Here is a 56,796-nt window from a genome sequence, read left to right on the forward strand (position 1 = left end):
GGGTGGCGACCGAGATGTACCTGGAGCGGGCCGCGGTCGTCGAGCTCGCCGCGATCGAGGACCACGCCTTCCACAAGCTGCTGGACACCGCGCAGTACGGCGCCTCCTCGGCCCGCCGCATGATCATGTACGGCACGCGCGTGGTGAACGCGATGATCTCGCTGATCACCGCGGCCGGCGTGCTGACCGTGCTGCACCCGGCCCTGCTCCCGCTGCTGATCACGATGACGATCCCGAGCGCCTGGGGCGCCCTGACCAACGCCCGGCGCCGCTACGAGTCGTTCCACACCTGGGTGCAGCACGCCCGCGCCGGCCACCTGATCAGCGCGCTGCTCACCGAGCCGGAGGCGGCGCCGGAGATCCGGGTGCACGGGGTCGGACCGTTCCTGCTGCGGCACTACCGGGCCATGTCGGAGACCGCGGAGGAGGAGCAGGCCCGGCTGGCCCGGCTCGCGGCCCGCACCGGTCTGATCGCGGCGGCCTGGACCGGCCTCGCCACCGTCGCCACGTACGCGACGCTGGGCGGCCTGCTGCTGAGCGGCGCGATGGCCCTGTCGGTGGCCGGTACGGCGGTGATCGCGATCCGCAGCGGCTCGACGAGCCTGAACACCCTGGTGCTGGAGATCAACACGCTGCACGAGGAGGCGCTGTTCGTGGGGGACCTGGAACGGCTGTACGTCGAGGCGGCCGAACGGGCGATCCCGGTCGGCGGCGACCCGCTCCCGGACGATCCGCGGGAGATCCGCTTCGAGAACGTCACCTTCGCCTATCCGAGCGACCACCCGGGCGACGCCGTCCGCCGTCCCGCCCTGGACGACGTCACGCTCACCCTCCCCCTCGGCCGGATCGTCGCCCTGGTCGGCGAGAACGGTTCCGGGAAGACCACCCTGGTCAAGCTGCTGGCCGGGCTGTACCAGCCGGACCGCGGCCGCATCCTGTGGGACGGCGTCGACGCGGCGCGCGCCGACCGGCAGCGGCTCGCCGAACGCATCGCCATGGTCGCCCAGGACTTCAAACGCTGGCCGTTCACCGCCAAGGTCAACGTGGCAGTCGGCCGCTCGTCGGCACCGCTCACGGACGAACGGCTGGCCGCGTCGGTCACGGAGGCGGGCGCGGAGGAGGTGGTGGAGGATCTGCCGCGCGGCCTGGACACCCTGCTGGCCCGCAACTTCAGCGGCGGGCACGAGCTGTCCGGCGGACAGTGGCAGCGGCTGGGCATCGCGCGGGCCGCCTACCGGCGCGGTCACATCCTGATCGTGGACGAGCCGACGGCCGCCCTGGACGCGCGGGCCGAACTGGAGGTCTTCGAGAAGATCCGCGCGCTGGCGGGCAACGGGCAGACCGTCGTACTGATCACCCACCGGCTGGCGTCGGTCCGCCACGCCGACCTGGTGCACGTCCTCGACCAGGGCCGGGTGGTGGAGTCGGGCACCCCCGACGAACTGCTGGCGAACGGCGGGGTCTACGCGGAGCTGTACGCGCTCCAGGCGAACCAGTTCACGGCGAAGCCACCGGTCCGCAAGGCCGGATAGCCGTCAAGGCCGCTCAGCCGTCAGGCCGCAAGCCGAAGAGGCCGACTAACTCTCGACACCGCCGGTGCCGCGCACGATGACCAGGAACGTGTCCGTGGCCAGGTCCATCACGACCTCGGCGGGCAGCCCTTCCAGCCGCCGGGCCTGCGCGAACTCCTCCGCAGGCCATGATCCTCGCGGTCCGCCTGCGGGAAAGCGTTCGAGCACGGTTCGCCCGTTCACCATCCTGCACCTCCAGAAAAGCGTCGTACTTGTAGGAGTTAACGCTCTGGAGAACACGAACGGCTCGCCCGGTGACACTACTGAGACGTAGCCGACACCCCGTCGGGGCGGACGGTGAGGGTCCGTTGACTTTCGGCCACGTTCGTGACCGGTTGTGTCAGTCCTCGTACTCGTCGTGATACCGGAGGCGGTCACTGCCCTCCGGTACCCGGCCGAGGACCGTCAGGTCGAGCAGGGAGGTGGCCGGACCGAGTCCGTCGAGGCCGCCGTCGTACACCGAATAGGTGTGGAAGACCCGGTCGCGCTCCCGCAGGAAGCAGCTGATCCCGGGCCGTTCGACCGGTTCGTCGTCCACGACGATGGTCGCCTCGAAGTCACGGTTGAAGTCGCGGATGCCGTCGCTGGGCCAGGACGAGTACCAGGGCACCGTCCAGCCCATCCGCGCCTTGAACGGCAGGATCCTGGTGAACGGCGCGCGGGAGACCACCGCGAACGAGGTGCCGCGCGCCCGCAGATGGGCGAGGTGGCCGACCTGGTCGAGGAATGCGGCGCAGCCGGGACAGCCGGCCTCCCACTCCGGAGCGAACATGTAGTGGTGGAGGACGAGTTGGGGCCGCCCTTCGAAGAGGTCCAGCAGGGTCGCCTTGCCGTCGCCGCCCTCGAAGACGTAGCCGGCGTCCACCTCGACCATGGGCAGCCGGCGCCGCTCGGCGCTGAGCGCGTCCCGCGCACGCCTGAGCGCCTCCTCCTTGCGCAGTAACTCCGCGCGCGCGACACGCCACCGCCCACGCGAGACGATCTCCGGAAGCGACATGGGCCCTCCTGGACAACGGTCGGTTCCGGGTGGTGACCGCGGGAGAGAAGAGAACTCATCGGTGCGGCCGGAGATTTCTTCCGCCCCGCCGGACGCGTCGGCGGGTCCGCGCCGCCTCTTGGCGACCGCCGTCGAAGTGCACGACCACCGGCCTCCCCGTCGACCGTCGCCCTGACCGGCGAGATCCCCGCCCTCTGGAACCGCCCGCCCCTCCCCATGACGGGGAGGGCACCTTGGGCCGCCGCCCGCGCGGCGTCCGAGGCGCGTCTCGGCGCGGAAGGCGCGCATCCGTGGTCCTGCGCCGCTTCACGCGGCGACCGGCATCCGGGGCACCACGAGCTCGAGCCGCTGCCCGGCCCGCTCCAGCTCGGCGGTCAGGTCTTCGAGTTGCCGGGTGTGCCGGGGGGTGAGCCGGCCCGTCTCGTCGAGGTGCACGGCACACGCGGTGGTGGTGTCCACCAGCCGTTCGAGTACGGCGGCCACCGCGTCCGTGCCCTCGGTGTGCCGGGCGAGGGCGGGGAGTTCGGCGGCGGCGAGGGCGATGGCGGTACGGGCCTCGGCGAGAGTGCGGTAGGCCTCGCGGCGCAGAGCCCAGCGTTCGCCGCGGTCGACGGACCCGCCCAGGACGTGGTCCAGATAGGCGTGTGCGGCCCGCCCGGCCGCCGCGAGCCGGGCCCGTACCCCGCCGCCCCGCTTCCCCGTCATCGGCAGGTGCCCGACGACGAGCACCAGCGCGCAGGCCAGCAGGGTCTCGCCGATCCGGCTGACGCAGGCCTGCGGTTCACCGCCGACCATGACCAGGGCGAGCACGAGGACGGTGACGACGGCGGTCTGGGCGCCGAAGTGCCGCGTGGACACCGGTATGACCGCCCCGCAGACGGCGACCAGCGCGATGAGCCCCTCGGGCCGGGGCAGTACGGCGGCGAGGCCGGCGAAGACAACCGCGCCGAGCACGGTTCCCGCGGCCCGGCACAGCACCCGGGAGGCGAGCGGCCCGAGGTCGGGCTTGACGAGGAAGACGGCGGTGGCGGGCAGCCAGTACCAGTGCTGGTGCTCGCCGTACCAGCGGGCGTGGTGCAGGGCCTGCGCGATGGCGGCGCCGGCCCCGAAGCAGAGGGCGACCCGCAGCCCGTACTCCCGTCCGCCGCTGCCGAGCGCGGCCCGGAGGATCTCCGTCGGGCCGCGGCGCCGGGCGGGCGGCCGCTGCTCCCCTGCCTCGGCCCGGTCGAAGAACTCGGCGGCGCGCAGCAGGGCGTCGTCGAGGGCCCGCAGAGCGGGCGCGGAGCGGGAGGGCGCGGGCAGCGGGCCGGTACCGCCGTCGCCCCGCACGGCGACGGCGAGCCGCCGGGGTCCCTCGGCCGCCCGCCCGGATACCGGCTCCCCGGCCCAGGCGAGGGCGGTGGCCGCCTCGGCCAGGGGCAGGGCGGCGGCGTACCGCGCGTGCAGCCGGCGTTCGGCGGCGGAACTCGCGTACCGCCGCAGCCGGGGGCCGGTCAGCGCGTCCTGGGCGTGATCGAGCGCGGCGGTGAGAGCGGCGCGCCGGTGGCCCGCGGCCTCGCCGCCCACCGCGTCGAGCAGGTCGGCGACGGCGTCGTACACCGCGGCGACGGCGTCCCGTTCCCCGTCGAAGCGGAAGTCACCGGCGATCGCACCCGGGGTGGGCAGGGCGAGCCGCAGCACGACCAGCCACCCGGCGCCGGCGAGGAAGGCGAGGGCCCGCTGCCAGCCCGCCTCGGCGACCGGCATCCCGGCGCCGATGGCGGCGGCGACCAGCAGCTGGGTCCCGGCCCCGGAGGCGACGGGACCGACGGCACTCGTTCCGCCGGCGACCAGCCCGAGCCCGGTGAGCAGCAGGGTGAGGGGGACGGCGGTGAGGTGCTCCCCGCCGTACGTCCCGACGAGCAGCCCCACCGCCCCGGCCGCCGCGGGTACCCCGAGCCGCCGCACGGCGGACCGCCGGCTGCCCGGCCGGTCGTTGACCCCGGCGAGCATGGCGGCGACGGCGGCGACGACACCCAGGGAGGTGCGGTGGAGCAGGACGGCCGCGAGCAGCAACGGCCCGGCGGCCAGCGCCCCTCTCGTCACCGCGCTCCAGGGCACGGGCCCGCGCTGGGCGCGCAGGGCGTGGGCGAGCCAGGGCGGCAGGACGATACGACGCGACACAGGGCTCCTGTCCGGACGAGGGCGGGGTGTGCCTTCGGGCGACGGTGGCCGGGCTGTTGGCGTGTGTGTCCACGGTAGATCGCGTTCCGGTGCGGAAAGGTACGTTCGCATTTCGCGGGTGTGACAAGTGCCCCGGAGAGCCACGTTCTTTATGAACGCAATTCCGCGCGGGCCCGATTCGGGGCGGAAGAGGAACGGGCCCGAGGGCGTAGCCTGCCCCCGGGCCCCGGAATGCCACCCATCGTCACACGCCGGCACAGTTGAGAACCCGGGTCAGTCGTGAGGTCGTCGCGTCCTTCCTTTGGACCACCACGCATCGAGCTGCGCGGGCAGGACTTGAACCTGCGTTTCGACGTACTGGGGCCCGGGCCCGGTCGATCCGGCGATCGGCGGCGAATGCTGAGTCTGGAGCGAGAGTCTGAGATTCAACGCGGCCCGCCCGATACGCACTGTGGGTACGACCGCTCTTCACGACAAGCCTCAGCTTCAGCTTTGCGCTCCTCGCGCACCCCGGCCGCAGGGGCCGGGGAGACTGGAAGGGCTATCCGAAGAGATAGCCGAACACGGCGTCCCCGACCCGCTGGTCGACGATGTCGGCGCCGTTCGCCTCCTCCCGGGCGAACTTGACGGCCTGCTGCAACTTCTCGACCCGGTCGAGGAGTCCGTTGACGCGCCGGGCGGGCAGGGCACCCGAGAACTTCACGGTGGTCCAATACCCCACCGGCACGTCCTCGTAGTACACCTCGACCTGGGCCGGATGCTTCTCGGTGGCCTCGGCCTTCACATGGTTGCGGGGCACCTTCTTGGTGCGCAGGGTCCGCACGGGCTCGGTCTTCCACGCGTCGGTCGAGGGGTCCTGCACCCACGACTCGGAGGCGTCGAGGACCGGCAGCTTCCTCACGAAAGTGCCGAGATCGACGAGCTGCTTCTCCAGGAACAGCAGATAGGCGACGGGCACGCCGGCGACCAGCACCCGTCCGTCCACCTTCACATCGGCCCTGGCCTCGCAGTTCGCCCAGTCCTTGGTGGCGGTCACGTCGAAGAGCCGCGTCAGCGTGGCCGAGGTCTCCCGCAGCACGTCCTCCGCCTTGACCTGAACCCGCGTGGACTCGGGCGGCAATTGCTCGCCCTCCTCGTCCTTCGGCTGATACGTCCGCGAGATTCCGGCCAGCAACGCGGGTTTCTGCAACCCGTGATGAGCGGCCGTCAGGTCCTGATGAGCCTTGGACTTAATGCCCTTCTCGACCGCGATGATCTGATTTAGTTTCGCCACGCGAAGGACGGTAGCAGCGCCAACTTTCCCATTCACAGCCATTTTTCGCGCAGGCCGAATATGCGGCACGAAGCCGAATAGCAGCTCGGCCTCCCCTGGGTGCGGAGTTCCGGGTGTTCCGGGTGGTGGCGGGTGCCGCGCGGCGGTCCGCCCGCTGCGGGGGCGTCGCCGGTGTGACACCGGCGCACCGGAGGGACTGCGTGACACCCCGCGCCGGAAATTCAGGTGCGGGCGCCCGGCGTGAGCGCGGATGATCGGCAGGTTGCCCGCCGTCACTCCAGGAGCCCCCGTGATCCAGCGCGTCACCGCCCCGGCTCTCTTCCCGCCGCCCGGCTACTCCCACGTCTGTGTCGTCGAGGCCGGCACGAAGCTGGCGTTCCTCGCCGGTGCCGTCCCGCTGGACGGCGAGGGCCGGCTCGTCGGGGAGGGTGACCCGCCGCTCCAGGCCGAGCAGGTGATCTCGAACCTGCGGGAGCAACTGCGTACTGTCGGCAGCGATTTGGATCATGTGCTGTCGACCGACGTGTACGTCGTGAGCAATGAGCCGGCGGTGCTGTCCAGCGTGTGGGAGGTCGTCGAGGCCTCCGGTCTCAGCGCCGGGCCGCACGCGTCGACGCTGGTCGGGGTGGCCTGCCTGGGCTACTCCGGGCAACTGGTGGAGATCACGGCCACGGCCGTCGTCCCCGAGGGGGCGCCGTCATGAACGCCGAGGTCGTACTGCGCCGCGCCGGTGGGCCGGATGCCGCCGGGGTCGCCGACGTCTGGCTGCGTTCGTTCGGCGCCGCTCTGCCCACCGTCGTCCGGCCGCGGTCGGACGACGAGGTGCGCGCGTACATCCGGGACGTCGTGGTGCCGGAGCGGGAGACGTGGGTGGCGGAGGCCGGCGGCCAGGTCGTGGGCATGATGGTGCTGGCGGGGGATCTGCTGTCGCAGTTGTACCTGGCCCCCGAGTGGCGGGGCCGCGGCGTCGGTGACCGGTTCGTCGCCCTGGCCAAGGAGCGCTCCCCGCGGCGGCTCATGCTCTGGACCTTCCAGGTCAACAAGCCCGCCCACCGCTTCTACGAGCGGCACGGCTTCGTCGCCGTCGAGCACACGGACGGAAGCGGGAACGAGGAGCGGGAGCCCGATGTGCGGTACGTGTGGCGGCCCTGAGCCGCCCGCCGTCGCCCGGGCCCTGGACACAGGGGCGGTGGCCGGCACGGTCGGGCACTCCCGCCGCCGCGGCGGCCCGCGCCCCCGCGGGCACCCGCGCTACGGCCGCCCCGGTGCGGACCCCCACACCCGTCTCTTCGCCAGAGGTTTGCGGTAGCTCCCCGCCCGGCTCGTCGTGAGTCCCAGCGTCACCAGCGACTCGGCCAGCTTCACCCCTGCGCCCACCCCGTCGACCACCGGGACCCCGAGCTTCTCCCCCACCACCCGCTGCAGCCCCGTCATCCCGGCACAGCCGAGGACCAGCACCTCGGCGCCGGCGTCCCGGACCCGCTCGGCCGCCGCGAGGAACGCGGCCTCCGTGCGCCCGGGGTCAGCGGCGAGGTCGAGGACGCCGAGGCCGGTGCCGGCGACGGCGACGCAGTTCCGGGCGACCCCGGCGGTCTCCAGACTGTCCTCGATCTGCCCGCGCGACCGGTCCAGGGTAGTGACGACGCCGTAGCGGCGGCCCAGCAGACAGGCCAGGTGGGCCGCGGCCTCGGTGATGTCGACGACGGGCACGTCCACCAACTCCCGTACGCCCTCGCGACCGTGCTCACCGAAACCGGCCAGGACCACGGCGTCGTAGGCCGGACCGTCGTATGACCTCAGCGCGTCCAGGACCGCCGCCGCGGACAGGTAGCTGTCGAGCCAGCCCTCGGCCGACTCGGGCCCCCAGTGCGGGGTGAGCCCGGTCACGGCGGTGCCCGGGCCTGCTGCGGCCCGGGCACCTCGTACGATCTCCGCGGTCATCTCCTGCGTGGTGTTGCAGTTGGTGACGACGATCCGCACGTCCTTCAGACCTCCTCGGCCACGGCGACGGGGGTGGCCGCAGAGGCGGCGGCGCGGTCACCGCGGCACAGCGTCAGATAGAGGCCCGCGGCCAGCGCCGTGCCGATGAACCAGGAGTACGGCGCCACGTCGCCGAACGTCTTCACCAGCGCGAGCACGGCCGCGACCGCCGCCGAGGGCAGGAACGCCCACAGCGCCTTCGGGTTGACCCCCTTGCGGTAGTGGTAGGGGGAGCCGGGGGCCGCGTCGAAGAGCGCCCGCGCATCCACCTTGCCGCGCTTGATCGCGTAGTAGTCGACCATGATCACGCCGAACAGCGGGCCCAGGAAGGCGCCGAGTCCGCCGAGGAAGTAGTTGACGACGGTGGGGTTCGAGAAGAGGTTCCAGGGGGTGACGACCAGCGCGGCGACCGTGCTGATCATGCCGCCGACCCGGAAGCTGATCTTCTGCGGCCAGACGTTGGCCAGGTCGTACGCCGGTGAGACGAAGTTGGCGACGATGTTGACGCCCATGGTGGCGACCGCGAAGGTCAGCGCCGCCACGATCAGGACCCAGGTGTTGCCGACCTTGGCGACCAGTTCGGCCGGGTCGGTGATGGCCTCGCCGAACACCTCCAGGGAGCCTGCCGTGACGATCACGGAGACGACCACGAAGGCCGTGGAGTTGACCGGCAGACCCCAGAAGTTGCCGCGGCGCACGGTCCGGTAGTCGGGCGCGAAGCGGGAGAAGTCGCAGAAGTTGAGCATCAGCGTGCCGTAGGTGGCGAGGATCAGGCCGATCGCGCCGAACCACTGCCGCCACTGCTCACCGGTGGAGACGGGATGCGGGGTGGAGGTGAGCGAGATGGTCCAGTGGGCCTTGGCCAGGATCCAGACCGCCAGCGCGATCATGACCAGCCAGATCGCCGGGCCGCAGAAGTCCTGGAACTTGCGGACCGACTCCATGCCCCGGCTGATGATCGCCGCCTGGACCAGCCAGAGCGAGACGAAGGAGATCCAGCCGAGCGCGTCCAGGCCGAGGAAGGAGCTCTCCGTCAGGGACTTCAGGCCGGGCCAGGCCGCCAGCAGCATCACGTTGACGGCGACGGACGCCAGATAGGTCTGGATGCCGTACCACATGATGGCGATCACGGCCCGGATGAGCGCCGGGACGTTGGCGCCCCAGACGCCGAAGCTGATCCGGCTGACCACCGGGAACGGCACGCCGTGGCGCTGGCCGATCCTGCCCATCCAGTTCATGCCGACGTAGATCAGCACGAAGCCGACGAGGAGGGAGGTGAAGACCTGCCAGACGTTCATGCCGAGGACCAGCAGGCCGGCCGCGAAGGTGTAGTTGCCGAGGTTGTGGACGTCGGACATCCACATGGCGAAGAGGTCGAAGACCTTCCAGTTCCGCTGTTCGGCGGGGGCGAGGTCTTCGTTGGTGAGCCGGGGGTCGGGGACGAACCCGGGTGCGCCGGTGGCTTCGGCGCGGTCGGCGAGGGACACGGGGCCTCCAGGGAACCAACCGGTGTACCAGCTTTTGGTATACCAAAGTGCTGTCATGGTGTTCCCGTCAAGCGTTCCGACCGATGTCCGTCCCGTTACGGCTCCGTAAAAGCCCCCCGGGTCGGCGAAAATGACCTCATGGGCTCCCCCACCACGAAGATCGAACCGTTGGGCGCGGTGCGCGAGCGTGTTCTCGCGACCCTGCGGCAGGACATCATCGAGGGGCGTCTGGGCCCCGGCGACCGGCTGGTGGAACGGGAGCTCGCCGAGCGGTTCGGAGTCTCCCGGGTGCCGGTCCGGGAGGCGATCCGCGCCCTGGTCGCCGAGGGGTTCGTGCTCTTCGAGTCGGCCCGCCGTACGGTCGTGCGCCGACTGACCCCGACCGACGTCAAGGAACTCTTCGAGCTGCGCGAGGCGTTGGAGGTGTACGCGGCCGGCCTGGCGGCGGCGCGGGCGACACCGGAGGCGCTGGCCGAGCTGCGAGAGCTGCTCGACCGGGCGGCCACCGCGACCGAGGCGGGCGACGCCGAGACCATCACCGACATCAACACCCGTTTCCACGACCGGATCCTGGCCCTGGCCAGCAACAGCCTGCTCATCTCGGTCATGGAGCCGGTCGACGGCCGCCTGCGCTGGCTCACCCGGCGCAACGAGGAGTGGCCCCAGCTCCTCACCGAGCACCGCGAGCTGTACGCCGCGATCGCCTCCGGCGACCCGGACCGCGCCCGGGCCCGCGCGCTCGGCCACGTCCAGGCCAACTACCGGTCGACGGTGCGGCACCTCTTCGGCGGCGAAGCCGGCGCCTTCGGCGAGGACACCGGCGGCTAGCCGCGAATGCCCCGCCGGCAGGAACACCGGTTCGCACAGGAGTCTCCCAGCTCCGCCGAGCCCCGCCCCTCACCCCAGCCCGGCCGCCTCCGCAGCCGTCCGCAGCACGTCGCGGAGCATCTCGGGGGTGAGGCGGCCGGTGAAGGTGTTGCGCTGGCTGACATGGAAGCAGCCGAAGAGGTCCAGGCCGTCAAGGCCGACCCGGGCGCCATGGGCGAAGACCGGACGGGGGCGGGGCACGGCCCAGCCCGCCGCCGTGAACGCCGGCAGCGCGGCCTGCCAGCCGAAGGCACCGAGCACGACGGCGGCGCGCAGCGTCGGCCGCAGCAGCGTCAGCTCCTCGACCAGCCAGTGACGGCAGGTGTCACGCTCCTCGGGGGTCGGCTTGTTGGCGGGCGGAGCGCAGTGCACGGGCGCGGTGACGCGCACGCCGTGCAGCTCCAGCCCGTCTCCGGCGCTCACCGATGTCGGCTGCGAGGCGAGCCCGATGTCGTACAGCGCCTGGTACAGCACGTCACCGGAACGGTCGCCGGTGAACATCCGCCCGGTGCGGTTGCCGCCGTGCGCGGCCGGAGCCAGGCCGACGATCAGCAGCCGGGCGTCGACGGGCCCGAAGCCGGGGACGGGCCGGCCCCAGTACGTCCAGTCGGCGAACGCCGCGCGCTTGGTACGCGCCACGTGCTCCCGCCAGGTGACCAGACGGGGACAGGCACGGCAGCCGCTGACACGCTGGTCGAGGTCGGCAAGCTGGGTGAGCTGGGTCAGGGGGGTACGGTCCACGTTTCAACGGTAGGACCGGTCCAGCGGGCGGAGGCGGGGAAAGGGGAGCCGGGACGAGGGGGAGGCGTGTTCGGAGCGGTTCGGTCGGGGTGGCGGAAGTGCGGGAGCACCCATGTCGGTCTGCGCGAAGTGCTGAGCGGCGGGCGCGGGCTGCCTGCGACTGATCGTGTCCACGCGGCGGCAGCGGCATGTCGGTGACAGCCCCGCGCCCGTTCGGAGTGCGGTGGCGGGCGCCGGCGAAACGGTTCCGTCGGTGCCGGCTCGGGGGGCTAAGGTCGGGCTATGGGTTCTGAGGACGCGGACGACGGCAGGGAGCAGGCGAGCGGCGAGGGAGCCGAGGCCTCCGGCGCCCCGGCCCCCGACCCTGCCGCTGTGGCCGCGGCCGTCGCCGCCGCCGAAGCCGCGGGGCCGGCTCCCGGTGAGAACGTGCGGATCGACAGCTGGATCTGGGCCGTGCGCCTGGTCAAGACCCGCTCCATGGGAGCCACCGCCTGCCGGGGCGGGCACGTCCAGGTGAACGGCGAGCGGGTCAAGCCCGCCCACTCCGTGCGCGTCGGCGACGAGGTGCGGCTGCGCCACGAGGGGCGGGAGCGGGTCGTCGTCGTGAAGCGGCTGATCCGCAAGCGGGTCGGTGCCCCGGTGGCCGCCGTGTGTTACATCGACAACTCCCCGCCGCCCCCGCCCCGGGAGGCCCTCGCCCCCATGGGCATCCGCGACCGCGGCACCGGCCGCCCCACCAAGCGCGACCGCCGCGAACTGGAACGACTGCGCGGCATGAGCGGGCCCGGCGGCATGAGCGGAGGCGGCATGGGCTCGGCAGGGCGCCCGGGCGGTGGCCGCCCCGGCGGACGGTGACCCGCCTGGCCGTCGCACACCCCTACGCCGACGGCACCGCCTTCACCCATGTCCCGTCCTCGGTCAGGTACTCGGTCACCGCCAGTCCCGCTTCCGCGAGTGCCTCCTCGAACTGTTCCCGGGTGAGCGGTCGGGCCAGGAAGGTCTGGGTCCAGGTCGCGTCCGGGAACTCGTACTCCGCCCGCACCGAGTTCACCCCGCCCCCGACCGGCTCGGCCGACACGAGCCGGACGGTGTAGCCGCTGAGGTCGACCCGCTCCCTCGGCACCTTCGTGTGGTAGTCCGCGCCCTCCCGCTGGATGAGCACGCAGCCGCCGTCCGCCACGTGCGCCGCGCAGGTCCGCAGCATGCCCCGGCGCACTTCCACGTCCCCGCTGTGCACCAGGAAGGACGCGAGCATCACGACGTCGAACTTCTCGCCCAGGTCGAGCCCTTCGATGGTGCTGCGTATCGTGCGCGCCCCGCGCACGCGCTCCAGCATCTCCGCCGACTCGTCCACCGCCGTGACCGTGAACCCGCGCTCCACGAGCGGGTGCGTCATGCGTCCCACACCGCTGCCGAGCTCCAGGATGCGGGCGCCGGCCGGGACCGCCGCCTCGATGATGTCCGGCTCGGCGCCCGCGGTCAGCCGCGAGTAGAGCTCGACCGCGCAGCCGTCCGGGGTGATCGCCCCCGGCCCCGTCCCCTCATACCCTTCACGCATTTCAACTGTCATGCCCGAACAACGGCCCGTCGCCGCACCGCGGTTCCAGCATCTCGACGGTTCACTCGTTCGAGCAGTTCGAAAGCCGGACGGGAACTTTCCGACGGCAAACCGCAGTTGACGGCTGTCACCGGTCCCACGGGAACCATCCGTGCCCGACGTACCAGTGGCCGCCCGCCCGCAGGTGGTCACCGACCACCCGCTCCACCGGCGTCCGCCGGGGCAGGTCCGGTACCGGCAGGTCCGGGTCGCCGAAGACGAATCCGACCGGTGTGGTGTCGGCCGGCTCCGGATCCTCCCATCCGGGCCGGAACCGCTCCTGGAAGCGGACGATGTTGGAGCCCGCCGGCAGGTGTTGTCGCAGCTGCGGATCGAGCAGCCAGGAGTGGCAGGTCGCGACGGCGTGGGGCTCCTCGGGAAAGTGCCGGGCGAAGAACTCCCGGGCGTGGTCCAGCGAGCGGTCGCAGGCGAGGGGGGTGAGCGGCCCGCGGAAGTCGGGGATGTGCAGGTCCAGGGAGGGCTCGCCGCCGGTCACCTCGATGCCGGCCGCCCTGATCGCCTGTGCCGTGCGCTCGCCGAGCCCGGTCCGCTCGTACTGCAGGCGTCCCAGCTGGTAGAGGCGGCCGCAGAAGTGGCGGGTGAGCCAGTGGCTCTGGCGCGTTCCCAGCCCACCGCCGCCGAACCGTCTGCGATGCAGTGCCATGCCACGGCCGAGGTCGGCGAGTGTGTGGCGGGAGACGTCGTCGGGAATGCCGCGCGCCCGGTGCACCGCGCGGACGTGCGGCACCGCCGCCAGGAAGACGTACACGAGGAAGTAGTCGCCCAGCGCGGCCGGAGCCTGGGCGGCCCGGTCACCGAGCCCGGCCGGGTCGTCCACCTCCCGCACGGCACCGGTCACGTCCTCGGCGCCCTCTTCCAGCAGCCGCCGCAGCCCGGGATCGGCGGCCACGGTCCGCCGCAGTGCCACCACCTCGTTGATGTCCTCGTGCGGCACGGCGAGGTCGAGGAGCAGGTCGGGCAGGTCGTCGGCGTCCGGCAGCACGGCGGGGTCCCCCTTGGTGAAAGTCCGCTCGAAGAGTACGTTGCATGAAGGAGCGGTGATCCTGATGCGTACAGGCAGTGAACCGGTGACCGCCCGCAGTGCGTTGCGGGCACGGTTGTGGCTGAGCGTGTGGGGGCTGGCCTGGGCGGTCTTCGGCACGGTGCTGTTCGCGCTGCTCGGCCGGCCCGGGTGGGCGGCCGCCTGCGGGGTGGTGTGGCTGGTGGCCGCCGTCGACATGGTCGTGATCATCAGGCACATCCGGCAGGGCCCGCACTTTCAGCCGGGCCGGGACGTGCCGCCGTACCGGCCCGTGGACATCGGCCCGCCACCGTACCGGCGCCCGCCGCGGCACCGTCACTCGTGAGGGAGCGTCCACGCACGCGGCACCGCCTCACGCGCCATGGCTCTTGCGGCGCCGGCTCACGCGCCGCTGTCGAAGCGGGCCGCCTTCAGGTACTCCGGGTTCGGGTCCAGGGCGGCCGCCAGCCGGAAGTGGCGTATCGCGAGGCCGGCGCGGCCTTGGCGCTCGTAGGTGCGGCCGAGCGCGAAGTGGGCGAACGCGTTGTCGGGTTCGCGCTCCAGGACGATGGTGAACTCCAGCTCGGCGGGGCGCAGCTGCGCGGCGGCGAAGAAGGCACGCGCGCGCAGCAGCCGGGCCGCGGTGTTCTCGGGGTGGGCGGCGATGACTCCGTCGAGCAGTTTCACCGCGCCCCGCGGGTCCCGTGCGTTGAGCAGTTGCTCGGCGGCACGGAAGTCGATGACATGCGTCTCCGGAGTACGTCCGGTCGAACCGCTGGTCTCGGGCACGGCGAAGTCCTTCCCTCACTGACGCGGTTCAACGCCCGGACGGGTGCCCGCTATTTCGAAGACGCATTCCGCTCGTCGGAACCGGCCGCCCGGGCCCGGCGCACCAGATCGGTCCACACCTCCCCGACGCGCCGGCGGAGCGCGTCCAGGGGAACGTCGTTGTCGATGACGATGTCCGCGATCGCCAGGCGTTTCTCACGCGTCGCCTGCGCCGCCATGCGTGCGCGGGCGTCCTCCTCCGTCATCCCGCGCAGCCGGGTCAGCCGGTCCAGCTGGGTCTCGGGAGCGGCGTCCACGACGATCACGAGGTCGTAGAGCGGGGCGAGGCCGTTCTCCGTGAGGAGCGGGACGTCGTGGACCACCACGGCGTCGGCGGCGGCGGCGGCGGCCGCACTCTCCAGCTCGCGGGAGCGGGCTCCGACGAGGGGGTGCACGATCGAGTTCAGTACGGCGAGTCTCTCGGGGTCGGCGAAGACGATCGAGCCGAGCTTCGGCCGGTCCAGGCTGCCGTCGGCGGCCAGCACCTCCGGACCGAAGGCCTCGGCCACGGCGGCCAGACCGGGGGTCCCGGGCGCGACGACCTCACGCGCGATGCGGTCCGCGTCGATCAGCACCGCGCCGTGCCCGACGAGCAGCCGCGACACCTCGCTCTTGCCGGCGCCGATCCCGCCGGTGAGGCCAACTTTCAGCATGCCCCGAAGCCTAGGCCCTGCCACTGACACCGTCCCTCCGGGGCCCGGCCCCGCGCCCCGCCGGCTGCGCGACGCCCTCGGCCAGGGGCTCGGCGCCCCGGGCCAAGGGTCCGCACCCCCGCCGGGGCTTGCCGTCCGGGCCGGTGCGGGCCGGGTGCGGGAGGCAGGGCCTCAGTTGTCGCCCTCCCGCTCCGCGAGGAAGCGCTCGAACTCAAGGCCGATCTCGTCCGCCGACGGGATCTCCACCGGCTCGGCCAGCATGTTCCCCCGGGTCTCGGCGCCCGCGGCCGCGTCGTACTGGTGCTCGAGACCCTGTACGAGGGCGGTCAGCTCCTCGTCGCCCTCCTGGATCTGGCTGTCGATCTCGGTCTGGGTACGGTGCGCGTCCGTGCGCAGGGCGTGCGCGATGCTCGGCAGGACCAGGCCGGTGGCGCCCGTGACGGCCTCCAGGACGGTCAGGGCGGCGTCCGGGTAGGGCGAGCGGGCGATGTAGTGCGGCACGTGCGCGGCGACGCCCAGGACGTCGTGGCCGGCCTCCATGAGGCGGAACTCGAGCAGCGCCTCGGCGCTGCCGGGCACCTGGGCCTCCTCGAAGGGGCTGCGGTGTCCGGGGACCAGGTCGGTGCGGTTGCCATGCGGGGTGAGGCCCACGGGGCGGGTGTGCGGGACGCCCATGGGAATGCCGTGGAAGTTCACGGACAGGCGGACCCCGAGCCGCTCCACGATCTGCCGTACGGCCGCGGCGAAGCGCTCCCACTCGACGTCGGGCTCGGGGCCGGACAGCAGCAGGAACGGCGCGCCAGTGGCGTCCTGGACCAGCCGGACCTCGATGCCGGGCTCCTCGTACTCGGTCCAGCGGTCCCGCTTGAAGGTCAGCAGCGGGCGCCGGGCCCGGTAGTCCACGAGCCGGTCGTGGTCGAAGCGGGCGACAGTCTGGTGGGGCAGCGAGTCGAGGAGCCGGTCGACGATCTGGTCGCCGGTCTCACCCGCGTCGATGTATCCGTCGAAGTGGTAGAGCATGACAAGACCGGCCGACTCCTGGGCCAGCGCCATGTCGACGACTGCCAGGCCCTTCGGCTCCCATGCGTACAAACCCTGCGGATCAAGCACAGTGACCGCTCCTCCTCGTGTCCGTACGGGTCAACGCGGCACTGGCCACAGGCATTCCCGCCGACACGCGGAACAGGTGTCGTGCCAGGCGGCCTCCAGGCGGGGGTCCGACGCCAGTGGCTGGGAGAAGGAGGAGGCCCCTTCGGTGCGGTACTTGTCGCCGGGGATCCGCACGCCGGCGGCGACGGCGCGCTGTTCACGCTGGGCCGGGGTGGGCCTGGCGTAGGAGCCGGCGTCGTCGCCCTGGCGTCCTGAGGCTGTGCCATGACGGATCCCCTTCCGGTGACCCGTTTCCGCGCACGGGACTTCGCAGCGGACGGCACGGCCGGCTCCCCCCAGGGGCGCGGGGAACTGCGCGATGAGCCACAGCGAGCCCGCGCACGCACACAAACACGCGCCCCGAAAAACACCGAGGGGCCGTACCTCGAAAGGTACGGCCCCTCAGTTATCACTAAGCCCAGCTATCACTAAGCCCAGCGGCGAGCGATCAGCTCTGGCCACCCGCGAGCTTCTCGCGAAGCGCGGCCAGCGCCTCGTCCGAGGCCAGCGCACCGGAGGTGTCGGCGCCCTCGGAGGAGTACGAACCACCGCCCGCGGCCGGAGCCGCACCCGCGGCGTCGCCGCCTTCGGCAGCGGCAGCGGCGTCGGCCTCGCGGCTCTTGATGACCTGCTGCTGGTGCTGCTCGAAGCGCTGCTGCGCCTCGGCGTACTGGTGCTCCCACTCCTCGCGCTGCTTCTCGTACCCCTCGAGCCAGTCGTTGGTCTCGGGGTCGAAGCCCTCGGGGTAGATGTAGTTGCCCTGGTCGTCGTAGGACGCGGCCATGCCGTACAGGGTCGGGTCGAACTCGACCGACGCCGGGTCGGTACCGAAGGACTCGTTGGCCTGCTTCAGGGACAGCGAGATCCGGCGACGCTCCAGATCGATGTCGATGACCTTGACGAAGATCTCGTCGTTGACCTGGACGACCTGCTCCGGGATCTCCACGTGGCGCTCGGCCAGTTCGGAGATGTGGACCAGACCCTCGATGCCCTCGTCGACGCGGACGAACGCACCGAACGGAACCAGCTTCGTGACCTTGCCGGGCACGACCTGGCCGATCTGGTGGGTGCGGGCGAACTGCTGCCACGGGTCTTCCTGGGTCGCCTTCAGCGACAGGGAGACGCGCTCGCGGTCCATGTCGACGTCGAGGACCTCGACGGTGACCTCCTGGCCGACCTCGACGACCTCGGAGGGGTGGTCGATGTGCTTCCAGGACAGCTCGGAGACGTGGACCAGACCGTCGACGCCACCCAGGTCCACGAAGGCACCGAAGTTGACGATCGAGGAGACCACACCGGAACGGACCTGACCCTTCTGGAGGGTCGTGAGGAACGTCTGGCGGACCTCGGACTGGGTCTGCTCCAGCCAGGCACGGCGGGACAGGACCACGTTGTTGCGGTTCTTGTCCAGCTCGATGATCTTGGCCTCGAGCTCCTTGCCGACGTACGGCTGGAGATCGCGCACGCGGCGCATCTCGACCAGGGAGGCCGGGAGGAAGCCGCGGAGGCCGATGTCGAGGATGAGACCACCCTTGACGACCTCGATGACGGTACCGGTGACGATGCCGTCCTCTTCCTTGATCTTCTCGATGGTGCCCCAGGCACGCTCGTACTGGGCGCGCTTCTTCGAGAGGATCAGGCGGCCTTCCTTGTCCTCCTTCTGGAGGACAAGGGCCTCGATCTCGTCACCTACGGCGACGACCTCGTTCGGGTCGACGTCGTGCTTGATCGAGAGTTCGCGGCTCGGGATGACACCTTCGGTCTTGTAACCGATGTCGAGCAGGACCTCGTCCCGGTCGACCTTCACGATGACGCCGTCGACGATGTCGCCGTCGTTGAAGTACTTGATCGTCTCGTCGATCGCGGCGAGGAAGGCTTCCTCGTTACCGATGTCGTTGACCGCTACCTGCGGGGTGGTGGCGGTGGTCTCGGTGCTGCTCGTCATGTGGGAAAGGGCTCCGGTACGGACATTGAAGTCGTAGGTACTGCTTGCGCCAGGAGCCCGTTTCGCTCTGATGAAGCCGGACAGCCAAGGAAGCGACACCCAGAACAACTGGTGACGCCTCGAAAACCGAGGGGACATACAACAGATGCGAGCGCAGCCTGCTACGTCTGAGGTGCGCAGGCCCGCAGCGCAACTTGTAGCATACGGGGGCAGCCGGGCAGGGTCAATGCGCGAAGGCGCACACCCGGGGCGGATCGCCGCATACCCGGCACAAGAAACGTCCCACCAGGCCATGCACGCCCGGGAGACCCCCTCCGTGACACACACCCCTGACGGGTTGCACGGAAGAGTACGACGAGGGAGCCGATCATCCAAGAGCCCGATTCGTTCGACCATGAAGAGGCCGGTTCGACGACCGGCACCGAGGCCGAACCCGAAGCCACCCGGCGTGCCGCCGGGGCCGTGGAGAGCAGCCGGGCCAACCGCGGCTGGTGGGACCGCAACGCCGACGAGTACCAGATCGAGCACGGCACGTTCCTCGGCGACGACCGTTTCGTGTGGGGCCCCGAGGGCCTCGACGAGGTGGAGGCGGAGCTGCTCGGCCCGCTGGAGGAGCTGAAGGGCAAGGACGTCCTGGAGATCGGCGCCGGCGCGGCGCAGTGCTCGCGCTGGCTGGCCGTCCAGGGCGCCCGGCCGGTCGCGCTGGACCTCTCGCACCGCCAGCTCCAGCACGCGCTGCGCATCGGCGGATCGTTTCCTCTGGTGTGCGCCGACGCGGGCGCGCTGCCCTTCGCGGACGCCGCCTTCGACCTGGCGTGCTCGGCGTACGGCGCGCTGCCCTTCGTCGCCGATCCGCGCCAGGTGCTGCGCGAGGTGCGGCGGGTGCTGCGGCCCGGCGGCCGGTTCGTCTTCTCGGTGACGCATCCGATCCGCTGGGCGTTCCCCGACGAGCCCGGCCCCGAAGGGCTCTCGGTCTCCGCCTCCTACTTCGACCGGACGCCGTACGTCGAGCAGGACGAGGACGGCCACGCGGTGTACGTCGAGCACCACCGCACGCTCGGCGACCGGGTCCGGGACATCGCCTCCTCGGGTTTCCGCCTCGTCGACCTCGTGGAGCCGGAGTGGCCGGTCTGGAACACCTCCGAGTGGGGCGGCTGGTCCCCGCTGCGGGGCGGTCTCATCCCGGGCACGGCGATCTTCGTGTGCGAGCGCGACTGAGCGTCCGGCGGGTCAGGACGTCCTGGACGTTCTGAGGGAACGCACGCGCGCGTGCGAGGCGGTTCCGGTCGCGTACGACACTGGGTGCGTGATCCGTTACGACGCCCTGGACGCGCTGCCCGTGCGGCAGGCCCTGCCCGGTCTGCGCGACGCCCTGGAGCGGCACGGCACCGCCGTGCTGGTGGCACCGCCCGGCACCGGCAAGACGACGCTGGTGCCGTTGGCGCTGGCCGGGCTGCTGGGCGACGGGCCCGCGCGGCGTGTGGTGGTGGCCGAGCCGCGCCGGATCGCCGCCCGTGCGGCGGCCCGCCGGATGGCCTGGCTGCTCGGCGAGCAGGTCGGGCGGAGCGTCGGCTACACCGTGCGCGGCGAGCGGGTCGTGGGACGGCACGCGCGCGTGGAGGTCGTCACGACCGGCGTGCTGTTGCAGCGTCTGCAGCGCGACCAGGAACTGTCCGACGTCGACGTCGTGATCCTCGACGAGTGCCACGAGCGTCATCTGGACGCCGACACGGTGGCGGCCTTCCTCTGGGACGTACGGGAGACCCTGCGGCCGGAGCTGCGCCTGGTGGCGGCGTCGGCGACGACGGACGCGCAGGGGTGGGCGCGGCTGCTGGGCGGGGCGCCGGTGGTCGAGGCGGCCGGTGTCGCCCACCCCGTGGAGGTGGTGTGGGCGCCGCCGGTACGGCCGGTACGGCCACCGCACGGGATGCGCGTCGACCCGGCGCTGCTGGCGCACGTGGTGTCGGTGGTGCGGCGGGCCCTGGCCGAACGGGACGGGGACGTGCTGTGCTTCCTGCCGGGCGTGGGCGAGATCGCGCGCGTGGCGGGCCGGTTGGGTGACCTCGGGGACGTGGAGGTGCTCCAGGTGCACGGCCGGGCACCGGCGTCCGTCCAGGACGCGGTGCTGGCGCCCGGGGTACGGCGCCGGGTGGTGCTGGCCACGGCGGTGGCCGAGTCCTCGCTCACCGTCCCCGGGGTACGGGCGGTCGTCGACGCGGGACTCGCGCGGGAGCCGCGGGTGGACCACGCGCGCGGGCTGAGCGCGCTGGCCACGGTGCGGGCGTCCCGCGCGGCCGGGCGGCAGCGGGCGGGGCGGGCCGGGCGTGAGGCGCCGGGGGCCGTGTACCGCTGCTGGTCCGAGGCCGAGGACGCCCGCCTGACGGCCTTTCCGGCCCCGGAGATCAGGGTGGCCGATCTGACCGCGTTCGCCCTCCAGGCGGCCTGCTGGGGCGATCCGGAGGCCGCGGGACTGGCGCTGCTGGACCCTCCGCCGGCCGGGGCGATGGCGGCTGCGCGGGAGGTGCTGACGGCGATCGGTGCGGTCGACTCCGCCGGCCGGGCGACGGAACGAGGCGTGCGGCTGGCCCGGCTGGGGGTGCATCCACGGCTGGGCCGGGCGCTGCTGGACGCCCCGGGCGAGGCCGCCGAGGTGGTCGCGCTGCTGAGCGAGGAGGCTCCGCGGGAGTACGGGGACGATCTCGCGGCCGCGCTGCGCACCGCCCGGCGGGGCGGTGACGTCTACGCCGGGCGGTGGCTCGCGGAGGTACGGCGACTGCGGGCGGACACCGAGGGCGCGTCGGTGGACGGCGTCGACGACCGCGCCGTGGGACGCGTCGCCGCCCTCGCCTTCCCCGAGCGTGTCGCCAGGGCCGACGGAGGTTCGTACCTCATGGCTTCCGGCACCCGGGCCGAGCTCGGTGCCGGCAGCCCGCTGCGCGGCGCCCCGTGGATCGCGGTGGCCGTCGCGGACCGGCCCGTCGGCAGCGGGCACGCGCGCGTGCGGCTCGCCGCCGTGGTGGACGAGGACACGGCCAGGTCGGCGGCGGCCACGCTGTACGCCGAGGACCAGGAGGTCCGCTGGGCCGGCGGGGACGTGGTCGCGCGGCGCGTGGAACGGCTCGGGGCGATCGAGCTCACGGTGCGGCCGTGGCCGGACGCCGGCCCGGCCCTCGTACGCGACGCGCTGCTCGACGGGCTGCGGCGCGAAGGGCTCGGCCTGTTGCGGTGGACGCCCGACGCCGCCGCGCTGCGGCAGCGGCTCGCCTTTGTCCGCCTGCGTGTCGGGGAGCCCTGGCCGGACGTGTCCGACGACGCGCTGCACGCGCGCGTGGACGACTGGCTGGAGCCGGAGCTCGGCCGGGCCCGGCGGCGGGCCGATCTCGGGCGGATCGACGCCGGGGAGGGGCTGCGCCGGCTGCTGCCGTGGGCGAGCGGGGAGGCGGGGCGGCTGGACGAGTTGGCGCCGGAACGGATCGTCGTGCCCAGTGGGTCGCGGATCCGGGTCGACTACGGCAATCCGGAGCAGCCCGTGCTCGCCGTGAAACTGCAGGAGATGTTCGGGTTGCAGGAGTCGCCCGTCGTGGCCGGGGTGCCGGTGCTGGTACATCTGCTGTCGCCGGCCGGGCGGCCCGCCGCCGTCACCGCCGATCTCGCCTCGTTCTGGAAGGACGGCTACCGGGGCGTACGGGCCGAGCTGCGCGGGCGGTACCCGAAGCATCCCTGGCCGGAGGATCCCGCCACCGCCGAGCCCACCCGGCACACCAACGCGCGGCTCAGGCGCTGACCGGTTCCGGAACCCGGGTGTCGACCGGTGCCGGGTCGCCGGGACGGCGGCCGCGGGCCTCCAGGTAGAGGGAGAGGGCGAGCAGCGCGACGCCGAGGGACAGGAACCCCCAGGGGAGATAGGAGGTCAGCATCAGGACGATCGTGCGGTTGTGCTTGACCAGGGCGACCGTGTGCTCGATGTAGTCCTCGCGCATCTTCACGTCACCGGCGAAAGCCGTCACCTTGGCCCGGCCGCCCAGCAGGGTGCCGCCGCGCAGTTCCTCCTTGTGGGTCTCCTCGCCGTAGACGGGTGCCCCGGTGACGGGTTCGACCCAGAACCTGCGGACCGTGGTGTACCAGCGGGTGGTGCCGGTCTTGGCGACCGACTCGGGGGTGATGCCCTGCACCGGCATCTTCTTCGGCATGGGGACCTTGGTCCAAGGGACGGTCTGCTCGAAGTAGTACACCTTGACGCCCCGGAACGTCCGCGTCCCCTTGTAGTGGATGGGATTGGTGGTGCGGCTCTGCGCGTCGAAGTACTCGTAGTCCCGTTTCTCGGTCAGGAACGGGAACTTGAACTCGATGCCGTCCCGTTTCACCGGGTCGCCGTCGACCATCTCGCCGGTCGCGTGCACGGGTTCCTGGCTGTGCGCGTCGAAGATGTAGCGCTCGGGGATCTCGGAGACCATCTTGCCGTCGGGTCCCTGTACGTAGGACAGGCCGTCCCAGACGACGACGTCCCGGCCGGCCGTCCTCTCGATCTTGTTCGCGGCCGCCACGTCGCCCTTGAGGGTCTGCACGATGGTGATCTGCGGGACCTTCCTCGCCTTCATGGTGCCGTAGTCGAGGAGCGTGGCGTTCTTCGCCACCAGGACCACGTCCTGGTACTGGTTCGGCGGGATCTTGGCGAGCCGCGGGAAGGCGTACCAGCGCAGCAGCGGGGACAGCGTCGCGAAGAACACGGCACAGGCGAGCAGGACCAGACTGGCCTTGCGGCGCATCTCGGCCTCCCTGGGCGGCGGTTACGGGTGGGCGGGCACCGTCGTGAGCAGCGGCTTCGGAGACGTCTTTCCGTCCGGCGATCCGAGGGCACTGACCGTCACGACCAGGACGAGCGCGAGGGCGAGACCGGTCGCGGCGGCGATCAGGGCACGCATGCGGGGGCCTCCCTACGGCCGACAGCTTCCTGATGGAGCGTCAGGTCCGGGCACCGTAGCAACGGGAGGGTGAGATGAGAACAGGTCGTACGACGACGAGGGCGCCGTCCCGCGTCGGCGGGAGGGCGCCCTGGTCGTCGTACGAGGTGGTTCAGTTGGTGGCGGAAGCGCTCGGGGAAGCGGAGGCGGAGGCGGAGGCCGACGCGGAAGGGCTCGGGGACGGGCTCGACGAGGGAGCGGCCGCGGCAACCGTGAGCTCGACGGTGAGCGTCGCGCCGCCGGTGGTGGTGATGCGGAGCAGGAACGTGCCGGAGATGTCGTCCGCGTACAGCTTGGGCAGCGTGAGCAGGCCGTCGGCGTCCGTCTGGAGGCCCGTGAGGGTACGGACGGCGTTGCCGTTCGCGTCCTTGAAGTACGGGCCCTTGTCGTTCTCGCTCGTGTCGTCGGCCGACTTGACGAGCGTGGCGGTGGCGGCGACCTTGTCGGCGACGGCGCCCTGGTAGGTGGCCTTCGCCTTGATCTGGTCGGCGAACTCGCCGCCCGGGGTGCAGGTCGGCGCGGTGGTGTTGACGAGGGCGAGGGTGTCGGCGGCGCGCGCGGTGACGGTCGCGTCGTAGTCGATGCCCTTGGCCGTGCGGCCGACCACGGCGGCGTGGACCGTGAAGTCGCCGGTCTTCTCGCCGGCCTGGAGTGCCGGGGCGACGGCGACGCCCTTGCCGTCGGTGGCGACCATGGCGACGCTCTCACCGCCTGCGAAGGTCGCGTCCGTGTCCCCGACGATGGTGAAGCGGACCCGGACCTTGGCGACGATCCGGCCGGCCTTGGTCTCCGCGCGCGTGCTGATCCGCTTGCCGAACGCGTCGCCGGCCATGGCGGTGAGCGTGGCGGTGCCGGTGCCCGCGTCCGCCAGGTGGTCCACGGTGTCGGTGGCCGTCGGCGGCAGGCTCGGCGTCGTGCTCGGGACGTTCGGCGAGGGCTCGGCGGGCTTCGGCGTGGTCCTGCCGGGCTTCTCCGTGGAGCCGCCGGAGCCGGAACCGGAGCCGGTCGAGCCGGTCGAGTTGTCGCTGCTGTGCCGGGGCAGTGTGCCGCTGCCGTCGGGGACCGAGTGGGTGCCCTTGCGGTAGTACTCGTACCAGGACAGGACCAGGTTGAGGTAGGCCTGCGAGTTGTTGTAGCTCAGGATCGCGCTGTTCATGTCGGCCTGGACGGACAGGTCCCAGCCGTTGCGGCACAGGTAGTGGCCGGCGGCGAGCGCCGCGTCGTAGACGTTGTTGGGGTCCTTGACGCCGTCCCCGTTGCCGTCGCGGCCCGCCCACGCCCAGGTCGACGGGATGAACTGCATGGGGCCGACGGCCTGGTCGTACGCGCTGTTGCCGTCGTACTTGCCGCCGTCGGTGTCCTTGATGAGCGCGAAACCGTTGCCGTCGAGTTCGGGGCCGAGGATGCGGTGCAGGGTGTTGCCCTGGGCGTCCACGTCACCGCCGCGGGCCTGGCCGGACTCCACCTTGCCGATGGCGGCGAGCAACTGCCAGGGCAGGTTGCAGCCGGGCTTGGAGCCGCGCAGTTCCGCCTCGGCCTTCTTGTAGGCGTCCAGAACGGTGGCCGGTATGCCGGCCTCTGCCGCGCCCTGCGCGACGGCGGTGGCGGTGCTCGGCGAGGAGGCGGTGGGGCTTGCGCTGGGGTTCGGGCTGTCGAGCGGCGGCAGGTCCGTGTAGTACGGCGAGTCGCCGGTGGCGCCGGCCTGGTCGGGCGCGGAGGTGCTGGCGCCGGCGTTGGCCTGTCTGCCCGTGTCCGCGGTCGTGGCCCCCGGTGCCTGGGACGCGGACAGAGCCGCTACCGCCAACGCGGCCGCGGCGGTCGTCGCGGCTCCCTTGCACAGCCGCCTGCCGAATTGCGCCGCCATAAGGTGAACCCCTCCCATGGGCGCCTTCCGAGCGCCCGTCTCCGTCTGTCTGCTCGCCTTGGTGTGACGGTCGACCCGGTGCTGTGGTTGCCTCCTGTTACCTCGTTCGCGTGGTGAGGTAGTGCGTCCGGCCGTACACGCCGGTCGGCGACCCAGGCGACCCTACGACAACTTCCTTGTCACGGACACCCGCTGGTGCCCGGTTTTCACCAGTTGGCCATCTCCCGTTGAACGACGGTCGCGTCCCGGATACTTGTCGTACGCGATCACTTGTTCGGCGCTCCGGCCGACGACTGTGCCAGGGGGCCCGCATGCCGTTCACACTCAGCCACGCCGCCGCCGTGCTGCCCGCCGTACGCGGCGACGGAACCGGTCGGGGACGGCTGGTGCCGGCGGTGCTCGTCGCGGGGTCCTTCTCCCCCGACCTCACCTATTACGCGGCGAGCGCGGTGCCGGACGCGATGGAGTTCGGCGAGTTCACGCACTCCTTCACCGGCGTGTTCACCGTCGACGTGCTCATCTCCTGGGCGCTGGTGGCGCTGTGGCTGCTGATCCGGGAACCGGTGGTGGCCCTCGCGCCCCGCGCCCGGCAGGGGCGCATGGCCGCGCTGCTGCGCTGCGGGGCGCCACGCGCGCGTGCCGGGCTGCGGGTGGCCGCGTGGTGGTACGCATCCGCCGTGCTCGGCGCGCTCACCCATGTCGTCTGGGACGCGTTCACGCACCACGACCGCTGGGGGACGCGGCTGATCCCGGCGATCGGCCGGAACTTCGCCGGCATGCCGCTCTACACGCTGCTCCAGTACGGCAGTTCGGCGGTGGGCGCGGCCGTGCTCGCCGTGTTCGCGGCCCGCGCGGTACGACGGGCGCCGGCCGCGGAGCCGGTGGGGGTGCCGCTGCTGTCGGTACGGGACCGGTGGTGGGCCGGCGCCGCGCTCGCCGGCTGCGCGCTGTTCGCGGCGGTGCGGCGGGCGGTGCGGTGGTGGGACTACTGGGGGGCCACGGCGAAGCCCTGGGAGCTGCTTCCCACGGTGCTGTTCGGAGCGGGCGCGGGGCTGCTGCTCGGGGTGCTGGGGTACGCCGTGGCGGTCAGGGTGTGGCGTCCGGCTCGGGTGGCCGACGACGTGCGGCGGAGTCCGTCCGCCGTTCGGTGAGGCTCGCCACGAACACGGTCATGGTGCGGGGGCGGCGGGGGCCGGGGAGCGCGGCGAGGAGCAGCGCGAGGTGGCTGCGGGCGAGGTCGAGCCACTGCCGCAGGCCGGGGCGGGCGCGGAGCCTGCGGCGGAGGCGGGTGGCCGTCCGGCGCACGGTGACGGCCAGGTCGGCGGGGATGCGGGCGGAACTGGCGTCGGCCGCCTGACCCGGGGCCGACGAGGACGCCGGGACCTGGGCGGCGGAAGAGGCGGACCGAGCGTTGGCCGGGGGCCGGCTCTGGGGCGTCCGGCGGTGAACCATACGTATACCCATGGCCGCATCCTTGCCGGTGGCGGGGGCGGAGGCGTTCTGGCGGGGGCCACGCGGGTGACGCCCTCCCCGCGGCACCGAACCGGCCGCGTCCCGTGGGTTCGGCACCGCCGGAGACCACCGTCGTGACTGGGCACCGTTGCGGCGGAGGAAAAGGAGGGGCGGCAGAGAAGAGAAAGAGGGAGAGAAAGCAGGGCTCCGTTCGCCAGGGTCGGGGAGCGGAGCCCTCTGTCGGCCTCTTCGAAGCGCGCTCTTGCCGGCCTCCACGGAACGGCACGCGTCCTGAGCCGGCTGGGGCCGCCGGCTGCTAGTGCGCTGCTGATTCCCAGTCCGGGCCGACGCCCACCGAGACGTCCAGGGGGGCCCTGAGGTGGACCGCGTTGGACATCTGGTCACGGAGGAGGGATTCGACGCGGTCCCGCTCGCCGGGGGCGATCTCCAGGACGATTTCGTCGTGGACCTGGAGGAGCATGCGGGACTTCAGCTCCGCCTCGCGCAGTGCGCCGTCCACCCTCAGCATGGCGATCTTGACGATGTCCGCCGCCGTGCCCTGGATGGGCGCGTTGAGGGCCATCCGCTCGGCCGCCTCCCGGCGCTGGCGGTTGTCGCTGTTGAGGTCGGGGAGGTAGCGGCGGCGGCCGAAGAGCGTGGCCGTGTAGCCGGTGGCGCGAGCCTCGTCGACGGCCCGGCGCAGGTAGTCGCGGACCCCGCCGAAGCGTTCGAAGTACGTGTCCATCAGGACCCGGGCCTCGCCCGCGTCGATGTTCAGCTGCTGGGATAGGCCGAACGCCGACAGCCCGTACGCGAGGCCGTACGACATCGCCTTGATCTTGCGGCGCATCTCCGCGTCGACGGCCGAGCGGTCGACGGCGAAGACCTGGGAGGCGACCGTGTTGTGCAGGTCCTCCCCGGAGGTGAACGCCTCGATCAGGCCCTCGTCCTCGGAGAGGTGGGCCATCACGCGCAGCTCGATCTGGCTGTAGTCGGCGGTCATCAGCGACTCGAAGCCCTCGCCGACGACGAAGCCCCGGCGGATCGCCCGGCCCTCGTCGGTACGGACCGGGATGTTCTGGAGGTTCGGGTCCGTGGAGGAGAGCCGGCCGGTCGCGGCGACGGTCTGGTTGAAGGTGGTGTGGATACGGCTGTCGGCGGCGACGGTCTTGATCAGGCCCTCGACCGTGACCCGGAGCTTGGCCTGCTCGCGGTGCCGGAGCATGATCACCGGCAGTTCGTTGTCGGTCTGGCCGGCGAGCCAGGCGAGCGCGTCGGCGTCGGTGGTGTAGCCGGTCTTCGTCTTCTTCGTCCTGGGCAGGGCCAGCTCGCCGAAGAGGACCTCCTGGAGCTGCTTGGGCGAGCCCAGGTTGAACTCGTGGCCGGCCGCCGCGTGCGCCTCCTTCACGGCCTGCTGCACCGCGCCCGCGAACATCTGCTCCATCGCTTCGAGGTGCGCGCGGTCGGCCGCGATGCCGTTCCGCTCCATCCGGGCGAGCAGGGCGGAGGTGGGCAGCTCCATGTCACGGAGCAGGTCCGCCGCGCCGACCTCCTGGAGCCGGCCGTCGAAGGCCTCGCCGAGGTCGAGGATCGCGCGGGCCTGGATCATCAGCGCCTCGGCCTCGGCACCGTCGTCCGCGCCGAACGCCAGCTGGCCGTCGGCCGCGGCTGCGGGCGCCAGCTCGCGGTGCAGGTACTCCGTGGACAGCGCGTCCAGGTCGAAGGAACGGCGGCCCGGCTTGACCAGGTAGGCGGCGAGCGCGGTGTCCATGGTGACGCCCTCGATGGTCCAGCCGTGCTCGGCGAAGACCCGCATGGCGCCCTTGGCGTTGTGGAAGACCTTGGGCCGGGCGGCGTCGGCCAGCCAGGATGCCCACGCGTTCTCGTCGGCCTCGTCGAGCTCCGCGGGGTCGAACCAGGCCGCCGCTCCCTGGGCCGCGGCCAGCGCGACCTCGGCGACGGAGCCGGTGCCGAGCGCCCAGGTGCCGACGGTGGCGACGCCCAACGGCCCGGTGCCGTGCTCGGCGAGCCAGCCGGCCAGCTCGCCGGTGCCGAGGACGGACCCGTCGACCTCCACGCCCGCCTCGGTGACCGGCGTGGACTCGGCCTCGTCGGCGCCGGGGTCGACGGCGTAGAGCCGCTCGCGCAGCGACGGGTTGCGGATCTCCAGGGTGTCCAGGATCATCGCGACGCTCTTGCGGTCGTACGGCTCGCGCTCCAGGTCGGCGACCGTCTTCGGCAGCCGCACGCCGCGCTCCAGCTCGGTGAGCCGGCGGTTGAGCTTGACCGACTCCAGGTGGTCGCGGAGGTTCTGGCCGGCCTTGCCCTTCACCTCGTCGACGCGCTCGACCAGCTCGGCGAAGGAGCCGAACTGGTTGATCCACTTCGCGGCGGTCTTCTCACCGACGCCGGGGATGCCGGGGAGGTTGTCGGACGGGTCGCCGCGCAGGGCGGCGAAGTCGGGGTACTGGGCGGGCGTCAAGCCGTACTTCTCGAAGACCTTCTCCGGGGTGAACCGGGTCAGCTCGGAGACGCCCTTGGTCGGGTAGAGGACCGTGGTGTGCTCGGTGACCAGCTGGAAGGAGTCGCGGTCGCCGGTGACGATCAGGACCTCGAAGCCCTCGGCCTCGGCCTGGGTGGCGAGAGTGGCGATGATGTCGTCGGCCTCGAAGCCCTCGACGGCGAAGCGGTGGGCGTGCATGGCGTCGAGCAGCTCGCCGATCAGCTCGACCTGGCCCTTGAACTCGTCCGGGGTCTTGGAGCGGTTCGCCTTGTACTCGGTGAACTCCTCGGAGCGCCAGGTCTTGCGGGAGACGTCGAACGCCGCCGCGAAGTGCGTGGGCGCCTCGTCACGCAGGGTGTTGGCCAGCATCGACGCGAAGCCGTAGATCGCGTTCGTCGGCTGGCCCGTCGCGGTCGTGAAGTTCTCCGCGGGCAGCGCGAAGAACGCGCGGTAGGCCAGCGAGTGCCCGTCCATGAGCATCAGCCGGGGACGGGTACCGCCGGGGGTCTTGTCGGTCTGCTTCGCTGCTGTCTCTGCCACGCCCCCGATCCTGCCACGCCGCACTGACAGCGAGGACCGACGGCTGGGGACGCGGAGCCCGGCACCGCCGGGCGGCGCTGATCGCCGTTGCGGCGGCACAGAGCCGCGGCAGCGGGAAGCAGGGGGGCCGCCGGCACAGTGGCGCACCGGTTCCGTCAACCCTTGGTTTCCGTTCGGCCGGGCAGCCCGTGCTCGATCGTTGTCGGTGGCGCGTGCGAGGATCGAAGGCAGATGGCAGTGGTGCCGGTGCAGAGGGAGAACGTGCGATGGCGACGAAGCCGCCCAAGGGGGACCCGGTCCAGGACGCGCCGCGGGTCGCGGAGCCGAAGCACGCGGCCGCTGGGCTGCCCGCCGTCGGGCACACCCTGCGCATCGCCCAGCAGCAGATGGGCGTGAAGCGCACCGCGCTGACGCTGCTGCGCGTCAACCAGAAGGACGGCTTCGACTGCCCCGGCTGCGCCTGGCCGGAGCCCGAGCACCGGCACACGGCCGAGTTCTGCGAGAACGGCGCCAAGGCGGTGGCCGAGGAGGCCACCCTCCGCCGGGTGACGCCCGAGTTCTTCGCGGCGCACCCCGTGGCCGACCTGCACCGTCGCAGCGGTTACTGGCTCGGCCAGCAGGGGCGGCTCACCCACCCCATGTATCTCGCCGAGGGCGCCGAGCGCTACGAACCGGTCAGCTGGGAGCGCGCCTTCGACATCATCGGCGAGGAGATCGCGGCCCTCTCCTCCCCCGACGAGGCGGTCTTCTACACCTCGGGCCGGACCAGCAACGAGGCCGCGTTCCTGTACCAGCTCTTCGCGCGCGAGCTGGGCACCAACAACCTGCCGGACTGCTCCAACATGTGCCACGAGTCCTCGGGCTCGGCGCTGAGCGAGACGATCGGCATCGGCAAGGGCAGCGTCCTGCTGGAGGACCTGTACAAGGCCGACCTGATCATCGTCGCCGGGCAGAACCCGGGCACCAACCATCCCCGGATGCTCTCCGCCCTGGAGAAGGCCAAGGCCAACGGCGCGAGGATCATCAGTGTCAATCCGCTCCCGGAAGCCGGCCTGGAGCGGTTCAAGAACCCGCAGACCCCCCAGGGCATGCTCAAGGGCGCCGCTCTCACCGACCTGTTCCTGCAGATCCGCATCGGCGGCGACCAGGCTCTGTTCCGGCTGCTCAACAAGCTCGTCGTGGAGACCGAGGGCGCGGTCGACGAGGAGTTCGTGCGCGAGCACACCCACGGGTACGAGGAGTTCGCGGCGGCCGCCCGCGCCGCCGACTGGCAGGAGACGCTCACCGCCACCGGCCTCACCCGCGCGGAGATCGAGGAGGCGCTGCGCATGGTGCTCGCCTCTCGGCGCACCATCGTCTGCTGGGCGATGGGGCTCACCCAGCACAAGCACTCGGTGCCGACCATCCGTGAGATCGTCAACTTCCTGCTGCTGCGCGGCAACATCGGCCGCACCGGCGCGGGCGTCTGTCCGGTGCGCGGCCATTCGAACGTGCAGGGCGACCGCACGATGGGCATCTTCGAGCGGCCGGCCCCCGCCTTCCTGGACGCCCTGGAGAAGGAGTTCGGTTTCGCGCCCCCGCGCGAGCACGGCTTCGACGTCGTCCGCGCCATCCGCGCGCTGCGTGACGGCCAGGCGAAGGTCTTCTTCGCGATGGGCGGCAACTTCGTCGCCGCCACCCCCGACACGGAGGTCACCGAGGCGGCCGTGCGCCGGGCCCGGCTGACCGTGCACGTGTCCACGAAGCTCAACCGCTCGCACGTCGTCACGGGCGCGCGGGCGCTGATCCTGCCGACGCTCGGCCGGACCGAGCGCGATCTCCAGGGCAGTGGCGAGCAGTTCGTCACCGTCGAGGACTCCATGGGCATGGTGCACGCCTCACGCGGCCGTCTGGAGCCCGCGAGCCCGCACCTGCTGTCGGAGCCGGCGATCGTGTGCCGGCTGGCTCGCCGGGTGCTCGGCGAGAACAGCCGTACGCCGTGGGAGGAGTTCGAGAAGGACTACGCGACCGTCCGGGACCGCATCGCGCGCGTGATCCCCGGTTTCGACGACTTCAACGCGCGCGTGGCGCGGCCGGGCGGTTTCGCTCTCCCGCACGCTCCGCGCGACGAGCGCCGCTTCCCGACGGCCACCGGCAAGGCGAACTTCACGGCGGCCCCGGTCGAGTACCCCCGACTGCCCGAGGGCCGGCTGCTGTTGCAGACGCTGCGCTCGCACGACCAGTACAACACCACCATCTACGGCCTGGACGACCGCTACCGGGGCATCACGAACGGCCGCCGGGTGGTCCTGGTGAACCCGGAGGACGCCCGGCTGCTCGGCGTGGCCGACGGGTCCTACGTGGACCTGGTCAGTGAGTGGAAGGACGCCGTGGAGCGGCGGGCGCCGGGCTTCCGGGTGGTGTACTACCCGACCGCCCGGGGCTGCGCGGCCGCGTACTACCCGGAGACCAATGTGCTGGTGCCGCTCGACGCGACGGCGGACACCAGCAACACCCCCGCCAGCAAGTCCGTGGTGATCCGTCTGGAGACCGGGGTGCCGGAACGCACGGCCACCGCCTGAGCGCCCGCTCATCGCGTCTGGAAGAATCGGCGGCCTACTGAGCGTTTGCTCAGCGAGGAGACAGCCGCATGACGAACGGAGCCGGCCCATGGGCGAGCAGCAGCACGTGAAGTTCCCGCAGGAGGTCATCGACGAGTACGCCTCGCTCGGCGTCGACCTGCAGGCCCTGTTCTCGGCGGGCCACCTCGGCAACCGCATGGGCGTGCAGATCGTGGAGGCCTCGGCGGACCGGGTCGTCGGCACCATGCCGGTGGAGGGCAACACGCAGCCGTACGGGCTGCTGCACGGCGGTGCCAGCGCGGTGCTGGCGGAGACCCTGGGTTCGGTCGGTTCGATGCTGCACGGCGGCAGTTCGAAGATCGCGGTCGGTGTCGACCTGAACTGCACGCATCACCGCGGGGCCCGCTCCGGCCTGGTCACCGGCGTGGCCACCCCCGTCCACCGGGGGCGCTCGACGGCGACGTACGAGATCGTGATCAGCGACGAGGAGGGCCGGCGGGTGTGCAGCGCCCGCCTGACCTGCCTGCTGCGTGACGCGCGCCCGGTCGACGGGGCCCACCTCCAGGGCGCCGGCGCCTGACCGGCGCCCGGGCGGGGCGAAGGCCTCGGTACCACCGGCCGAGGCCTTCGCCCCGCCCGGCAGGAGGACGTCGCGCGGCACCTCCGCGCCTCCGGCGCACCCCGCGCCGCCCCGCCGGGAAATGCGAAAAACCCCCAAAGGCTTGACTTTCTTTCTTAGGCGTAACTCTACGTAATACGCGTGTAATCTGCATTTGCTGTTTCAGCCCCAGTTCCCGGGGCACGCCGCGTCTCTCGCCCGCCTCGGAAGTCGCCCACAGCAACGGTCTCGCGTAATGTCCAAAACCGCCGAGACACCTGAACGGACCACGCCGGGTCCTGCAGGTTCTCAGAATGCGGACGGGGCGAATCGGGCCGAATTCCTGCTTTCCCCCCCACGCTGTACCGCTCTGCATTACCTCGTGTCATAACAAGAGCGTCACAGCCTTGGACAAGCACTCCTCCCGGTTCCTCACCCGCGCTTAGAGTCACGGCCAGTCACCGCTCCATGGGGAGTTCGGTAGCGGCGCGGCACTCGTCGTCCCTGCGAGGGAGGCGTGCTGCCCGCGGAAAGGATCGATTGTGCGAACGCGTTCTCTGGTGATTCTTACCTCGGTGTTGACCACCGGAGCCCTGACCCTCACGGCCTGCGGCTCCCGCGACAGCGGCAGCAAGGGCGGCGACAGCGGCAACGTGACGGTCACGATCGGCGTCGATGCCCCGCTGACCGGCCAGAACTCCGCCACGGGTCTCGGCATCCAGTACGGCGCCCAGATCGCCGTCGACGACGCCAACAAGAACAAGACCGTCCCGGGCGTCACCTTCAAGATCAAGGCGCTGGACGACAAGGCGATTCCGGCCACCGGCCAGCAGAACGCCACCCAGCTCGTCTCCGACAAGACCGTGCTCGGCGTCGTCGGCCCGCTCAACTCCGGTGTGGCCACGCAGATGCAGCAGGTCTTCGCCACCGCCAACCTGGTGGAGATCTCGCCGTCCAACACCAACCCCGAGCTGACCATGGGCAAGAACTGGCAGACCAGCCCGTCCCGCCCGTTCAAGACGTACTTCCGCACCGCGACCACCGACGCCCTGCAGGGCGCCTACGCGGCGGACTACGCCTACAACGTCGCCAAGAAGAAGAAGGCCTTCGTCGTCGACGACAAGCAGACCTACGGTGCGGGTCTGTCGAAGATCTTCTCGGAGCAGTTCGCCAAGCAGGGCGGCAAGGTCATCGGCACCGACCACGTCAACACCGGCGACCGTGACTTCTCCACCCTGGTCACCAAGATCAAGAGCTCGGGCGCCGACATCCTCTACTACGGCGGCCAGTACGACGAGTCCGAGGTGCTGACCAAGCAGCTCAAGGCCGCGGGCGCCAACATCCCGCTGCTCGGCGGCGACGGCATGTTCACCCCGACCTACATCAAGACGGCCGGCAAGGCCGCCGAGGGCGACCTGGTGACCTCGATCGGCGTCCCGGTCGACACCCTGCCCGCCGCCAAGGACTTCGTGGCCACCTACAAGGCCAAGAAGTACCCCGGTGACTACGGCACCTACGGCTCGTACTCCTACGACGCCACCACCGCGATCATCAAGGCCGTCGGCACCGTCGTGAAGGACGGCAAGATCCCCACCGACGCCCGCTCCCAGATCGTCAGCGCCGTCCAGAACACCTCCTTCGACGGCATCTCCGGCAAGATCTCGTTCGACCAGTACGGCGACACCACGAACAAGCAGCTGACCGTCTACCAGGTCGTCAGCGGAGCGTGGAAGTCCGTCAAGAGCGGCGTGGCCACCCCGAAGTAACCGGCCACCACACATCGCACCACCAGGGCCGCGCGGCACAGACCAACCGTCACCGCGCGGCCCGCCTTCTACGCCCCCCCTGACTCTCCCCACAACATGGAGGCCATGCGGTGAACACCCTGCCGCAGCAGCTGGCCAACGGGCTGTTCCTCGGCTCGATGTACGGTCTGATCGCCATCGGCTACACGATGGTGTACGGCATCGTCCAGCTCATCAACTTCGCCCATGGCGAGATCTTCATGACCGGAGGCTTCGGCGCCCTCACGGTCTACCTTCTCCTGCCGGACGGCATATCCATGTGGGTAGCCCTGCCCGCGATGCTCATCGGCGGCGCCCTGGTCGCCGTTCTCATCGCCGTCGGCGCCGAACGCTTCGCCTACCGGCCACTGCGCGGCGCACCACGCCTCGCGCCGCTGATCACCGCGATCGGCCTGTCGCTCGCGCTGCAGCAGGCGGTCTTCAACTGGTACCACGTCGACGGCGACGCCAAGACCGCCCGGGTCTTCCCGCAACTGCCGTTCGGCCCGCTGCACATCGGCTCGGTGACCGTGCAGAGCGGTGACATCTTCCTGATCATCGCCGCCCCGCTGTGCATGGCGATCCTCGCCCTGTTCGTCCGGCTCTCCCGCACCGGCCGCGCCATGCAGGCCACCGCCCAGGACCCGGACACCGCCCAGCTGATGGGCATCGACACCAACCGCATCATCGTCGTCGCCTTCGCGATCGGCGGCTTCTTCGCGGCCGTCGCCGGTGTCTCCTACGGCCTCAAGTACGGCTCCGTCTCCTACGACATGGGCTTCATCGCCGGTCTGAAGGCGTTCACCGCGGCCGTCCTCGGCGGCATCGGCAACATCTACGGCGCCATGCTCGGCGGCCTCGTCCTCGGTATCGCCGAGGCCATGGCCACCGCCTACATCGCCAACATCCCCGGCATGCAGCAGCTCGGCGGTGGCGGCTGGGCCTCCGTGTGGGCCTTCGTCCTGCTGATCCTCGTACTCCTCTTCAGACCACAGGGTCTGCTCGGCGAACGCGTCGCGGACAGGGCGTGAGCAGCATGACCGACACCACCACCATCTCCCCGGCGGCGACGGAGCGCGGACCGGTCCCGCTGCCCCTGTCCCTCGCCCGGCTGCTCGTCGTCGTGGGCGCCGTGGGCACCATCGCGAGCGCCTTCCTCAGCTGGACCTGGACGTCCGACTTCCCCGGCGACCTGACGGTCTACGGCTACCCGGCCGGCCTGCAGATCCTCGCCCTCGTGGGCGGCGTCCTCACCCTGCTGTTCGGGCTGACCCTGTGGGACGTCAAGTGGCTGCGCTGGCTGAACCCGGCGGACGCCACCTCCCCGGTCTTCCTGACGGCCCTGTCGGCGTTCGCCGTCTGCTGGTTCACCGGCATCGCCATCGCCGTCGACCTCGGCGGCCTGGTCAACCTCGACCCGGGCGCGTACGTGGCGATGGCGGCCTCCGCGCTGCCCGTCGCCGGCGCCCTCGCGCTGCCCCACCCGGCCCCCGGCACCGGCATCCGCGGCTACCTGACCAAGCCCCAGCTGCCCGCTCCCACCAAGGTGTCGGCGCTCACCGAGCGCGTCATCATCACGGTCGGCGTCGCGCTCGCCCTGCTGGCCTTCACCTACGGCATCGGCATCGACAACGACGCCAGCGAGACCTTCATCGGCTACCTGCTGCTGCTCGTCTTCGCCGCCTGGGGCCTGATGCACACCGGTCTGGTCGACCGCTTCGCGACCACCGCGGCGCACCACAAGGGGTTCGCCTCGGCGCTCGCCTTCGTCGCGGCCGTGGTCTTCCCCTTCACCCAGAACGACGACCACAACGCCAACGTCGGCGTGAACATCCTGATCTTCGCCACCGTCGCCCTCGGCCTGAACATCGTTGTCGGCCTCACCGGTCTGCTCGACCTCGGTTACGTCGCGTTCCTCGGCGTCGGCGCCTACGCGGCCGCCCTGGTCTCCGGCTCGGAGTACTCCCGGTTCTCCGGTGTGCACTTCCCGTTCTGGGCCGCCGCCCTCACCGGCATGGCCGCCTCGCTGGTCTTCGGTGTGCTGATCGGCGCGCCGACCCTGCGGCTGCGCGGCGACTACCTGGCCATCGTCACGCTCGGCTTCGGTGAGATCTTCCGTATCACCGTCAACAACCTCGACGGCACCTCCGGGCCGAACATCACCCGCGGCCCCAACGGCATCACCCAGATCCCGGACCTGAACATCTTCGGGTTCAACCTGGGCGACTCGCACGACGTCCTCGGGCACAGCCTGGGCCGGTTCGCCAACTACCTGTTCCTGATGCTCATCGTCACGGCGATCGTCGTGCTCGTCTTCACCCGCGCCGCCGACTCCCGTATCGGCCGCTCCTGGATCGCCATCCGCGAGGACGAGACCGCCGCCACCGCCATGGGCATCAACGGCTTCCGCGTCAAGCTGATCGCCTTCGCCCTGGGCGCCTCCCTCGCGGGCCTCGCCGGCACCGTGATGGCGCACGTCAACTACAGCGTGAACCCGCAGCCGTACCAGTTCGCCGGCGCCGCCCCGCCCAACTCGGCCTTCCTGCTGGCCGCCGTCGTCCTCGGCGGCATGGGCACCGTCAGCGGCCCGCTGCTCGGCGCGAGCGTGCTCTACCTGGTCCCGGAGAAGCTCCAGTTCCTGCAGAACTACGAGCTGTTCGCCTTCGGCGTCGCGCTGATCCTGCTGATGCGGTTCCGGCCGGAGGGCATCATCGCCAACCGCCGCCGCCAGCTGGAGTTCCACGAGACCGGCCAGCTCGACGTACCGGCGCAGGAGACGCTGAGCGACGACGCGGCCGTCACCAAGGCAGGGGCGTGAGGAACCATGACGACACCTGTACTCGAAGCCCGTGACGTCACCATGCGGTTCGGCGGTCTGACCGCCGTCCGGTCCGTGGACTTCACGGTCAACAGCGGCGAGATCGTCGGCCTGATCGGCCCGAACGGCGCCGGCAAGACCACCTTCTTCAACTGCCTCACCGGCCTGTACGTCCCCACCGAGGGCACCGTCTCCTACCAGGGCAAGGTGCTGCCGCCCAAGCCGCACATGGTGACCCAGGCCGGCATCGCGCGCACCTTCCAGAACATCCGGCTCTTCGCCAACATGACCGTTCTGGAGAACGTCCTCGTGGGCCGCCACACGCGGACCAAGGAGGGCCTGTGGTCCGCGCTGCTGCGCGGTCCCGGCTTCCGCAAGGCCGAGAAGGAGTCCGAGGCGAAGGCCATGGAGCTCCTGGAGTTCATCGGCCTCGCCGCCAAGCGCGACCACCTCGCGCGCAACCTGCCCTACGGCGAGCAGCGCAAGCTGGAGATCGCGCGGGCGCTGGCCAGCGAGCCGGGACTGCTGCTGCTCGACGAGCCGACGGCCGGCATGAACCCGCAGGAGACCCGGGCCACCGAGGAACTGGTCTTCGCCATCCGGGACAAGGGCATCGCCGTCCTCGTCATCGAGCACGACATGCGCTTCATCTTCAACCTGTGTGACCGGGTCGCCGTCCTCGTCCAGGGCGAGAAGCTCGTCGAGGGCACCTCCGACGTCGTACAGGCGGACGACCGGGTCGTCGCCGCCTACCTGGGTGAGCCCTTCGAGGGCGCCCCCGGGACGGCGGAGGCAGCCGAGGTCGAGGCCGCGGAGGCCGCCGCCGACGCGGAGAGCGCCGACGCGGAGAGCGCCGCCGACACCGGGAGCACAGAGGCGGACAGCACCACCAAGGGAGAGGCCCAGTGACCGCACTGCTGGAGGTCGAGGACCTCAGGGTCGCCTACGGCAAGATCGAGGCCGTCAAGGGCATCTCGTTCAGCGTCGAGGCCGGTCAGGTCGTGACCCTCATCGGCACCAACGGCGCCGGCAAGACGACGACCCTGCGTACCCTGTCGGGTCTGCTCAAGCCGGCCTCGGGGAAGGTCGTGTTCGACGGCAAGCCGCTCAGCGGGGTTCCGGCGCACAAGATCGTCGCGCTCGGGCTCGCCCACTCCCCCGAGGGCCGGCACATCTTCCCGCGCCTGACGATCGCGGAGAACCTGCAGCTCGGTGCCTTCCTCCGCAAGGACAAGGCGGGCATCGAAAGGGACATCCAGCGGGCCTACGACCTCTTCCCGATCCTGGGCGAGCGGCGCAAGCAGGCCGCGGGCACCCTCTCGGGCGGTGAGCAGCAGATGCTGGCGATGGGGCGCGCGCTGATGTCCCAGCCGAAGCTGCTGATGCTGGACGAGCCGTCGATGGGTCTGTCTCCGATCATGATGCAGAAGATCATGGCGACGATCCTGGAGCTGAAGTCGCAGGGGACGACCATTCTGCTGGTCGAGCAGAACGCGCAGGCGGCGTTGTCGCTGGCCGACCAGGGGCATGTGATGGAGGTCGGCAACATCGTGCTGTCGGGGAGCGGGCAGGACCTGCTCCACGACGAGTCGGTGCGGAAGGCGTACCTGGGCGAGGACTGACCCCCTGGGTTCGATACGACGAGGCCCGCGCTCCCTTCTCCGGAGCGCGGGCCTTGGCGTTCGCAGGTGTGTGCGGGTCAGCCCTTGGCGGACTTCTTCTCCTCGCTGTCCGCGATGACGGCCTCGGCGACCTGCTGCATCGACATGCGGCGGTCCATCGACGTCTTCTGGATCCAGCGGAACGCGGCCGGCTCGGTCAGGCCGTACTCGGTCTGCAGGACGGACTTCGCGCGGTCGACCAGCTTGCGGGTCTCCAGGCGCTGGGTGAGGTCGGCGACCTCCTTCTCCAGCTGCCGCAGCTCGTTGAAGCGGGAGACGGCCATCTCGATCGCCGGGACGACGTCGCTCTTGCTGAACGGCTTGACCAGGTAGGCCATCGCGCCGGCGTCCCGGGCCCGCTCCACCAGGTCGCGCTGCGAGAAGGCAGTGAGCATCAGGACCGGGGCGATGGACTCCTCGGCGATCTTCTCGGCCGCCGAGATGCCGTCCAGCTTGGGCATCTTGACGTCGAGGATGACGAGGTCGGGGCGGTGCTCGCGGGCCAGCTCGACGGCCTGTTCGCCGTCACCGGCCTCACCGACGACCGTGTACCCCTCCTCCTCCAGCATCTCTTTCAGGTCCAGCCGGATCAAAGCCTCGTCCTCGGCGATGACGACTCGGGTCGTCAGCGGAGGCACGTGCGACTTGTCGTCGTCGGGCGCGTCTACGGGCTGGGGCGACTCGGGGGCGGTCACGGGGGCTCCTCGTTCAGGGCAGGGGTACTGCTGACAAGAGCCTACCTAGCTACGGTATGGTGGACGCGCGGAGGGTCGGGGATCACCTTTGATTCTTCGAGCCCCGGTAGCCCAATTGGCAGCAGGCAACGGATTCAAAACCCGTACAGTGTCGGTTCGAGTCCGACCCGGGGCACTTTTGCTTGGATTCCAAGGTCGCGTTATTGCGTGGCCGAAGGGCCCCTCCCGCTTGGCGGAGGGGCCCTTCGTGCGTCACCTGGGGCTGTCGTCCTCGCCGATGTGGTGCACCCGGAGCATGTTGGTGGAGCCGGAGACGCCGGGCGGGGAGCCCGCCGTGATGACCACGACGTCGCCCTTCTCACAGCGCCCGTACTTCAGCAGCAGCTCGTCGACCTGGTCGACCATCTTGTCCGTCGAGTCGACGTGCGGGCCGAGGAAGGTCTCCACGCCCCAGGTGAGGTTGAGCTGGGAGCGGGTGGCCGGTTCCGGGGTGAAGGCGAGCAGCGGGATCGGGGAGCGGTAGCGGGACAGCCGGCGGACGGTGTCCCCCGACTCGGTGAACGCGACCAGGAACTTCGCGTTCAGGAAGTCGCCCGTCTCCGCGGCGGCCCGGGCGACCGCGCCGCCCTGGGTGCGGGGCTTGTTGCTCTCGGTCAGCGGCGGCAGGCCCTTGGCGAGGATGTCCTCCTCGGCCGCCTCGACGATCTTCGCCATGGTGCGCACGGTCTCGATCGCGTACTTGCCGACGCTGGTCTCGCCGGAGAGCATCACCGCGTCCGTGCCGTCGATGACCGCGTTGGCGACGTCGGAGGCCTCGGCGCGGGTGGGCCGCGAGTTCTCGATCATGGAGTCGAGCATCTGGGTGGCGACGATGACCGGCTTGGCGTTGCGCCTGGCCAGCTTGATCGCGCGCTTCTGGACGATCGGCACCTGCTCCAGCGGCATCTCCACGCCGAGGTCGCCGCGGGCGACCATGATGCCGTCGAAGGCGGCCACGATGGAGTCGATGTTCTCCACGGCCTGCGGCTTCTCGACCTTGGCGATCACCGGAAGGCGGCGGCACTCCTCGTCCATGATGCGGTGGACGTCCTCGATGTCCCGGCCGCTGCGCACGAAGGACAGCGCGATCACGTCGAAGCCGGTGCGCAGCGCCCACCGCAGATCGGCCTCGTCCTTCTCGGACAGGGCCGGGACGGAGACGGCGACACCGGGGAGGTTGAGGCCCTTGTGGTCGGAGACCATGCCGCCCTCGACCACCGTGGTGTGCACGCGGGGGCCGTCGACGTGGGTGACCTCCAGGCAGACCTTGCCGTCGTCCACGAGAACGCGCTCACCGGGAGTGACGTCGCCCGCCAGACCCCGGTGCGTCGTCCCGCACTGGTGCCGGTCGCCCTCGGCGCCCTCCTCCACCGTGATGACGAAGGCGTCACCGCGTTCGAGGAGTACCGGGCCCTCGGTGAAACGGCCGAGCCGGATCTTCGGGCCTTGAAGGTCGGCGAGGATCCCGACACTGCGACCGGACTCGTCGGAGGCCTTGCGGACGCGGTGGTAGCGCTCCTCGTGCTCGGCGTAGCCGCCGTGGCTGAGGTTGAATCGGGCGACGTCCATTCCGGCCTCGACCAGTGCCTTGATCTGGTCGTACGAGTCGGTGGCGGGCCCCAGAGTACAAACGATCTTTGCTCGGCGCATGGTTCGAGCCTAGGCCTTACCGGCGGGTAGAGAATTGGCCGTACATGACGACCCAACAACCTTTACGTGAAGGCCTATTGACAAGTGTTGAATTGTGCGCGCGTCCGCTCCGATGAGCATCCCGCCTTCGTCGAATGCGAGGAATCGCCGACGGGTCACAGCTCCGGCGACGCCGTCGTGAAGTGCGCGCCGACCTGAGCGCTCACGCGCAGTTGCGGCGGTTCGGCATCCGGGGGTTCGACGGGCGCCGGCAGGTCGGCGAGCTGGAAGCCGGCCCGCGACGGCACGCCGGGGTTCTGAGCGGTCCCGAAGGGCGCCGGTCCCCGGACCGGCGCCCCCGCGGTCTGCCGGCGACGTGCTCAGTCGACGAGCGGCGTGAGCTGCCTCGGCTGCTGCTGCGCCGGAACCCTTTCCTCCGGCCGCTCCAGACCGAAGCTGGTGAAGGCCGTGCGCGCGGGCAGCGGGTAGGGGTCCTTGCCGGTCAGGGAGTTGAGGATGGTGGCGGAGCGCCAGGCGGCCAGGCCCAGGTCCGGGGCGCCGACGCCGTGGGTGTGGCGTTCGGCGTTCTGCACGTACGCCGCTCCGGTCACCGACGGGTCGAGGAGGAGCCGGAACCGCTCGTCCACGCGCGGGCGTTCGCTGTTGTCCCGGCGCAGGTACGGGTCGAGTCCGGCGAGCAGGCGGCCGAGAGGGCGTTCGCGGTAGCCGGTGGCCAGGACGACGGCATCGGTGGTGAGCCGGGAGCGGCGGCCCTGCTGGACGTGTTCGAGGTGGAGCTCGACCTTGGTGGTGGCGACGCGTCCGGCCGTGCGGACCTGGACGCCGGGGGTCAGGACGGCTTCCGGCCAGCCGCCGTGCAGCGTGCGGCGGTACAGCTCGTCGTGGATCGCGGCGAGGGTGTCGGCGTCGATGCCCCTGTGCAGCTGCCACTGGGCGGAGACGAGCCGGTCCCGGACGGGTTCGGCGAGGGCGTGGAAGTAGCGGGTGTAGTCGGGGGTGAAGTGCTCCAGGCCGAGCTTGGAGTACTCCATGGGCGCGAACGCCTCGCCGCGCCCGATCCAGTGCAGCTTCTCGCGGCCGGCGGGCCGGTGGCGCAGCAGGTCCAGGAAGACCTCGGCGCCGGACTGTCCGCAGCCCACGACGGTGACGTGCTCGGCGGCGAGGAAGGTCTCGCGGTGGTCGAGGTAGTCGGCCGCGTGGATGACCGGGATGCCCGCGGACTCCACCAGCGGCTTGAGCGGGTCGGGAACGTGGGGGACGGTCCCGACCCCGAGCACGACGTTCCTCGTGAAGGTACGGCCGAGCGACTCGGCCTCGCCCTCGGCGTCGAGCCGGGTGAAGTCGACCTCGAACAGCTCGCGTTCGGAGTTCCAGCGGACGGCGTCGACCTGGTGGGAGAAGCGCAGTCCGGGCAGGTTCTCGGCGACCCAGCGGCAGTAGGCGTCGTACTCGGCGCGCCGGATGTGGAAGCGCTCGGCGAAGTAGAACGGGAAGAGCCGGTCGCGGGCCTTGAGGTAGTTGAGGAACGACCAGGGGCTCGTGGGGTCGGCGAGGGTCACCAGGTCGGCGAGGAAGGGGACCTGGACGGTGGCGCCGTCGATCAGCAGCCGGGGGTGCCAGGCGAAATGCGGGCGCTGTTCGTAGAAGACGGCGTCGAGTTCGGGGAGTGGGTGGGCGAGTGCGGCAAGGGAGAGGTTGAACGGTCCGATGCCGATGCCGACCAGGTCGCGGGGTGCTTCGGGCTCGTGGTGTGGGGGGTTGGGCGTCGGTCTCATCGGGGCGTCGTTCCTTCCACGAGTTTCAGGAGGAGGGCCAGTTCGTCCGGCCGGGTGTGGGGATTGAGGAGGGTGGCCTTGAACCAGAGCCGGCCGTCGAGCCGGGCCCGGCCGAGTACCGCCCGGCCGTCGAGCAGCAGCATGCGCCGCACGCCGGCGACGTCGTCGTCGGTGGCTCCGGTGGGGCGGAACAGCACCGTGCTGATGTCCGGCCGGTCGAAGAGCTCGAAGCCGGGGTGCTCGCGGACCAGGGCGGCGAACTCCCGCGCCAGTGCGCACACCTGGTCGACCAGCGCGCCGAGTCCGGTGCGGCCCAGGGCCTTGAGGGTGACCGCGATCTTGAGGACGTCGGGGCGCCGGGTGGTGCGCAGGGAGCGGCCGAGCAGGTCGGGGTAGCCGGCCTCGGTGTCGTCGGCGGCGTTGAGGTAGTCGGCGTGGTGGTGGAGGACGCCCAGCTCTCCCGGGCGGGAGACGGCGAGGAGGCCCGCGGCGGCCGGCTGCCAGCCGAGTTTGTGCAGGTCGAGGGTGACGCTGTGGGCGCGCTCCAGGCCGGCGAGTTTCTCCCGGTGGCGGTCGCTGAAGGCGAGGCCGCCTCCGTAGGCGGCGTCGACGTGCAGCCGGGCGCCGTGGGCGGCGCAGAGACCGGCGATCTCGGGGAGCGGGTCGATGAGCCCGGCGTCGGTGGTGCCGGCGGTGGCGGCGACCAGCAGGGGCCGGGGCAGGTGGGTGAGGGCGTCGTGGAGGGCGGCCGGGTCGAGGGTGCCGTTCGGGGCGGGGACCACGACGGGGTCGGGCAGGCCGAGCAGCCAGGCGGCCCGGGGCAGCGAGTGGTGGGCGTTGGCGCCGCAGACGAGCCGGACGGAGCCGCCGGAGGCTTCCCGGGCGAGCAGCAGGGCGAGTTGGTTGGACTCGGTGCCGCCGGTGGTGACCACGGCGTCGGAGAGACCGATGGTGTGCGCGAGGGTGCGGGTGACCAGGGCTTCCAGGGCGGCGGCGGCCGGGGCCTGGTCCCAGGAGTCCAGGGAGGGGTTGAGGGCACTCGCGGCGAGGTCGGCGGCGGCCGCGACGGCGAGCGGCGGGCAGTGCAGATGCGCCGCGCACAGCGGGTCGGCGGGATCGGCGGCGCCCTCGGCGAGGGCGGTCACCAGGGCGCGCAGGGCGCCGGGGTCGCCGTCGTCCGGGAGTACGTCGCCCACGGCGTCCGCCACCCGCTCGGCCACCGCCTCCGGTCCGCCCGCGGGCAGCGGACCGCCGCGCGCCCGGCCGCCCTCGCCGAGGGCGTCGAGCACGGTCTCCAGCAGAGGCCGCAGGGCGTCGGGGCCCAGGGGTCCGGATGCGAGGGACGGCGTACTCATGGGCTCTCCTCGGGGCGCTGGCCGAAAGGGTGTGTCCGCAGGGGAGTTCCAGCTTGTACGGGATTGGGGCTGCGCGTCCCCAAAGCCCAACGATCGGAACCCGAAAGGGGGTACTGCCGTGCGGGGAAAACCTGTCGGGGCGGTGCGCCCCGGGCGCGTCGGAGCAAGCGGTGACCGGGCGTTGAGACCATGGCTGACCGGGGTTAACGTCGGTCGCGTGGTTGACGCGTGGATGATCGACGTGCCCGGTGAGCGGGTACTGGTGCGGGAGCCGCGGCCCGCGGACGAGGCGCCGCTGCTGGACCTCTTCGAGGCCTGCGAGGACTGGTTCGTGGCGGCGACGGGGCTGCCGTCGGGGCCGGGCGACGTGCAGAGCCTCTTCTACGGGCTGCCCGAGGGCGCCGACCCCGCCGACAAGGTGCTGCTGGTCCTGGAGCGGGACGGGGTGGTCTCGGGCCTGGTGGACGCGGTACGGAACCATCCGGTGCCGGGCGCGGTCGCGGTGGGGCTGTTCCTGCTGGCGCCCTGGGCGCGGGGCCGGGGCCTGGGGCGGGCGCTGGCCGAGTCGCTGCTCGCGCACGCCGGGGAGGTGTCCCTGGTGACGGCGTCGGTGCCGCCGGGCTGGCGCTCCGGGGAGCGTTTCCTGGAGCGCCTGGGCTTCACGCTGGGCGCGCGGACGCCCGCGGCGGCCGAGGCGGGCAACCGGCGCGCGGGGCCGCGGGAGGGCGCGGTGCGCCGGGCGGAGCTGCGGCCGGCCGCGCGCTGAGGACCCCGGCCGGGAACGTCAGGGGCGGAAGTCGGCCGCGTGGTCGGCGGCCCACTGCTCGAAGGCGCGGGCCGGGCTGCCGGTGACCTCCTCGACCGTGGCGGTGATCTCCGGCGGGACGCCGACGGTGGCCGCGAAGCTCTTCAGCAGGCCCTGGACCAGCTCGGGCGGGCTCTGCGGGAAGAGCAGCGGGGCGGCCTCCTCGGGCGGCACCTCGACGAAGGTCAGTTCGCGGCCGACGGCCCGCCCGATCGCCGCGATCTGGTCGGTGTTGGTGGTGGCGGCGGGACCGGTGAGGCGGTGGACGGCGCCCTCGTGACCGCCGTCCAGGAGCGCGCGTTCGGCGACCGCGGCGATGTCGTCCTCGTGGATGGGCGCGGTGAGCATGCCGGCGAAGACACCGCGGACGGTGTCGCCGGCGCGGATCTGGGGCGCCCACTGGAGGGCGTTGGCGGCGAACGCGTTGGGGCGCAGGAACGTCCAGGCGAGCCCGCTGTCGCGGATCTGCCGTTCGGCCGTGGCGTGCATGACGTGGATGGGGTGGGTCTCGTCGGCGCCCTCCTGGATGATCCCGGAGGAGAGCAGGACGACATGGCGCACCCCGGCCGTACGGGCCGCGGCCAGGAGTTCGGGCAGCCGCCCGCCGGCCCCCTGGACGTACAGGAAGACCTTGCTCGCCCCGGCGAACAGCGGGGCCAGGTCCTGCGGCCGGAACCTGACCACCTCGGCCTTGTCGGGCAGGCCGGCGGTCTCCGGGGCGCGGGTGAGCGCCCGCACGGCCTGTCCGTCGGCGACGAGACGTGCGACGAGGGCACGGCCGACGTTGCCGGTGGCACCGGTGACTACGATCACGGATCTCTCCCTGGGTCTTCGGCGCTTGTCCGGCACCGAGCCTAGGAGCGGCGGCCGGTCCCCGCATCGTCATCGGGGACCAGCCGCGCCCGTGTCGTCGTAGGTCCGCGGTCCTACGCCTCGCGGACCCGCAGCGCCCTTTCCAGGTCGTCCAGTTCGTCGGTCAGGCGGCGGCGCAGGGCCGTGACCGGGTCGGCGTCGGCCAGGCAGGCCCCGCCGAGGGCCAGGTTCTCGGCGTCGACGGCGTGGGCGGGGAAGGCGTCGCGGCCGACGGCCGTGGCGATGGCGGGGCCGCGCCGGGCGGCCACGGCGACCGCGTCCTGGTAGTAGCGCGGTACGTACTCCCGGACCAGGTCGGCCTGTTCGGGGTGCCAGAAACCCTGGGCGGTGGCCGCGAACAGGTAGTTGGACAGGTCGTCGCCGCCGAACATGGCCTGCCAGGCGGTGCGCTTGGCCTCGGGGTCGGGCAGCGCGGCCCGGCAGCGGGCGGCGCCCTCCTGGCCGCTGGCGCTCGGGTCGCGCTCCAGTTCGGCGGCGATCCCGTCCTCGTCGACGGCGCCGAGGACGGCGAGCCGGCTCATGATGCGCCAGCGCAGTTCGGGGTCGAGCTCGGGCCCGCCGGGCACGGTGTCCTCGGCCAGCCAGGCGGCGATGGTGTCGGGATGGGCGGCGGCCCGGATGAAGTGCCGTACGGCGATCAGGCGCAGCCCCGGGTTGTCGCCGTCCTCGGTGCGCCGGATGAAGTCGCGGCACAGGGCGGAGACCGTGGCGAGGGCGGCCGGGCGGTCCTCGGGCCTGAGGTACCGGTCGACGACGTGGACCGCGGTGAAGGCCAGCACACCCTGGACGAGGGCGAGGTCGCTCTCGTGCGGAAGGTGGGCGCGGGCGGTCTCCAGGTAGGCGGCGGGCGGGAGTTCCCCGTCGCGGACGGCGACCCGCAGGGCGTTCCACACCACCGCGCGGGTGAGCGCGTCGGGCACGCCCGACAGGTTGGCCCGGACGGACGCGGCGGACTCGGCGTCGAAGCGGACCTTGGCGTAGGTCAGGTCGCCGTCGTTGAGCACCAGCAGGGCGGGGCGCTTGCCGAGGACCTGGGGAGCCGTCTGCGGGATGTCGAGGTCGATGCGCTCGCGCAGGGTGAACCGGCCCTCGTCGGCGAGGTCCTGGTCGTAGACGCCGACGCAGACGCGGTGCGGGCGGCTGCCGGTGCGCTGGACGGTGAGGGTGCGGGTGCCGTCGGCGGCGGTGGCCAGGACCGGGGTGAGGGTGTCGACGCCGGTGGTGCGCAGCCAGGCGTCGGCCCAGGCGTGCACGTCGCGTTCGGTGGCGGCGGCGAGGGAGTCGATGAAGTCGGCGAGGGTGGCGTTGCCGAACCGGTGCCGCTGGAAGTGGATGTTGATGCCGGCCAGGAAGTCCTTCTCGCCCATCCAGGCGACCAGCTGACGCAGCGCGGAGGCGCCCTTGGCGTAGGAGATGCCGTCGAAGTTGAGCAGGGCGGCGGCGGTGTCGTCGACCGCCTCGGGGGCGACCGGGTGGGTGGAGGGGCGCTGGTCGGCGTCGTAGCCCCAGGCCTTGCGGGACACCCCGAAGTCGACCCAGGTGTCCGTGAAGCGGGTGGCCTCGGTGAGGGTCTGGTAGCCCATGTACTCGGCGAAGGACTCGTTCAGCCAGATGTCGTCCCACCAGCGGAGGGTGACGAGGTCGCCGAACCACATGTGGGCCATCTCGTGGGCGATGACCATCGCGCGGGTCTGCCGCTCGGTGTCGGTGACGGCGGAGCGGTAGACGAACTCGTCGCGGAAGGTGACCAGGCCGGGGTTCTCCATGGCGCCGGCGTTGAACTCGGGGACGAACGCCTGGTCGTAGGAGTCGAAGGGGTAGGGCTCCTCGAACTTCTCGTGGTAGCGGTCGTAGCACGCGCGCGTGATGTCGAGGATCTCCTCGGCGTCGGCGTCGAGGTGCGGGGCCAGCGAGCGGCGGCAGTGGATGCCGAAGGGCAGGCCGCGGTGCTCGGTGCGCACCGAGTGCCAGGGGCCGGCCGCGACGGCGACCAGGTAGGTGGAGATCAGCGGGGTGGCGGCGGCCCGCCAGCGGCCCTCGCCGAGGTCCTCGGTGATGCCGTTGGCGAGCACCGTCCAGCCCTCGGGGGCGGTCACGGACAGCTCGAAGACGGCCTTCAGGTCGGGCTGGTCGAAGGCCGCGAAGACGCGCTGCACGTCGTCCATGAACAGCTGGGTGTAGACGTACGTCGCGTCGTCCGTGGGGTCGGTGAAGCGGTGCATGCCCTCGCCGGTGCGCGAGTAGCGCATGGTGGCGTCGATGCGCAGCTCGTGCTCGCCCGCGGTGAGGTCCTTCAGGGGCAGCCGGTCCTGCTCCAGCGTCTCGGGGTCGAGGGGCTGTCCGTCCAGGGTGACGGCCCGCAGGGCGGCGGGCTTCAGCTCGACGAAGGTGTCGCCGTCGGATCGGGCCGTGAACCTGATCACGGTACGGGAGTCGAAGGTCTCGTCCCCGGTGGTCAGGTCGAGGTCGATCGTGTAGCGGTGGACGTCGAGGAGCTCGGCGCGGCTCTGCGCTTCGTCGCGAGTCAGTACGGACATGCGGGCCATGCTGCCCGATGACACCGGCAACGCACAGGGGCGGGGGCGGTACGCGGCTTATGTCGGGTCCGAAAGCGCGAGCCAGGGTGCGAGCGGGGGTGCGACGGCGCTGGTGAACGCGCCCCCGCGCCCGGAGCGCCTGTTCGAGCGCCTGGTCACCGCACGGGGGGGCGCCCCCGCGGTGCCGGGCGCTCTTCAGGGCGTGCTTCGAGGCGTTCGGCGGGTGCCCGGGTCAGTGCCCGTCCGTCTCCCGGCCGTTGACGGTGTGCTCGGCGATGGACTCGTGATGCCTGATCACCTCGGCGATGATGAAGTTCAGGAACTTCTCGGCGAAGGCCGGGTCGAGCTTGGCGTTCTCGGCGAGGGCGCGCAGCCGGGCGATCTGCCGGGCCTCGCGGGCCGGGTCGGCCGGGGGCAGCCGGTGGACCGCCTTGAGGCGGCCGACCTGCTGGGTGGCCTTGAAGCGTTCGGCGAGCATGTGGACGACGGCCGCGTCGATGTTGTCGATGCTGTCGCGCAGCCGGCCGAGTTCCTCGCGGACGGCGGGGTCGACTTCACCGGTACCGGTGTTGCTGGTGGTCATGGACGTCAACCCTAAGGGGGCGGCGGGGCGATCCCTAAGGGCCGTGGGCGGGTTCGGCCACCGGCGGACCCGGTTCGCCGTCCGCCCGAAGGCCCTCGTTCTGAAGGCCCTCGTTCCAGTCGTCGGGCACGGCCCGGCTCTGCTGGGCGCGGAAGCGCACGGGGGCCGCCCCGACCCGGCGGGTGAACAGGCGGGAGAAGTAGGCCGGATCGTCGTAGCCGACGCGGCGGGCGACGGCGGCGACGGACAGTCCGGTGGTGGCGAGGAGTTCCTGGGCGCGACCGAGCCGGATGCCGATCAGATAGTCCTTGGGGCTGCATCCGGCGACCCGGCGGACGGCGGTGCGCAGCTCGGCCGGGGTCATGCCGTGCCGGGCCGCGTGGTCGGCGACGGTCATCCCGGTGCAGGCGTCCCGGGCCAGCGCGTGCAGCACCGGGTCGCCGTCCGGCGCGAGGTCGGCACGCGCGCGGCGCAGGGCGACCAGGAGCTCGTGCACGGCGGCGCCGGTCTCGACCTCCAGGAGGGGGTTGCCCTGGCGGGCGGCCCGGGCGAGGCGGGCGATGACGTCACGGGGTCCGGTGGTGTCCGAGAGGGGCACCACGGGCCGCTCGGGCTCGATGTAGCCGAGTTCCGTGTAGGTCGCGGTGTCGGGCCCGGTGAAAGTCACGAAGGCCTCGTCCCAGCCGCTGTCCGGGTCGGGGCCGTAGTGGTGCGGGACGCCGGGTGTGAGCCACACCAGCGCGGGCGCGGTGACGGTGGTGCGGCGCCCATCGGGCGTCCGGTACCAGCCCCGGCCCGAGCTGATCACCACGGCGACGTGACCGTCCAGCACGCGCGGGCCGACGGCGGGCACCGCGCCGTACTGGAGGCCGACACCGAGGCAGACCAGGCCGAGGCGGTGGTGGACGGCGCCGGGTGTGAAGAACCGCATCCAGGTGCGGAAGACCGGCGCTCCCTGCGGCACTGCGCGCCCCTTCCGTGCGTCTCTTCCGTCCAAGTGCTGCTTGATCTTTGTCCATGGTCCCGGCGCGCGCCAGCAGGCCAAGGTGAGCGTATGAGCGACTTCACGGTGGGTGAAACCGATTTCCTGCTGGACGGCCGGCCGGTACGGCTGCTGTCCGGCGCGGTGCACTACTTCCGGGTCCACGAGGAGCAGTGGGGCCACCGGCTCGCGCTGCTGCGGGCCATGGGGCTGAACTGCGTGGAGACGTACGTCCCGTGGAACCTGCACGAGCCGCATCCCGGCGGCTTCCGGGCCGTGGGGTCTCTCGGCCGCTTCCTGGACGCGGCCAGGAAGGCGGGCCTGTGGGCGATCGTGCGCCCGGGGCCGTACATCTGCGCGGAGTGGGAGAACGGCGGGCTGCCGCACTGGGTGACGGGCGAGCTGGGCGCGCGGGCACGCACGCGTGACGAGCGGTTCCTCCGCTACGTGGACCGCTGGTTCCGCCGGCTGCTGCCCGAGATCGTGTCCCGGCAGCTGGACCGGGGCGGCCCGGTGATCATGGTGCAGGTCGAGAACGAGTACGGCAGCTACGGCTCCGACGCGGCCTACCTGGCCCACCTCACCGACCTGCTGCGGGCCGAGGGCGTCACGGTGCCGCTGGTCACCTCGGACGGCCCCGAGGACCACATGCTCAGCGGCGGCTCGGTCCCCGGGCTGCTCGCGACGGCGAACTTCGGCTCGCACGCGCGCGAGGCCTTCGAGACGCTGCGCCGCCACCAGCCGCACGGCCCGCTGATGTGCATGGAGTTCTGGTGCGGCTGGTTCGACCACTGGAGCGGCGAGCACGTCGTCCGGGACGCCGAGGACGCGACGGCGGCGCTGCGGGAGATCCTGGAGTGCGGGGCGTCGGTCAACGTGTACATGGCGCACGGCGGCACCAACTTCGCCGGCTGGGCCGGCGCCAACCGCCCCGGCGGCGAGCTGCACGAGGGCCCGCTGGAGGCGGACGTGACGTCGTACGACTACGACGCGCCGATCGACGAGTACGGCCGCCCCACGGAGAAGTTCTGGCGCTTTCGCGAGGTGCTCGCCGGGTACCACGACGGCCCGCTGCCCGAACTGCCGCCGGCGCCTCCCTCGTTGACTTCGCCGGCGGACGTGGAGCTGACCGCCTGGGCCTCCCTCTCCGGCGTCCTTGACGCCCTCGGCGGCCCGGAACGCGTCCACCCGGTCCCGCCCACCTTCGAGGAGCTGGACATCGCCCGGGGCCTGGTCCGCTACGAGGTGGACGTGCCGGGCCCGCGCCGGCCGTACCCGCTCACCGCGCGGGGCCTGCGCGACCTCGCGGCCGTGTACGTCGACGGCGAGCCGGCCGGGGTCCTCACCGAGGAGGAACCCCGGCTCGAGAAGCCGATCGCCGGCCCCGCGCGCGTGGAGCTCTGGGTGGAGTCCCTGGGCCGCGTCAACTACGGCCCCCGCTCCGGCGAGCCGAAGGGCATCACCGGAGGCCTCCTGCACGAGCGCCAGTTCCTGCACGGGGTACGCGCGCGCGGGCTCGACCTGGACGCGTTCGAGGGGGGCGTGGCCGCGGTGCCCTTCGGCCCGCTGCCGCAGGAGGGCGCCCCCGGCCTGTACCGGGGGACGGTGACGGTACGCGAGGCCGCGGACGCCCGCCTGGAACTGCCGGGCTGGACGAGGGGCTTCGTCTGGATCAACGGCTTCAACCTGGGCCGGTACTGGTCGACGGGCCCACAGCGGTCGCTGTACGTGCCGGGTCCGGTCCTGGAGAAGGGCGAGAACGAGGTCTGGGTCCTGGAGCTCCAGGGGACCGATGCCGGCGTCGTAGGAATACGCCCCGTCTGAGGCGGCCCGAAGGGCGCGGGGGCGTATCGGTGCGCGACTGCCGGCGCGAGGGTCGCGGGGGCGCATCTATGCGCGGCTGCGGCCCCGAGGGGCGCGGAGCCGTATCGGTGCGCGGCTGCCGCCGCGTGGGCGCGGGGCCCCCGGCCGGCGGCGTCCGCACAACCTTCCGCCCCCGGATTCTCCCCGTCCGCCGCATACTGTGAAAGAAGCTCTGGCGGCGTCTGTGGGGGTAAGGGACGTGGCGAACGGCGGCCCGGTGGAACACGGCTACCCGCACCTGGACACCGTGCGGGCCGCCATCACGGCGTTGTACCGGCGCCTGTCGTACGACACCGTCCAGACCTTCGCCACCAGCGTGCTCCCCGCCGACGTCGCGTTCTGCGACACCGACGATCTCCATCTCGGCTCGCAGCGCGTCGCCCGCGAGATCGTCCGGCACTTCCGGCTGCCCGACGCCCGCATGATCGTCGGCTTCAAGGACATGACCCACGCTGCGAACGTCGAACTCACCGCGGGCCCCGAGTACTTCGTCGAGCTGAACGACCGCTTCCGCACCCACCGCAGGGACATCGGCGCGGCCCTCGCCCACGAGGTGATGCACGTGTACCTGCACCGCCTGGACCTGTCCTTCCCCAGCGTCCGGGAGAACGAGATCCTCACCGACACGGCGACCACCTACCTCGGGGCCGGCTGGCTGCTCCTGGACGCGTACCGGGAGCACGGCGAGGCGTCCCAGAAGCTCGGCTACCTCACGCCGGAGGAGTTCGGCTACGTGCTGGCCAAGCGCTCCCTCGTCTTCCACGAGGATCCGTCGGTGTGGTTCACCAGCCCGCAGGCCTACACCGCGTACCAGAAGGGCATGGCCAGGGCCCGCCAGGACGAGGAGCAGCCGCCGCTGACCGCGGCGGGCTGGGCGGGCCGCCGCCGCTATGCCCGCGACCGCCGTCACGCCCCCGCCGCGCCGCCCGCGCAGCCCGGTGCCTCCTACGCCTTCACCCCCGACAGCAGCGGCCGGCTGCGGGTCTCGTTCCCGTGCCCGACCTGCCACCAGCGGATCCGGGTGCCGGTCCGCGGCCGGGTCCGGGCCCGGTGCGCGCTGTGCCGGACGGTACTGGAGTGCGACACCTAGGACCTCCCCTCAGGCCCCGTACACCGCTCCCGGCGCCGCCGCCTCGGCCAGCAGCTTCAGTGCCGTCTCGCCCGCCTCGGCCGGGGTCCGGCGGGCGCCCTTGTCGGCGGTCGGGCCCGGCCGCCAGCCCTCCATGACGGTGATCCGGCCGCCCTCGGCCTCGAACACCCGCCCGGTGACCCCGGCGCTCGCGGCGGAGCCCAGCCAGACCACGAGCGGGGAGACGTTCTCGGGTGCCATGGCGTCGAAGCCGGTGTCCGGGGCGGCCATGGTCGCGGCGAAGGCGCGCTCGGTCATCCGGGTGCGGGCGGCCGGGGCGATGGCGTTGACCTGGATGCCGTAGCGGGCCAGTTCGGCCGCTGCGACCAGGGTGAGGCCGATGATGCCGGCCTTGGCGGCGCTGTAGTTGCCCTGACCGACCGAGCCCAGCAGGCCCGCGCCGCTGCTGGTGTTGACGACGCGGGCGACCGGGGTGCGGCCCGCCTTGGCCTCGGCCCGCCAGTGCGCGGCCGCGTGCCGCAGCGGCAGGAAATGGCCCTTGAGATGCACCCGCATGACCGCGTCCCAGTCGTCCTCGCCGAGGTTGACGAGCATGCGGTCGCGCAGGAAGCCGGCGTTGTTGACGAGGGTGTCGAGGCGGCCGTAGGCGTCCAGGGCCGCTGCCACCAGGGACTCGGCACCGGCCTCGGTCGCGATGTCGCCGCCGTGCGCCACCGCCTCCCCGCCGGCCGCCCGGATCTCGGCGACGACCGCCTCGGCGGGACCGGCTGGGCCCGAAGGACCGGCGGGGCCCGAAGAGAAGGCGGGGCCCGAAGAGAAGGCTGGGCCTGAAGACACGGCGGGGCCCGAAGAAGAGGCGGCGCCTGAAGAAACGGCGGGGCTGTCGGCGCCCGGCACGCCGTCGAGGCCGACGCCGAGGTCGTTGACGACGACCCGGGCGCCCTCGGCGGCGAACGCGAGCGCGTGGGCCCGGCCGAGCCCACGCCCGGCACCCGTGACGACCACGACCCGGCCCGTGCAGATTCCGCTCATCTCACTCCTCCTTGTCGGACGGTCCGTTGACATCCGCCGCGTCCAGAAAGGCGGGCCGCTCCCCGCCCCCGTGCACGAGCAGGCTCGCCCCGCTGATGTAGGCGGCCGCGTCGGAGGCGAGGAAGACGGCGGCGGCGCCGACGTCGGACGGGACGGCGAGGCGGCCGAGCGGCACGGTGCGGGAGACGGCGTCGACGCCGTCCTGGCCGCCGTAGTGGAGGTGGGCCAGCTCGGTGCGGACCATGCCGACCACGAGCGTGTTGACCCGGACCTCCGGCGCCCACTCCACCGCCATGGACCGGGCGAGGTTCTCCAGTCCCGCCTTGGCCGCCCCGTAGGCGGCGGAGCCCGGCGAGGGGCGGCCGCCGCTGACGCTGCCGATCATCACCACCGCCCCCCGGGCCCGCCGGAGGTGCTCGTAGGCGGCGAGGGAGGCGGTCAGCGGCGTGACGAGGTTGAGCTCGATCACCCGGGCGTGCCGCTCGGAGTCCGCGTCGGCGAGCCGCCGGTAGGGGGTGCCGCCCGCGTTGTTGACGAGCACGTCGACCCGGGGCAGGGCGTCGAAGAAGGCCCGCACGGCGGGCGGGTCGCGCAGGTCGAGAGGGGTGAATTCGACGCCGTCGACGGGTTGTTCGGGCGGCCGGCGGGCACAGGCCAGGACATGGGCGCCGGTCGCGGCGAAGGCCCGGGCGATCCCCGCGCCCACCCCCCTGGTACCGCCCGTGACCACGACGGTCCTGCCGCTCGGCGACTTGTCCACAGGGCCTCCCGCTTGTCCGCACCGGCTGCTAGCTTCGAAGCCTCACACCTAACAAATGTTTGGTGGAAAGGCAGCTGAGTGCGAAGGTAGCTGATGCGTCCATGGGTGTCTCCACCTCGTGTCCGGAAAAGGGAATCGCGGTCGTCACGGTCGATCACCCGCCGGTGAACGCACTGCCGGTGCGCGGCTGGTTCACGCTGGCCCAGGCCGTGCGCGCGGCGGGCCGCGACCCCGCGACCCGGTGCGTCGTGCTGACAGCGCTGGGCCGGGGGTTCAACGCGGGTGTGGACATCAAGGAGATCCAGGCGGAGGGGAACGAGGCACTGCTCGGCGTCAACCGGGGCTGTGCGGAGGCCTTCGCGGCGGTACACGAGTGCGAGACACCCGTGGTGGCGGCGGTGCACGGCTTCTGCCTGGGCGGCGGCATAGGCCTGGTGGGCAACGCGGACGCGATCGTGGCCAGCGAGGACGCCGTCTTCGGGCTGCCCGAGCTGGACCGGGGCGCCCTGGGCGCGGCCACCCACCTGGCCCGCCTGGTCCCGCCGCATCTGATGCGGACGCTGTACTACACCTCGCGCACGGCGACCGCGGCCGAACTGCACGCCCATGGTTCGGTGTGGCGGGTCGTACCGCGCGAGGAGCTGCTGTCCGCGGCACTGGAGCTGGCCCGGGAGATAGCCGCCAAGGACGGCCGGCTGCTGCGCCTGGCCAAGGCCGCCATCAACGGCATCGACCCCGTCGACGTGCGGCGCAGCTACCGCTTCGAGCAGGGCTTCACCTTCGAGGCCGCCCTCAGCGGGGTGGCCGACCGGATCCGTGACACCTTCGGGAAGGAGGGCGCGGGCAGTGACTGACAAGACGATGACCGCCGACGAGGCCGTCGCCCGGCTGGCCAGCGGCATGACCCTCGGCATCGGCGGCTGGGGTTCCCGGCGCAAGCCGATGTCCCTGGTCAGAGCGGTGCTCCGAAGCGGAATCGACGATCTGACCCTGGTCTCGTACGGCGGCCCGGACGTCGGGATGCTGGTAGCGGCCGGCCGGGTGCGCAAACTGGTGACGGCCTTCGTCACCCTTGACTCCGTCCCGCTCGAACCGAACTACCGCGCGGCTCGCGAACGCGGCGCGTTCGAGCTGATGGAAGTCGACGAGGGCATGTTCATGTGGGGCCTGCACGCGGCGGCGAACCGGCTGCCCTTCCTGCCGGTGCGCGCGGGGATCGGCTCGGACGTCATGCGGGTCGACCCCGGCCTGCGGACGGTCACCTCGCCCTACGACGACGGGGAGACGTTCGTGGCGATGCCCGCGCTGCGCCTGGACGCGGCCCTGGTGCACGTCAACCGGGCGGACCGGCTGGGCAACGGACAGTATCTGGGCCCGGACCCGTACTTCGACGATCTGTTCTGTGAGGCGGCGGACGCGGCCTACGTCTCCTGCGAGCGGATCGTGGACACGGCCGAGCTGACGAAGGAGGCGGCCGTGCAGTCGCTGCTGGTGAAGCGGCTGAACGTGACGGGCGTGGTGGAGGCGCCGGGCGGCGCGCACTTCACGTCGTGCGCTCCCGACTACGGGCGGGACGAGGACTTCCAGCGGCTGTACGCGACGACCCCGTGGGCGGAGTTCGCCGAGCGGTTCCTGGCCGGGGACGAGCAGGCGTACCGCGCGGCGGTGCGGGACTGGCAGGAGGGGCGAGGGTGAGGGACGTACCGCACACGGACACGGGCACACCGCACACGGAACCGCCGC

At 71.9% G+C, this 56,796-nt stretch carries 50 protein-coding genes and 1 tRNA gene; 22 read left to right on the top strand and 29 right to left on the bottom strand.

What is annotated here, in order from left to right; genetic code table 11:
* Positions 1-1,532, top strand: a 1,532-nt coding sequence (locus LQ326_RS27535; protein ID WP_234541055.1) for an ABC transporter ATP-binding protein, incomplete at its 5' end; no start/stop codon positions are given.
* 45 nt (positions 1,533-1,577) lie between these two features.
* Here LQ326_RS27535 and LQ326_RS27540 read toward each other — a convergent pair.
* The 4 genes from LQ326_RS27540 to LQ326_RS27555 form a co-directional block, all read right to left on the bottom strand.
* Complete coding sequence (locus tag LQ326_RS27540; protein ID WP_181808251.1) at positions 1,578-1,757, bottom strand: DUF8839 family protein; 180 nt, start codon at positions 1,755-1,757, stop codon at positions 1,578-1,580.
* Positions 1,758-1,911: 154 nt separating this feature from the next.
* On the bottom strand, positions 1,912-2,568 hold the full coding sequence (locus tag LQ326_RS27545) for a DUF899 domain-containing protein (RefSeq protein WP_234541058.1): 657 nt from the start codon (positions 2,566-2,568) through the stop codon (positions 1,912-1,914).
* A gap of 306 nt (positions 2,569-2,874) precedes the next feature.
* Positions 2,875-4,653, bottom strand: a complete 1,779-nt coding sequence (locus LQ326_RS27550; RefSeq protein ID WP_372496975.1) for an FUSC family protein — start codon at positions 4,651-4,653, stop codon at positions 2,875-2,877.
* A 619-nt stretch (positions 4,654-5,272) separates the two neighbouring features.
* A complete protein-coding gene (locus tag LQ326_RS27555) occupies positions 5,273-6,004 on the bottom strand; it encodes a DUF7873 family protein (RefSeq protein WP_234541062.1) in 732 nt (243 codons plus the stop codon).
* Between the two features lie 289 nt (positions 6,005-6,293).
* Between LQ326_RS27555 and LQ326_RS27560 the strand changes: the two genes are divergently transcribed.
* The gene (locus tag LQ326_RS27560; RefSeq protein ID WP_234541078.1) at positions 6,294-6,707 is read left to right on the top strand and encodes a RidA family protein; all 414 of its coding nucleotides are present in this window, start codon (positions 6,294-6,296) and stop codon (positions 6,705-6,707) included.
* Positions 6,704-7,156, top strand: coding sequence for a GNAT family N-acetyltransferase (locus tag LQ326_RS27565; RefSeq protein ID WP_234541089.1), 453 nt, complete (start codon positions 6,704-6,706; stop codon positions 7,154-7,156). Before LQ326_RS27560 ends, LQ326_RS27565 begins: the two co-directional genes overlap by 4 nt.
* A gap of 99 nt (positions 7,157-7,255) precedes the next feature.
* Here LQ326_RS27565 and LQ326_RS27570 read toward each other — a convergent pair whose 3' ends face one another.
* On the bottom strand, positions 7,256-7,984 hold the full coding sequence (locus tag LQ326_RS27570) for an aspartate/glutamate racemase family protein (RefSeq protein WP_234541109.1): 729 nt from the start codon (positions 7,982-7,984) through the stop codon (positions 7,256-7,258).
* Positions 7,985-7,989: 5 nt separating this feature from the next.
* Complete coding sequence (locus LQ326_RS27575; RefSeq protein ID WP_234541118.1) at positions 7,990-9,471, bottom strand: NCS1 family nucleobase:cation symporter-1; 1,482 nt, start codon at positions 9,469-9,471, stop codon at positions 7,990-7,992.
* A gap of 138 nt (positions 9,472-9,609) precedes the next feature.
* Here LQ326_RS27575 and LQ326_RS27580 point away from each other — a divergent pair, with 138 nt between their 5' ends.
* Entirely contained in the window at positions 9,610-10,299 is a 690-nt protein-coding gene (locus LQ326_RS27580) for a GntR family transcriptional regulator (RefSeq protein WP_234541120.1), read from the top strand.
* 69 nt (positions 10,300-10,368) lie between these two features.
* Here the strand turns inward: LQ326_RS27580 and LQ326_RS27585 are convergent, their stop codons facing one another.
* Positions 10,369-11,079, bottom strand: coding sequence for a uracil-DNA glycosylase (locus LQ326_RS27585; protein ID WP_234541132.1), 711 nt, complete (start codon positions 11,077-11,079; stop codon positions 10,369-10,371).
* Between the two features lie 282 nt (positions 11,080-11,361).
* Between LQ326_RS27585 and LQ326_RS27590 the strand changes: the two genes are divergently transcribed.
* A complete protein-coding gene (locus LQ326_RS27590; protein WP_234541133.1) occupies positions 11,362-11,934 on the top strand; it encodes an RNA-binding S4 domain-containing protein in 573 nt (190 codons plus the stop codon).
* 22 nt (positions 11,935-11,956) lie between these two features.
* Here the strand turns inward: LQ326_RS27590 and LQ326_RS27595 are convergent, their stop codons facing one another.
* Positions 11,957-12,637, bottom strand: a complete 681-nt coding sequence (locus tag LQ326_RS27595) for a class I SAM-dependent methyltransferase (protein WP_234541135.1) — start codon at positions 12,635-12,637, stop codon at positions 11,957-11,959.
* Positions 12,638-12,764: 127 nt separating this feature from the next.
* Positions 12,765-13,679, bottom strand: coding sequence for an acyltransferase domain-containing protein (locus LQ326_RS27600; RefSeq protein WP_234541136.1), 915 nt, complete (start codon positions 13,677-13,679; stop codon positions 12,765-12,767).
* 64 nt (positions 13,680-13,743) lie between these two features.
* Between LQ326_RS27600 and LQ326_RS27605 the strand changes: the two genes are divergently transcribed.
* A complete protein-coding gene (locus LQ326_RS27605; protein WP_234541138.1) occupies positions 13,744-14,043 on the top strand; it encodes a DUF6343 family protein in 300 nt (99 codons plus the stop codon).
* Positions 14,044-14,099: 56 nt separating this feature from the next.
* Here LQ326_RS27605 and LQ326_RS27610 read toward each other — a convergent pair whose 3' ends face one another.
* The 4 genes from LQ326_RS27610 to rpsA all read right to left on the bottom strand — a co-directional run bounded on the left by LQ326_RS27610 (position 14,100) and on the right by rpsA (position 18,272).
* Positions 14,100-14,486, bottom strand: a complete 387-nt coding sequence (locus LQ326_RS27610; protein ID WP_234541140.1) for a tetratricopeptide repeat protein — start codon at positions 14,484-14,486, stop codon at positions 14,100-14,102.
* Positions 14,487-14,536: 50 nt separating this feature from the next.
* Positions 14,537-15,178 carry a dephospho-CoA kinase gene (gene coaE / locus LQ326_RS27615; protein ID WP_234541151.1) on the bottom strand — a complete coding sequence of 214 codons (642 nt, stop codon included), beginning with the start codon at positions 15,176-15,178 and terminating at the stop codon, positions 14,537-14,539.
* A 171-nt stretch (positions 15,179-15,349) separates the two neighbouring features.
* The gene (locus tag LQ326_RS27620; RefSeq protein WP_234541153.1) at positions 15,350-16,288 is read right to left on the bottom strand and encodes a PAC2 family protein; all 939 of its coding nucleotides are present in this window, start codon (positions 16,286-16,288) and stop codon (positions 15,350-15,352) included.
* A gap of 487 nt (positions 16,289-16,775) precedes the next feature.
* Entirely contained in the window at positions 16,776-18,272 is a 1,497-nt protein-coding gene (gene rpsA, locus LQ326_RS27625) for a 30S ribosomal protein S1 (protein WP_234541156.1), read from the bottom strand.
* Between the two features lie 369 nt (positions 18,273-18,641).
* On the opposite strand from rpsA, the gene LQ326_RS27630 reads away from it, so the two are divergent.
* Both LQ326_RS27630 and hrpB read left to right on the top strand, forming a co-directional pair.
* Positions 18,642-19,490, top strand: a complete 849-nt coding sequence (locus tag LQ326_RS27630; RefSeq protein ID WP_234541417.1) for a class I SAM-dependent methyltransferase — start codon at positions 18,642-18,644, stop codon at positions 19,488-19,490.
* A gap of 88 nt (positions 19,491-19,578) precedes the next feature.
* Entirely contained in the window at positions 19,579-22,056 is a 2,478-nt protein-coding gene (gene hrpB, locus LQ326_RS27635; RefSeq protein ID WP_234541166.1) for an ATP-dependent helicase HrpB, read from the top strand.
* Here hrpB and pgfA read toward each other — a convergent pair.
* The 3 genes from pgfA to LQ326_RS27650 all read right to left on the bottom strand — a co-directional run bounded on the left by pgfA (position 22,046) and on the right by LQ326_RS27650 (position 25,097).
* Positions 22,046-23,038, bottom strand: coding sequence for a cell envelope lipid trafficking protein PgfA (gene pgfA / locus LQ326_RS27640; RefSeq protein WP_234541176.1), 993 nt, complete (start codon positions 23,036-23,038; stop codon positions 22,046-22,048). The two genes, hrpB and pgfA, sit on opposite strands and share 11 nt — an antisense overlap.
* A gap of 21 nt (positions 23,039-23,059) precedes the next feature.
* Positions 23,060-23,194, bottom strand: coding sequence for an SPW_0924 family protein (locus LQ326_RS27645; RefSeq protein ID WP_234541178.1), 135 nt, complete (start codon positions 23,192-23,194; stop codon positions 23,060-23,062).
* Between the two features lie 151 nt (positions 23,195-23,345).
* The gene (locus LQ326_RS27650) at positions 23,346-25,097 is read right to left on the bottom strand and encodes a lytic transglycosylase domain-containing protein (protein ID WP_234541181.1); all 1,752 of its coding nucleotides are present in this window, start codon (positions 25,095-25,097) and stop codon (positions 23,346-23,348) included.
* A gap of 311 nt (positions 25,098-25,408) precedes the next feature.
* Here LQ326_RS27650 and LQ326_RS27655 point away from each other — a divergent pair, with 311 nt between their 5' ends.
* Positions 25,409-26,248: a DUF4184 family protein gene (locus LQ326_RS27655; protein ID WP_234541183.1), complete on the top strand. Its 840-nt coding sequence runs from the start codon at positions 25,409-25,411 to the stop codon at positions 26,246-26,248.
* Here the strand turns inward: LQ326_RS27655 and LQ326_RS27660 are convergent.
* Together LQ326_RS27660 and polA are read right to left on the bottom strand one after the other, a co-directional pair.
* Positions 26,184-26,561, bottom strand: a complete 378-nt coding sequence (locus LQ326_RS27660) for a hypothetical protein (RefSeq protein WP_234541195.1) — start codon at positions 26,559-26,561, stop codon at positions 26,184-26,186. The two genes, LQ326_RS27655 and LQ326_RS27660, sit on opposite strands and share 65 nt — an antisense overlap.
* Before the next feature lie 304 nt (positions 26,562-26,865).
* Positions 26,866-29,592 carry a DNA polymerase I gene (gene polA / locus LQ326_RS27665; protein ID WP_234541197.1) on the bottom strand — a complete coding sequence of 909 codons (2,727 nt, stop codon included), beginning with the start codon at positions 29,590-29,592 and terminating at the stop codon, positions 26,866-26,868.
* A gap of 266 nt (positions 29,593-29,858) precedes the next feature.
* On the opposite strand from polA, the gene LQ326_RS27670 reads away from it, so the two are divergent.
* From LQ326_RS27670 to LQ326_RS27700, 7 genes are all read left to right on the top strand, one after another.
* Complete coding sequence (locus LQ326_RS27670) at positions 29,859-32,153, top strand: FdhF/YdeP family oxidoreductase (protein WP_234541208.1); 2,295 nt, start codon at positions 29,859-29,861, stop codon at positions 32,151-32,153.
* An 88-nt stretch (positions 32,154-32,241) separates the two neighbouring features.
* Positions 32,242-32,733 (top strand): PaaI family thioesterase, encoded by a 492-nt coding sequence (locus tag LQ326_RS27675; protein WP_234541219.1) that lies wholly within the window; start codon positions 32,242-32,244, stop codon positions 32,731-32,733.
* A 575-nt stretch (positions 32,734-33,308) separates the two neighbouring features.
* A complete protein-coding gene (locus LQ326_RS27680) occupies positions 33,309-34,517 on the top strand; it encodes a branched-chain amino acid ABC transporter substrate-binding protein (RefSeq protein WP_234541420.1) in 1,209 nt (402 codons plus the stop codon).
* Positions 34,518-34,627: 110 nt separating this feature from the next.
* A complete protein-coding gene (locus LQ326_RS27685; protein ID WP_093504360.1) occupies positions 34,628-35,566 on the top strand; it encodes a branched-chain amino acid ABC transporter permease in 939 nt (312 codons plus the stop codon).
* A 5-nt stretch (positions 35,567-35,571) separates the two neighbouring features.
* Positions 35,572-37,353 (top strand): branched-chain amino acid ABC transporter permease, encoded by a 1,782-nt coding sequence (locus LQ326_RS27690; protein WP_234541422.1) that lies wholly within the window; start codon positions 35,572-35,574, stop codon positions 37,351-37,353.
* 6 nt (positions 37,354-37,359) lie between these two features.
* On the top strand, positions 37,360-38,262 hold the full coding sequence (locus LQ326_RS27695; RefSeq protein ID WP_234541220.1) for an ABC transporter ATP-binding protein: 903 nt from the start codon (positions 37,360-37,362) through the stop codon (positions 38,260-38,262).
* A complete protein-coding gene (locus LQ326_RS27700; RefSeq protein WP_234541222.1) occupies positions 38,259-38,975 on the top strand; it encodes an ABC transporter ATP-binding protein in 717 nt (238 codons plus the stop codon). Before LQ326_RS27695 ends, LQ326_RS27700 begins: the two co-directional genes overlap by 4 nt.
* Positions 38,976-39,052: 77 nt before the next feature.
* Here LQ326_RS27700 and LQ326_RS27705 read toward each other — a convergent pair whose 3' ends face one another.
* Entirely contained in the window at positions 39,053-39,709 is a 657-nt protein-coding gene (locus LQ326_RS27705) for an ANTAR domain-containing response regulator (RefSeq protein ID WP_181804927.1), read from the bottom strand.
* A gap of 100 nt (positions 39,710-39,809) precedes the next feature.
* On the opposite strand from LQ326_RS27705, the gene LQ326_RS27710 reads away from it, so the two are divergent.
* Positions 39,810-39,884: transfer RNA gene (locus LQ326_RS27710), tRNA-Leu, on the top strand.
* A gap of 77 nt (positions 39,885-39,961) precedes the next feature.
* On the opposite strand, the gene pyk is transcribed toward LQ326_RS27710, so the two are convergent.
* The 4 genes from pyk to LQ326_RS27725 form a co-directional block, all read right to left on the bottom strand.
* On the bottom strand, positions 39,962-41,398 hold the full coding sequence (gene pyk, locus LQ326_RS27715) for a pyruvate kinase (protein WP_234541223.1): 1,437 nt from the start codon (positions 41,396-41,398) through the stop codon (positions 39,962-39,964).
* Positions 41,399-41,553: 155 nt separating this feature from the next.
* Positions 41,554-41,685, bottom strand: a complete 132-nt coding sequence (locus tag LQ326_RS48005; protein ID WP_268207624.1) for a hypothetical protein — start codon at positions 41,683-41,685, stop codon at positions 41,554-41,556.
* Positions 41,686-41,757: 72 nt separating this feature from the next.
* Complete coding sequence (locus LQ326_RS27720) at positions 41,758-43,173, bottom strand: lysine N(6)-hydroxylase/L-ornithine N(5)-oxygenase family protein (protein ID WP_234541225.1); 1,416 nt, start codon at positions 43,171-43,173, stop codon at positions 41,758-41,760.
* Entirely contained in the window at positions 43,170-44,528 is a 1,359-nt protein-coding gene (locus LQ326_RS27725) for a pyridoxal phosphate-dependent decarboxylase family protein (protein ID WP_234541227.1), read from the bottom strand. The genes LQ326_RS27720 and LQ326_RS27725 overlap by 4 nt, the downstream gene beginning before the upstream one ends.
* A 217-nt stretch (positions 44,529-44,745) precedes the next feature.
* On the opposite strand from LQ326_RS27725, the gene LQ326_RS27730 reads away from it, so the two are divergent.
* Positions 44,746-45,294 carry a GNAT family N-acetyltransferase gene (locus LQ326_RS27730; protein WP_234541229.1) on the top strand — a complete coding sequence of 183 codons (549 nt, stop codon included), beginning with the start codon at positions 44,746-44,748 and terminating at the stop codon, positions 45,292-45,294.
* A gap of 18 nt (positions 45,295-45,312) precedes the next feature.
* Here LQ326_RS27730 and LQ326_RS27735 read toward each other — a convergent pair whose 3' ends face one another.
* The 4 genes from LQ326_RS27735 to LQ326_RS27750 all read right to left on the bottom strand — a co-directional run bounded on the left by LQ326_RS27735 (position 45,313) and on the right by LQ326_RS27750 (position 50,257).
* Positions 45,313-46,146: an NAD(P)H-binding protein gene (locus LQ326_RS27735; RefSeq protein ID WP_234541242.1), complete on the bottom strand. Its 834-nt coding sequence runs from the start codon at positions 46,144-46,146 to the stop codon at positions 45,313-45,315.
* A 113-nt stretch (positions 46,147-46,259) separates the two neighbouring features.
* Complete coding sequence (pepN, locus tag LQ326_RS27740; RefSeq protein ID WP_234541252.1) at positions 46,260-48,743, bottom strand: aminopeptidase N; 2,484 nt, start codon at positions 48,741-48,743, stop codon at positions 46,260-46,262.
* A gap of 232 nt (positions 48,744-48,975) precedes the next feature.
* Complete coding sequence (locus LQ326_RS27745; RefSeq protein WP_234541254.1) at positions 48,976-49,326, bottom strand: chorismate mutase; 351 nt, start codon at positions 49,324-49,326, stop codon at positions 48,976-48,978.
* 34 nt (positions 49,327-49,360) lie between these two features.
* The gene (locus tag LQ326_RS27750) at positions 49,361-50,257 is read right to left on the bottom strand and encodes a helix-turn-helix domain-containing protein (RefSeq protein WP_234541424.1); all 897 of its coding nucleotides are present in this window, start codon (positions 50,255-50,257) and stop codon (positions 49,361-49,363) included.
* A gap of 123 nt (positions 50,258-50,380) precedes the next feature.
* Between LQ326_RS27750 and LQ326_RS27755 the strand changes: the two genes are divergently transcribed.
* Together LQ326_RS27755 and LQ326_RS27760 are read left to right on the top strand one after the other, a co-directional pair.
* Positions 50,381-52,132 carry a glycoside hydrolase family 35 protein gene (locus tag LQ326_RS27755; protein WP_234541257.1) on the top strand — a complete coding sequence of 584 codons (1,752 nt, stop codon included), beginning with the start codon at positions 50,381-50,383 and terminating at the stop codon, positions 52,130-52,132.
* Positions 52,133-52,370: 238 nt separating this feature from the next.
* On the top strand, positions 52,371-53,261 hold the full coding sequence (locus tag LQ326_RS27760) for a hypothetical protein (RefSeq protein WP_234541267.1): 891 nt from the start codon (positions 52,371-52,373) through the stop codon (positions 53,259-53,261).
* A gap of 9 nt (positions 53,262-53,270) precedes the next feature.
* On the opposite strand, the gene LQ326_RS27765 is transcribed toward LQ326_RS27760, so the two are convergent.
* Positions 53,271-54,293, bottom strand: coding sequence for an SDR family oxidoreductase (locus LQ326_RS27765; RefSeq protein ID WP_234541269.1), 1,023 nt, complete (start codon positions 54,291-54,293; stop codon positions 53,271-53,273).
* A 1-nt stretch (position 54,294) separates the two neighbouring features.
* Entirely contained in the window at positions 54,295-55,053 is a 759-nt protein-coding gene (locus LQ326_RS27770) for an SDR family oxidoreductase (RefSeq protein ID WP_234541271.1), read from the bottom strand.
* Between the two features lie 101 nt (positions 55,054-55,154).
* Between LQ326_RS27770 and LQ326_RS27775 the strand changes: the two genes are divergently transcribed.
* Complete coding sequence (locus LQ326_RS27775; RefSeq protein WP_234541281.1) at positions 55,155-55,907, top strand: enoyl-CoA hydratase family protein; 753 nt, start codon at positions 55,155-55,157, stop codon at positions 55,905-55,907.
* Complete coding sequence (locus LQ326_RS27780; RefSeq protein WP_234541282.1) at positions 55,900-56,748, top strand: CoA transferase subunit A; 849 nt, start codon at positions 55,900-55,902, stop codon at positions 56,746-56,748. The genes LQ326_RS27775 and LQ326_RS27780 overlap by 8 nt, the downstream gene beginning before the upstream one ends.
* Positions 56,749-56,796: the final 48 nt, after the last annotated feature.

It is taken from the genome of Streptomyces shenzhenensis (assembly GCF_021462265.1).
Classification (GTDB): Bacteria; Actinomycetota; Actinomycetes; order Streptomycetales; family Streptomycetaceae; genus Streptomyces; species Streptomyces shenzhenensis.

Excerpts from the sequence above, each read along its gene's own strand:
- LQ326_RS27540 (WP_181808251.1), bottom strand. The coding sequence starts at position 1,757 with ATGGTGAACGGGCGAACCGTGCTCGAACGCTTTCCCGCAGGCGGACCG.
- LQ326_RS27545 (WP_234541058.1), bottom strand. The coding sequence starts at position 2,568 with ATGTCGCTTCCGGAGATCGTCTCGCGTGGGCGGTGGCGTGTCGCGCGC.
- LQ326_RS27565 (WP_234541089.1), top strand. The coding sequence starts at position 6,704 with ATGAACGCCGAGGTCGTACTGCGCCGCGCCGGTGGGCCGGATGCCGCC.
- LQ326_RS27580 (WP_234541120.1), top strand. The coding sequence starts at position 9,610 with ATGGGCTCCCCCACCACGAAGATCGAACCGTTGGGCGCGGTGCGCGAG.
- LQ326_RS27590 (WP_234541133.1), top strand. The coding sequence starts at position 11,362 with ATGGGTTCTGAGGACGCGGACGACGGCAGGGAGCAGGCGAGCGGCGAG.
- LQ326_RS27595 (WP_234541135.1), bottom strand. The coding sequence starts at position 12,637 with ATGCGTGAAGGGTATGAGGGGACGGGGCCGGGGGCGATCACCCCGGAC.
- LQ326_RS27605 (WP_234541138.1), top strand. The coding sequence starts at position 13,744 with ATGCGTACAGGCAGTGAACCGGTGACCGCCCGCAGTGCGTTGCGGGCA.
- coaE (WP_234541151.1), bottom strand. The coding sequence starts at position 15,178 with ATGCTGAAAGTTGGCCTCACCGGCGGGATCGGCGCCGGCAAGAGCGAG.
- rpsA (WP_234541156.1), bottom strand. The coding sequence starts at position 18,272 with ATGACGAGCAGCACCGAGACCACCGCCACCACCCCGCAGGTAGCGGTC.
- pgfA (WP_234541176.1), bottom strand. The coding sequence starts at position 23,038 with ATGCGCCGCAAGGCCAGTCTGGTCCTGCTCGCCTGTGCCGTGTTCTTC.
- LQ326_RS27645 (WP_234541178.1), bottom strand. The coding sequence starts at position 23,194 with ATGCGTGCCCTGATCGCCGCCGCGACCGGTCTCGCCCTCGCGCTCGTC.
- LQ326_RS27650 (WP_234541181.1), bottom strand. The coding sequence starts at position 25,097 with ATGGCGGCGCAATTCGGCAGGCGGCTGTGCAAGGGAGCCGCGACGACC.
- LQ326_RS27655 (WP_234541183.1), top strand. The coding sequence starts at position 25,409 with ATGCCGTTCACACTCAGCCACGCCGCCGCCGTGCTGCCCGCCGTACGC.
- LQ326_RS27660 (WP_234541195.1), bottom strand. The coding sequence starts at position 26,561 with ATGGGTATACGTATGGTTCACCGCCGGACGCCCCAGAGCCGGCCCCCG.
- LQ326_RS27670 (WP_234541208.1), top strand. The coding sequence starts at position 29,859 with ATGGCGACGAAGCCGCCCAAGGGGGACCCGGTCCAGGACGCGCCGCGG.
- LQ326_RS27675 (WP_234541219.1), top strand. The coding sequence starts at position 32,242 with ATGGGCGAGCAGCAGCACGTGAAGTTCCCGCAGGAGGTCATCGACGAG.
- LQ326_RS27690 (WP_234541422.1), top strand. The coding sequence starts at position 35,572 with ATGACCGACACCACCACCATCTCCCCGGCGGCGACGGAGCGCGGACCG.
- LQ326_RS27695 (WP_234541220.1), top strand. The coding sequence starts at position 37,360 with ATGACGACACCTGTACTCGAAGCCCGTGACGTCACCATGCGGTTCGGC.
- pyk (WP_234541223.1), bottom strand. The coding sequence starts at position 41,398 with ATGCGCCGAGCAAAGATCGTTTGTACTCTGGGGCCCGCCACCGACTCG.
- LQ326_RS27720 (WP_234541225.1), bottom strand. The coding sequence starts at position 43,173 with ATGAGACCGACGCCCAACCCCCCACACCACGAGCCCGAAGCACCCCGC.
- LQ326_RS27725 (WP_234541227.1), bottom strand. The coding sequence starts at position 44,528 with ATGAGTACGCCGTCCCTCGCATCCGGACCCCTGGGCCCCGACGCCCTG.
- pepN (WP_234541252.1), bottom strand. The coding sequence starts at position 48,743 with ATGTCCGTACTGACTCGCGACGAAGCGCAGAGCCGCGCCGAGCTCCTC.
- LQ326_RS27745 (WP_234541254.1), bottom strand. The coding sequence starts at position 49,326 with ATGACCACCAGCAACACCGGTACCGGTGAAGTCGACCCCGCCGTCCGC.
- LQ326_RS27750 (WP_234541424.1), bottom strand. The coding sequence starts at position 50,257 with ATGCGGTTCTTCACACCCGGCGCCGTCCACCACCGCCTCGGCCTGGTC.
- LQ326_RS27755 (WP_234541257.1), top strand. The coding sequence starts at position 50,381 with ATGAGCGACTTCACGGTGGGTGAAACCGATTTCCTGCTGGACGGCCGG.
- LQ326_RS27765 (WP_234541269.1), bottom strand. The coding sequence starts at position 54,293 with ATGAGCGGAATCTGCACGGGCCGGGTCGTGGTCGTCACGGGTGCCGGG.
- LQ326_RS27775 (WP_234541281.1), top strand. The coding sequence starts at position 55,155 with ATGGGTGTCTCCACCTCGTGTCCGGAAAAGGGAATCGCGGTCGTCACG.